The organism is Pseudoalteromonas sp. L23 (genome assembly GCF_021728455.1).
Lineage (GTDB): Bacteria > Pseudomonadota > Gammaproteobacteria > Enterobacterales > Alteromonadaceae > Pseudoalteromonas.
Genome location: NZ_JAKKCW010000024.1, coordinates 1 through 50,243, shown reverse-complemented (window position 1 = coordinate 50,243; position 50,243 = coordinate 1). Strand labels below are relative to the sequence as shown.

General features: G+C 43.3%; 44 protein-coding genes and 1 pseudogene. 21 read left to right on the top strand and 24 right to left on the bottom strand.

Features of this window, described 5'->3' with window-relative positions; all coding sequences use genetic code 11:
• The first annotated feature begins 449 nt into the window (after positions 1–449).
• Positions 450–1,262, top strand: coding sequence for a response regulator transcription factor (locus L3V43_RS22595; protein ID WP_237117443.1), 813 nt, complete (start codon positions 450–452; stop codon positions 1,260–1,262).
• Positions 1,263–1,391: 129 nt separating this feature from the next.
• On the top strand, positions 1,392–1,760 hold the full coding sequence (locus L3V43_RS22590; RefSeq protein ID WP_235368474.1) for a VOC family protein: 369 nt from the start codon (positions 1,392–1,394) through the stop codon (positions 1,758–1,760).
• A 73-nt stretch (positions 1,761–1,833) separates the two neighbouring features.
• Here L3V43_RS22590 and L3V43_RS23765 read toward each other — a convergent pair whose 3' ends face one another.
• A complete protein-coding gene (locus L3V43_RS23765) occupies positions 1,834–1,959 on the bottom strand; it encodes a hypothetical protein (protein ID WP_266070577.1) in 126 nt (41 codons plus the stop codon).
• Positions 1,960–2,338: 379 nt separating this feature from the next.
• Here L3V43_RS23765 and L3V43_RS22585 point away from each other — a divergent pair, with 379 nt between their 5' ends.
• The 3 genes from L3V43_RS22585 to L3V43_RS22575 all read left to right on the top strand — a co-directional run bounded on the left by L3V43_RS22585 (position 2,339) and on the right by L3V43_RS22575 (position 3,738).
• Entirely contained in the window at positions 2,339–2,668 is a 330-nt protein-coding gene (locus tag L3V43_RS22585) for a helix-turn-helix transcriptional regulator (protein ID WP_235368473.1), read from the top strand.
• A gap of 284 nt (positions 2,669–2,952) precedes the next feature.
• Positions 2,953–3,318 carry a hypothetical protein gene (locus L3V43_RS22580; RefSeq protein WP_235368472.1) on the top strand — a complete coding sequence of 122 codons (366 nt, stop codon included), beginning with the start codon at positions 2,953–2,955 and terminating at the stop codon, positions 3,316–3,318.
• 108 nt (positions 3,319–3,426) lie between these two features.
• Complete coding sequence (locus L3V43_RS22575) at positions 3,427–3,738, top strand: cupin domain-containing protein (protein WP_039496348.1); 312 nt, start codon at positions 3,427–3,429, stop codon at positions 3,736–3,738.
• A 211-nt stretch (positions 3,739–3,949) separates the two neighbouring features.
• Here L3V43_RS22575 and L3V43_RS22570 read toward each other — a convergent pair whose 3' ends face one another.
• From L3V43_RS22570 to L3V43_RS22560, 3 genes and pseudogenes are all read right to left on the bottom strand, one after another.
• A complete protein-coding gene (locus L3V43_RS22570) occupies positions 3,950–4,843 on the bottom strand; it encodes an alpha/beta hydrolase (RefSeq protein ID WP_211865259.1) in 894 nt (297 codons plus the stop codon).
• A 627-nt stretch (positions 4,844–5,470) separates the two neighbouring features.
• Positions 5,471–5,620: pseudogene (locus L3V43_RS22565) on the bottom strand (DUF479 domain-containing protein); the annotation flags it as partial.
• Positions 5,621–5,631: 11 nt separating this feature from the next.
• A complete protein-coding gene (locus L3V43_RS22560) occupies positions 5,632–5,988 on the bottom strand; it encodes a helix-turn-helix domain-containing protein (protein ID WP_017217773.1) in 357 nt (118 codons plus the stop codon).
• A 143-nt stretch (positions 5,989–6,131) separates the two neighbouring features.
• On the opposite strand from L3V43_RS22560, the gene L3V43_RS22555 reads away from it, so the two are divergent.
• The 5 genes from L3V43_RS22555 (at position 6,132) to L3V43_RS22535 (ending at position 10,925) form a co-directional block, all read left to right on the top strand.
• Complete coding sequence (locus tag L3V43_RS22555) at positions 6,132–6,728, top strand: NAD(P)H-dependent oxidoreductase (RefSeq protein WP_017217774.1); 597 nt, start codon at positions 6,132–6,134, stop codon at positions 6,726–6,728.
• Positions 6,729–6,737: 9 nt separating this feature from the next.
• A complete protein-coding gene (locus tag L3V43_RS22550) occupies positions 6,738–7,280 on the top strand; it encodes a peroxiredoxin-like family protein (protein WP_174169615.1) in 543 nt (180 codons plus the stop codon).
• A gap of 8 nt (positions 7,281–7,288) precedes the next feature.
• A complete protein-coding gene (locus L3V43_RS22545) occupies positions 7,289–7,651 on the top strand; it encodes a hypothetical protein (RefSeq protein ID WP_102058308.1) in 363 nt (120 codons plus the stop codon).
• Between the two features lie 1,517 nt (positions 7,652–9,168).
• Positions 9,169–10,116: a hypothetical protein gene (locus tag L3V43_RS22540; RefSeq protein WP_235368470.1), complete on the top strand. Its 948-nt coding sequence runs from the start codon at positions 9,169–9,171 to the stop codon at positions 10,114–10,116.
• Between the two features lie 398 nt (positions 10,117–10,514).
• Positions 10,515–10,925: a GIY-YIG nuclease family protein gene (locus L3V43_RS22535; RefSeq protein ID WP_172439917.1), complete on the top strand. Its 411-nt coding sequence runs from the start codon at positions 10,515–10,517 to the stop codon at positions 10,923–10,925.
• 357 nt (positions 10,926–11,282) lie between these two features.
• Here the strand turns inward: L3V43_RS22535 and L3V43_RS22530 are convergent, their stop codons facing one another.
• The 7 genes from L3V43_RS22530 to L3V43_RS22500 all read right to left on the bottom strand — a co-directional run bounded on the left by L3V43_RS22530 (position 11,283) and on the right by L3V43_RS22500 (position 24,305).
• Complete coding sequence (locus tag L3V43_RS22530; protein ID WP_235368469.1) at positions 11,283–11,798, bottom strand: hypothetical protein; 516 nt, start codon at positions 11,796–11,798, stop codon at positions 11,283–11,285.
• A gap of 108 nt (positions 11,799–11,906) precedes the next feature.
• Positions 11,907–14,579 (bottom strand): TonB-dependent receptor, encoded by a 2,673-nt coding sequence (locus tag L3V43_RS22525; protein WP_237117442.1) that lies wholly within the window; start codon positions 14,577–14,579, stop codon positions 11,907–11,909.
• Positions 14,580–14,653: 74 nt separating this feature from the next.
• A complete protein-coding gene (locus L3V43_RS22520) occupies positions 14,654–15,697 on the bottom strand; it encodes a FecR domain-containing protein (protein WP_237117441.1) in 1,044 nt (347 codons plus the stop codon).
• A 23-nt stretch (positions 15,698–15,720) separates the two neighbouring features.
• Positions 15,721–16,296, bottom strand: a complete 576-nt coding sequence (locus L3V43_RS22515; protein WP_010375741.1) for an RNA polymerase sigma factor — start codon at positions 16,294–16,296, stop codon at positions 15,721–15,723.
• Between the two features lie 87 nt (positions 16,297–16,383).
• A complete protein-coding gene (locus L3V43_RS22510; RefSeq protein WP_237117440.1) occupies positions 16,384–19,128 on the bottom strand; it encodes a family 20 glycosylhydrolase in 2,745 nt (914 codons plus the stop codon).
• A 142-nt stretch (positions 19,129–19,270) separates the two neighbouring features.
• Positions 19,271–21,556 (bottom strand): family 20 glycosylhydrolase, encoded by a 2,286-nt coding sequence (locus L3V43_RS22505; RefSeq protein ID WP_237117439.1) that lies wholly within the window; start codon positions 21,554–21,556, stop codon positions 19,271–19,273.
• 226 nt (positions 21,557–21,782) lie between these two features.
• On the bottom strand, positions 21,783–24,305 hold the full coding sequence (locus L3V43_RS22500) for a TonB-dependent receptor (protein ID WP_237117438.1): 2,523 nt from the start codon (positions 24,303–24,305) through the stop codon (positions 21,783–21,785).
• A gap of 728 nt (positions 24,306–25,033) precedes the next feature.
• On the opposite strand from L3V43_RS22500, the gene L3V43_RS22495 reads away from it, so the two are divergent.
• A complete protein-coding gene (locus L3V43_RS22495; protein ID WP_237117437.1) occupies positions 25,034–25,672 on the top strand; it encodes a hypothetical protein in 639 nt (212 codons plus the stop codon).
• A gap of 121 nt (positions 25,673–25,793) precedes the next feature.
• On the opposite strand, the gene L3V43_RS22490 is transcribed toward L3V43_RS22495, so the two are convergent.
• On the bottom strand, positions 25,794–28,019 hold the full coding sequence (locus L3V43_RS22490; RefSeq protein WP_237117436.1) for an EAL domain-containing protein: 2,226 nt from the start codon (positions 28,017–28,019) through the stop codon (positions 25,794–25,796).
• Positions 28,020–28,367: 348 nt separating this feature from the next.
• Positions 28,368–28,712: a VOC family protein gene (locus tag L3V43_RS22485; protein WP_010603872.1), complete on the bottom strand. Its 345-nt coding sequence runs from the start codon at positions 28,710–28,712 to the stop codon at positions 28,368–28,370.
• Positions 28,713–29,195: 483 nt separating this feature from the next.
• Here L3V43_RS22485 and L3V43_RS22480 point away from each other — a divergent pair, with 483 nt between their 5' ends.
• The 3 genes from L3V43_RS22480 to L3V43_RS22470 are packed head-to-tail and all read left to right on the top strand — an operon-like array spanning position 29,196 to position 32,543.
• Positions 29,196–30,992 carry a glycoside hydrolase family 3 N-terminal domain-containing protein gene (locus tag L3V43_RS22480; protein ID WP_237117435.1) on the top strand — a complete coding sequence of 599 codons (1,797 nt, stop codon included), beginning with the start codon at positions 29,196–29,198 and terminating at the stop codon, positions 30,990–30,992.
• Positions 30,993–31,004: 12 nt separating this feature from the next.
• Positions 31,005–31,805: a DUF1445 domain-containing protein gene (locus L3V43_RS22475; protein WP_237117434.1), complete on the top strand. Its 801-nt coding sequence runs from the start codon at positions 31,005–31,007 to the stop codon at positions 31,803–31,805.
• Between the two features lie 9 nt (positions 31,806–31,814).
• Entirely contained in the window at positions 31,815–32,543 is a 729-nt protein-coding gene (locus L3V43_RS22470) for a 5-oxoprolinase subunit PxpA (protein ID WP_237117433.1), read from the top strand.
• 240 nt (positions 32,544–32,783) lie between these two features.
• Here the strand turns inward: L3V43_RS22470 and L3V43_RS22465 are convergent, their stop codons facing one another.
• Entirely contained in the window at positions 32,784–33,866 is a 1,083-nt protein-coding gene (locus L3V43_RS22465) for a hypothetical protein (RefSeq protein WP_237117432.1), read from the bottom strand.
• 197 nt (positions 33,867–34,063) lie between these two features.
• On the opposite strand from L3V43_RS22465, the gene L3V43_RS22460 reads away from it, so the two are divergent.
• A complete protein-coding gene (locus tag L3V43_RS22460; protein WP_237117431.1) occupies positions 34,064–34,597 on the top strand; it encodes a GNAT family protein in 534 nt (177 codons plus the stop codon).
• 366 nt (positions 34,598–34,963) lie between these two features.
• Here the strand turns inward: L3V43_RS22460 and L3V43_RS22455 are convergent, their stop codons facing one another.
• The gene (locus L3V43_RS22455) at positions 34,964–35,377 is read right to left on the bottom strand and encodes a VOC family protein (protein ID WP_174169629.1); all 414 of its coding nucleotides are present in this window, start codon (positions 35,375–35,377) and stop codon (positions 34,964–34,966) included.
• Between the two features lie 166 nt (positions 35,378–35,543).
• On the opposite strand from L3V43_RS22455, the gene L3V43_RS22450 reads away from it, so the two are divergent.
• The 3 genes from L3V43_RS22450 to katG all read left to right on the top strand — a co-directional run bounded on the left by L3V43_RS22450 (position 35,544) and on the right by katG (position 40,991).
• Entirely contained in the window at positions 35,544–37,562 is a 2,019-nt protein-coding gene (locus L3V43_RS22450) for a S9 family peptidase (RefSeq protein WP_237117430.1), read from the top strand.
• 102 nt (positions 37,563–37,664) lie between these two features.
• Positions 37,665–38,438 (top strand): class I SAM-dependent methyltransferase, encoded by a 774-nt coding sequence (locus tag L3V43_RS22445; protein WP_174169631.1) that lies wholly within the window; start codon positions 37,665–37,667, stop codon positions 38,436–38,438.
• Positions 38,439–38,768: 330 nt separating this feature from the next.
• Positions 38,769–40,991: a catalase/peroxidase HPI gene (gene katG / locus L3V43_RS22440; RefSeq protein ID WP_235368462.1), complete on the top strand. Its 2,223-nt coding sequence runs from the start codon at positions 38,769–38,771 to the stop codon at positions 40,989–40,991.
• A gap of 290 nt (positions 40,992–41,281) precedes the next feature.
• Here katG and L3V43_RS22435 read toward each other — a convergent pair whose 3' ends face one another.
• Positions 41,282–42,394: a VarG family subclass B1-like metallo-beta-lactamase gene (locus L3V43_RS22435; protein WP_237117429.1), complete on the bottom strand. Its 1,113-nt coding sequence runs from the start codon at positions 42,392–42,394 to the stop codon at positions 41,282–41,284.
• A 111-nt stretch (positions 42,395–42,505) separates the two neighbouring features.
• Here L3V43_RS22435 and L3V43_RS22430 point away from each other — a divergent pair, with 111 nt between their 5' ends.
• Complete coding sequence (locus tag L3V43_RS22430) at positions 42,506–43,438, top strand: LysR family transcriptional regulator (RefSeq protein ID WP_237117428.1); 933 nt, start codon at positions 42,506–42,508, stop codon at positions 43,436–43,438.
• A 78-nt stretch (positions 43,439–43,516) separates the two neighbouring features.
• Here L3V43_RS22430 and L3V43_RS22425 read toward each other — a convergent pair whose 3' ends face one another.
• The 5 genes from L3V43_RS22425 to L3V43_RS22405 form a co-directional block, all read right to left on the bottom strand.
• Positions 43,517–43,972 carry a DUF3293 domain-containing protein gene (locus L3V43_RS22425; protein WP_237117427.1) on the bottom strand — a complete coding sequence of 152 codons (456 nt, stop codon included), beginning with the start codon at positions 43,970–43,972 and terminating at the stop codon, positions 43,517–43,519.
• A gap of 111 nt (positions 43,973–44,083) precedes the next feature.
• The gene (locus L3V43_RS22420) at positions 44,084–44,932 is read right to left on the bottom strand and encodes a lipase secretion chaperone (protein WP_102058287.1); all 849 of its coding nucleotides are present in this window, start codon (positions 44,930–44,932) and stop codon (positions 44,084–44,086) included.
• Positions 44,929–45,846, bottom strand: a complete 918-nt coding sequence (locus L3V43_RS22415; RefSeq protein WP_174169637.1) for a triacylglycerol lipase — start codon at positions 45,844–45,846, stop codon at positions 44,929–44,931. The genes L3V43_RS22420 and L3V43_RS22415 overlap by 4 nt, the downstream gene beginning before the upstream one ends.
• Positions 45,847–46,088: 242 nt before the next feature.
• Entirely contained in the window at positions 46,089–47,051 is a 963-nt protein-coding gene (locus L3V43_RS22410; protein ID WP_237117426.1) for a phosphatidylinositol transfer protein, read from the bottom strand.
• Positions 47,052–47,208: 157 nt separating this feature from the next.
• A complete protein-coding gene (locus L3V43_RS22405) occupies positions 47,209–48,240 on the bottom strand; it encodes a nitronate monooxygenase (protein WP_237117425.1) in 1,032 nt (343 codons plus the stop codon).
• Positions 48,241–48,406: 166 nt separating this feature from the next.
• On the opposite strand from L3V43_RS22405, the gene L3V43_RS22400 reads away from it, so the two are divergent.
• Complete coding sequence (locus L3V43_RS22400) at positions 48,407–48,850, top strand: GNAT family N-acetyltransferase (protein WP_095729096.1); 444 nt, start codon at positions 48,407–48,409, stop codon at positions 48,848–48,850.
• An 87-nt stretch (positions 48,851–48,937) separates the two neighbouring features.
• Complete coding sequence (locus tag L3V43_RS22395; protein ID WP_237117424.1) at positions 48,938–49,453, top strand: hypothetical protein; 516 nt, start codon at positions 48,938–48,940, stop codon at positions 49,451–49,453.
• A 103-nt stretch (positions 49,454–49,556) separates the two neighbouring features.
• Here the strand turns inward: L3V43_RS22395 and L3V43_RS22390 are convergent, their stop codons facing one another.
• The 3 genes from L3V43_RS22390 to L3V43_RS22380 all read right to left on the bottom strand — a co-directional run.
• Entirely contained in the window at positions 49,557–49,763 is a 207-nt protein-coding gene (locus tag L3V43_RS22390; protein ID WP_010375685.1) for an EF-hand domain-containing protein, read from the bottom strand.
• Between the two features lie 9 nt (positions 49,764–49,772).
• A complete protein-coding gene (locus tag L3V43_RS22385; protein ID WP_010375684.1) occupies positions 49,773–49,994 on the bottom strand; it encodes a crotonobetainyl-CoA--carnitine CoA-transferase in 222 nt (73 codons plus the stop codon).
• Between the two features lie 49 nt (positions 49,995–50,043).
• Positions 50,044–50,243 (bottom strand): EF-hand domain-containing protein (locus tag L3V43_RS22380; protein ID WP_237117423.1); only part of this gene is annotated, 200 nt, incomplete at its 5' end.

The following is a 50,243-nucleotide window of genomic DNA, read 5'->3' as shown; positions in this document are numbered from 1 at the left end:
CTGTTTATCAATACATACAAATAGTAAATGAGAGATAAATAAAAGAAGCAACAAGGCTGTTAAAACAACCTTGTTGGATGAGTATTACTTGACTGCAGCTGAGCGTCCATATATGTCACTTATTTTTTAGCTGTCACTTATTTTTTAGCTAGATATAGCAGCGGCGCAGCAATCGTTTATCAAGGCTCAACACCAGTATTGGTTGGATTAGCAGCGTGGAAAGAAATTGAGGGTGATTTGGAAATTATACTTTAGGCAAATACGGTTCAACCGCAGTATTAACACGTGTATCTTATTACCAAGATTGGATAAATAAGCATATCAATAAAGGCCAGTAGCAGGTAAAGCGCGTCTAAAAAGCAGACCATAAAACGGTTGCAAAATTTACCAGAGTCTTAGTTTTTATTTGCTGTAAGCTTCAACCGTCCATAGCTAGAAGCGGAGGTTTTATGGATTACAAAACATTTTTCCCTTGTGAAAATTTATCTTCATTTATCAATTGCTTTTGGACACTGGAGATTACTGCAGATAAAGATGCCGCAAAGCAACGCATTGTCCCCGACGGCTGCATTGAACTGGCCTTTATATTGGGCGACGATATTAAGCGCTATACATCAGAACATGACTACATACTGCAACCGCGCGCAATGGTGCTTGGACAAACCGTGTCACCTTTTTATATTCAACCAACCGGATACGTTCACACCTTTGCAGCCAGCTTTTTTCCTTATGCCTTTTCCCACTTTATTTCGAAACCTATAAAAAACTTAATAAATAAGGAAACATCGATTTACGAATTATTTAAGCACGATGAGGCCGCGAAGCTTGAAAGCGATATCATCCAAGCGCGAAACACAAGCCAAAGGATTGAGATTTTAGAGGCCTTTCTCCTTCACAAGCTTAGCGACCCGCGGACAATTGAGCACATTATAAAAACAACGGTAGACATTATCTTTGCACAAAATGGCGATATATCGGTTAATGCAATCACCAAATCAAATCCCAATAAAAGGCGCCAACTAGAGCGGAAGTTTTTAGACCTTGTCGGTATTAGTCCAAAACATTTAAGTAAACTTGTACGCTTGCAAAGCGCTTTAACACTCCTCATAAATCGTGAAGACAACCTCACCAACATCGCTTACAAAAGCAATTATTATGATCAGTCTCACTTTATTAAGGACTTTAAAGCGCTCACGGGGGTAAACCCGCGAGCGTTTCTCGATGACGAAAGCATGACGCTTTCACGGCTTTTCTATAAATAGTCCTGTCGCTTTTTTACAATTAATTGTTGTCTCCCCACGCTATCTTAAAGTCGAACTCGTTGAACCTTAAACGAGTCCAGCCTAGTCACCAAAAGCTAGCCGACCCACATAGAAAATAAGGACGATAACATGCACAGCTTTGCATCAATTTTTGAAATTCCAGCAACCGACTTAACCCGCGCCGTAAAGTTCTACAGCCGCATTTTTGCTGTCTCCATGGAAACCACAGATATGCCTGAAGTGACAATGGCACTCTTCCCGTACGAAGGGCAATCTACCGTAGGTGTGATTGTTCAAGGTGAAGGTTACACTCCTTCCAGCACTGGCGTTACTCTGTATTTAAACGCAGGTGAAGACCTACAACGAGTGCTATCAAAAGTAGAAGAAAACGGTGGGAAAATACTGACCCCCAAAACCCCACATGCAGACGAAAGCGGCTTCTTCGCGTTATTTTTAGATACAGAAGGCAATCGGTTAGGCCTGCACTCACCAAAGTGAATTCGCGCTTTCATGGTAATTGGAATGAGTTAATACTTGCGATATAACTCAGCCCATAAGCAGAGTTTAATTTTTAACCGAGGTAAGTTTGCCATATTCGCTTATCCCATAATACTTTGCTTGGATAGTGCTGTTTTTGCGCCGCTTTGGGCTTTACTACTTTTTCCAATCTTTCTGTTGCTTGACTTTGATTAATCATTATTGTGACCTCTTCGAAGTGCACATAAAGGGCAATGAAGATTTGCATGTTTTCGCTCAAGATTAAAGTAATTGCATTGCCCGCTTAGCATGATGTACAGCAACTTAAAGTATGATTCTTTTGGTTTTACTTTCTGAGTTTGTTCCTTCATCGCTCACCATCTTAAAAATTAAAAAAGTGTAAACAAATAGTCCTATGAATACTTGTACTCATCTGCGCTTATCATTTTCTCTTGCTCTAGAAGTAAGAGAATATATGAGCTTGCGTCTAATATATTTGACGATTTACAGTGGTTACCGATAAAAATAAAACATTGACAGTAAGAAACATAAATTTCACAATTATACATATTCACCCATTCATAAATTTGGCAAGGACGATGACAGAGCAGGAAAAAGGCAAGACGAAAATGATCGAAGATCTTAGCTTAATTGGCTCTAAGTTCAGTGGTGAAAATATTCTCTACATGCGTTTATCGCTCGGCCTTAGTCTTCGAGGTTTTGCTAAATTCTTAAATATGGGTGTCTCTCATCAAACGGTTAGCGGATGGGAGAGTGGAAGTAGTAAACCCTCTTTTGAAGTATATGAAGAGTGTGTTGAAAGATACTTAAGAAAGAGAAACCAAGTTACCTTTTTTTCTCTAAATGGTTATTTTTTTAACCCTATCACTTTACATTTTGTAAAGTCAGTCGTTAGCTTTAAAAGGTAATAAGCTGATTAGTAATAATTTTTAAATTATTTATTGATGGTGAGATATTAGCTATGGAGCATTTCTTCATCCTTTTTGACAACACCCGATTTTCAATCACAGAAGTTACTTTTTTCATTCTGTTAATAGCTGTAGTCATAGCAAACTATAAAGATGGGCATCGAATATATTTGGCAACGGTGCTCTTTTCTATGAAGGTAATAGACTTATCAATTAGACCTCTATTGCCATGGAATTTAATCGTATCTCAGAGTGCCTACTTCATCTTAAATTTAGTCACCGTCATGCTAATAATATACCGTATATCTATCATCAACTGGTTACAGAGCACAACTTCGATCCGATTACCCTTGTTTAATAATGATAATATGGCAAAAGAACAAGGTGCTATTACACACATTTACTTTGCAGTAGCAGCGTTATGCTTTGCAATGATTTTGGAGCATGTAGTCCGGCATCCAGACTTAGTACATTTACCTAGTGACTGGGCAATTCAAACTCAATTGATTTACGACAGTTATCCGATCATAGTAAACGTATATACCTACATTTTACTAATTGTTCTATTTATTATGACCATTGATGGTTGGGCCATTAGGAAAATGCGAGCGATGGAAGAGAAAAGTAACGCCAAAAAACGCTTAGATTAAGTGTCTTACTCACGATATAAAAAACAGTAGAATAATGCCTCTCGCATAGGGCTAAGCGCAGCACGGGAGTCATTATGGGTTTAGGCCATTTAGCTAGCTGGAAACATCATGGAAATAATTAGAAGCAAAACATTCACAGCACAACGCGCTTGGGGCGCAAAAGACATCGCCAATATGAATGGTATTACAACCCGCCTGCATTGGACTGATCAGCCTTATAAGTGGCATGTTAATGACGGTGAAGAAGTCTTTGTCGTGTTAGATGGCGAGGTTGACATGTTTTACAAAGAGAATGGCGTTGAGCAATCAGCCCTGTTGCAAACTGGTGATATTTTTTATGCGTCAATTGGCACTGAGCATGTTGCCCATCCTCGTGGCGAGGCGAGAATTTTGGTCATAGAATCAGAAGGTAGTGTATAAGGTTTGGGCCGGTGTTAAACATCGATATCCGTTAAACTGGACAAGTCTAAACTTGAACTGTCAGAAGCGGAGATTCATTTAGGGTGCTCATAAAGTCGACCTAGCAGCAAGAGAGCTCAGTGACGCTCGGCATAGCCGCTTCGTCACATTTGAGCCATTAGTAAACTACGCTCTTCTATTTGATCAACATCAGCAAAACAACAATTACGAATTAGTGGGAAAAATTATTTTGCTTTATCCATTGTATCGCAATATCTAGAGGCTCTGCTTTATTAGTATTGTGGCCCAGCGATGGAAATAATACATATTCAAAAGGCTTGCCCTTAGCTTTCATCCTATTCAGTTGCTCGATACACATTTTGACTGGGACTTGTATGTCCTGCTCTCCGAAGAGCCAGAGCCCAGGTATCGATAAAGAATTCAAAGAAATTTTCGGGTCCGTTGCTTTAAAATCATATCTGTCAGGATCATTTAACGTATGTTCACGCGATTCTTCATCAGTATGAGTTTCCCAAAAGTCTTCTCTACCATTTGTATAAAACTGAAATCTAAGTTGTTCCAGAGTTGTGATTGTAGGGCTACTGAAGAGAACCATAAACTCTACTGATTGATTATTGAGTGCGGCAATTGGAATAATCCAGCCAGCCTGACTCGCGCCAATAAGTCCAATCGATAACTCTTTGTCATAGCCATGAACCACATCTACCGCAGCACTTGCATCTTTCGCAAGCAAAGTTAAATTATCAACACTTATATTATTGGTTCCCACCTGAGGCCCTACGTAAACGCCACCAGATTCACCAACCCCACGCTTGTCGTACGTCAAAACTAGTAAGTCTCTCTTAGCCAATGACTGTGCTAACTTAGTCATTCGTGGGACAGGATCAGAGCCGTGCACTAATACTACCGCAGCTCGTGCATCTTTAGGTATATACATGCTCCCTGATAATTTTACACCTTCGCTTTCAAAAACGACCTCTTCTACAATAGTAACGTCATTTGATTGGTGTTTTTCTTCGTTGAGAGTGTGACTTTGGTCTCTATTGTTTGTAGTACAACCTGACGCAAAAATTAGTAAAAACAAAAAATATCCGAGGTTTCTCATTTTTAACCCATAATGAAATTAAAGCAACCTTGAGACAGCAAGGTTTGCGCCAACATAAAAACCAATGATTTCAGTTCTTTAAAATTCTCACTTTCGACTAGATTACTCAATATGACCACTAATTAGTTATACTGACCATTTATTGAAAACCTGTGTGAAATTGGTCGTTTTTTGAAAATGTAAGCCCATGCCTAAGTGAACTACACGAAGGGATATTTTGAATGCCCGTTCATTGCTCAAATCGGGCCCTTAGTTCATTTATATTAACGGATTTTGTAGCATAAATGAGTTAGTTGAACGTCTGCTATGCAGCATCGAAGACTCTCCCAAGAAGAGCGCCGACAGTCTCAAATTCGCTCTTAGCAGCCATAACTCCCCTTCAAAACTGCATGGTTAGATGTCAGCGACGACAATTAAACCCACTATCGCCTTGAATTTTTGCAAACCACTACACCTCACTTAAATACTGGATCATCCGTCCTGATCGCTTCTCTTCTTTAAAGTCACAACTGGTTAAACGATATTGAACGAAGTTATCTGTTAAGCAGCGGGTGTCGTGGATATCGCCGGGTAGAAACACTCGGCAATCGCCGCTTGCTAATTGTGATGGGTGTCAGTTATTTTTGTATGGTTATCTATAAATTTATCGACTAGATAATGATTATCCAATGCCTTTTTCACTGTGAGTGGCAAGTTTTTTACATGCCTTGTTCCGCCAAAATCGCCAAGCAGATTTCCAAAATAAGAATCTGCATTGGGCTGTGCTAAATAATTCAAAGTAGCTACTGTTAAATTTGATGGGACTCTGACCAGATCCTGAGTTCATCTAAAATACTCAGTGCGGTTTTGCCAAAATCGGTTAATTCATAAGTTACAGCGACAGGTCTGTCACTTATCACTTTTCTACGAACCATCCCTTCACTTTCTAGTTCCTTTAGGCGTTGGTCGACCATTTTTTTGCTGGCACCGCCAAGCATACGGGTTAAGTCATTAAACCTTACAGGTTCATCTTTAAGGTGATAAATAATGGAACCTTTCCACTTTCCGCCAATTAAACGCATGCCTTTTTCGATAGCACAGGGTTCAGTGCATGCATTTAAAACTTTTTTTCTACCTTTACTGTCTGTTTTTACGACACTTTCCATCAGTTTTCCTAAAAAACAACTAGGTTACTAAAAGTATACTAATTGATAACTTAAATCAGGTTACTAAAATATACCACACATTGATTGAGTAGGAGAGTGTCTCTCTTACTTATTTTTGCTGAAATTTAGTTTGGAGTTGTTTTATGAGCACTACTGATCTTAAAAACGTATTAATTATTAATGCCCACCAATATTACCCATTCTCTGAAGGTAAGCTAAATGCAGCCTTGATTGATAAGGCAATAACCATGCTGGAAGATAAAGGTTATAACACGCGCGTAGTAACAATGAGTGACGGGTACGATGTGGAGGAGCAATTAGCACTTCATCAATGGGCAGACATTGTATTTTTGCAAACACCAAGCAATTGGATGGGCGTGTCTTGGTCATTCAAAAAGTATATGGATGAAGTATACACAGCAGGCATGGGAGGAGCTTTATGTGTTGGCGACGGTCGCACAGCAGAATCACCAAAGAAAAACTATGGTAAGGGCGGCACGTTAACCAACACCAAATACATGATGTCTCTCACCTTTAATGCGCCGGAAGAAGCCTTTAATGATCCAGAAGAATTCTTCGATGGGAAATCAATCGACGATTTAATGTTCCCTATGCACATGAACTTCAAGTTCTTTGGAATGAAGCCAATGGAAACATTTGCGTGCTTTGATGTGATGAAAAACGCAGATGTTGAAAACGACTTCAAACGTTTCGAAACGCACATTAACAAGCATTTTTAAGGAACAGTCATGAGCATTGATTATACCAATAAGCTTCATGCAGGTTCAGACTTTCCTGCAATTGAAACCACACTTCTAAATGGTGATATTAAAAAGTTGTCTACGCTTGAAAATGGTTTGGATTGGAAGATGGTTGTTGTTTACCGAGGGCAGCATTGCCCACTTTGTACTCGCTACTTAAACCAGTTAGAAAGTGCGAAAGACCAACTCGCTCAAACAGGCGTAGATTTGATAGCCGTTTCTGGTGACAGTAAAGAACAACTCGAAAGTCATATGGAAAGACTTAATGTGACTTTCCCTATCGCATACGGTCTTACTGTTGAACAAATGCAAGAACTTGGGTTGTTTATATCAGCTCCAAGATCGCCTGAAGAAACTGATCATCCATTTGCTGAGCCGGGGCTATTTGTTGTCAATAATGAAGGAAAAGTTCACGTAGTAGATATTTCAAACAACCCGTTTGTAAGACCTGAACTTCAGTCATTGATTAGTGGCTTAGGTTGGATACGAAATCCTGCAAACAACTACCCTATTCGTGGTATGCATAAATAGGAATTCCTATGAAAAAGGTTGTATTTACTGCTGTTACTTCAGTCCTATTGTTTGGAAATGCGTTTGCACAAGACACGAAGGTCGAGGCTGCACACATTGCATCTCCAAACCAATATCAACTACTGCTAGAGAACGAAGAGGTTACCGTACTTAAAATGACACTCAAACCAGGGGAACAGGATAACTGGCATAAACACAATGCTGAGACTGTTTACTTCGAAAAAGGTGGCAAGGCGACGATAACAACGAATGAAAAAGACATAACCTTGGAGATCCCGGATGGCTACGTGATGTGGCATGACCAATGGGAACATCAAGTTAAAAATGTTGGTGATACAACAATCACTGCAATTATCGTGGAGAAGAAATAATCATGTCAAAGACACAAATCAACATTGATATCGTTTCTGATGTGGTTTGTCCTTAGCGTGTAATTGGCTATGGTCGCTTAAAAGCAAATCGCTGACACCCACCACTAATTACTATAGTGATGGGGTCACTGATTTTCTCTTGCTCCCGATAAGGGGGAGGAGTCCATACATCTCCCACAAAGCTATCCGCACTGCTAATTAGGAGGCTATGCTGATAGTTTTTGTAACCCTTGCAAACAGCTTCATCGTAAAAAGCGTAGAAGATCTCACAAGCAACTTATTCCCCCCCCCCCCCCCTCCATCACACCCGAAAAGCATAAGCTGATATGCAATGTGCCGACAGGATGTCGGCCAAGTCTTGTCTGGCATCATGGACGTGCCTTACAAGACGGTTGCACTATATCGGCTTAGGGTTTGAGGATTAAGTGTGATGCTGGGGCGACGTTTTCTTGGTTCGTTCTTTTTCGTCGTTTAAAAAGAATGAACGAGGAGCGCATGGATGCGCTTTGATATTAAACATGGAGGTTTATGTTGCTAACGGCTGGTAGCTCGAAATGTATCGTGAAGTCAGCCCGTCCTCCTGACTGGTTTTGACGCCCATCCATGGGCTACGACATACTTTTCTTTGATGCCCAAAGAACAAGTATGCAAAAGAAAGGGCACTCCCGACATCACACTGACTCCTCAAGCAAATCGCCAATATGAACGTCACCGCTGTGTAAGGGACATCCCTGTCCCTGTCACAGCTTTTCACGCATCCATGCGTTGAAATGACTCATTGGCACTTTACTTTCGGGTGTGATGAGGGAGGAAAACGGTGCTGATAGTGTTGTTTGGTGCTTGCAAGTTAATCAGTTGCTTTAGTAGATAAAACCAGAAACAACGGTCAATACCACGCCCGAAAAGCGTAGAAGATCTTACAAGCAACTTTATTCCCCCTCCATCACACCCGAAAAGCATAAGCTGATATGCAATGTGCCGACAGGATGTCGGCTAAGTCTTGTCTGGCATCATGGACGTGCCTTACAAGACGGTTGCACTATATCGGCTTAGGATTTGAGGATTGAGTGTGATGCTGGGGCGACGTTTTCTTGGTTCGTTCTTTTTCGTCGTTTAAAAAGAATGAACGAGAAGCGCATGGATGCGCTTTGATATTAACCAAGGAAGGGATGCTTGATCAGGGCTGCTTTATAAAATCAAGCAGTTAACTTGCTTAATTGCTCAGACTAGCGGCCTCTGTATGCGTAAAAAATATAATTGCTTATCAAGCCAAATTTAGGTGTAATGGATACATAATAAGCGCTGAGCAATGCAGGGAAAGCTAACATAATAATAGCTGGGTAGACTAGCTAGGTTAGCTAGAGCCTCTAATAAGCCTATTTTTCTAAGTAAGCCATAGCATAAATAACACCAACTCTGATACATCGAGCAGGTAGCGGCTCAGTCCAACAAGCGATTGTGCAACACAAACTGCGTGTCGCATAAATACTAAAATGTTATGTTTCTAAGGAGTATCGATGACATTAGTTGTTGCCGGATATAATTTTGATCAAAACCCATGGCGAAGCATTGATAATATTAAAGAAAATACAGGGATAAGGCAGGAAGGATTATTTGCAATAGCTGACAGTATAATTACAAGCCTTAGTTCAAATGGACATTCTCCACTATTATCTGGATTCAAAAAAATTAAAGAAATACCTGTCAAGCTTTGGCAGCCTTACTTCATAGGGGAAAACTTCAAGTCATATAACAATGTTTTTTTGCAGTTTGAATGTTTTGTCGCTTTCGCTGGGAGCACCTTAACTGCACAGCATGTGATTGATTTAATATCTAATCATTTAGCAACATTAAGAATAGATTTTCAAAGTGGAAACTTTGAAACCGATGGTAAGTATGTTGTAAAAAAAATCTGTGACTCCAATAACTTAATAAAAAATGCTCGTAGTTCAGTGTATGGCGATGATATGTTTATTCCTGAAAAACACTATCGCGGTATATTGACTGCAGAATACATCGCTGAAGTTGTCGAGCACTCAATAAACAAGGCTTTAAGTTCAGCTCAAAAACATAAGCTAGATGAAAACTCACTGAAGGAAATGTACACAGAGTTCATTCTTGGTGTGAATTGTCCTTCATCTAAATCTGACCTTTTAATCAAATACACAATGAAGCAGCGGATAACCCTTGAGGGGATGATTGAAGTATATGTTGTGGGGGAGAAAATCCAAGAAGGTGATGTCGCAGTGATTGGGATGACTTCTCGATTTGGTGATTTAGCGCAAGATGCTGCTAAATCAGCAATTGAAAATGGATTGTCGCTAAAAAGCGAGATGACTTCTTTCGTTAAAAAAGCAATAAGTGAAGTAAATGCCGAAGGCTCCTTTCAAATTGCTATGCCTGTAGTGGTTAAAAGCTTAAAAAGTAGAAGAATTACAAAACAGGTAATCGCAGAAGAAACATAACACATATGAACCTTATCCGGTCAAGTAAGCATAACGATATCTTTGAGATAGGGCGAAATCAGTCTAAGTAATTCATGTTTATCAGCTTTTATTTTCTGATGAACAACTTTATTACCACGCTCATCAATAATGCAAACGTATAAAGTGCGTGCATGAAGGTTAATTCCACAATAATATTTATGAAAAGTAGTATAGAATTTCATTGAGCTTTCTCCTTTGGGTTTCGTCGCCTTGAAGTTTAGCTGTTCGCTAAACTTCGGGGGAGAAGGTTCAATAAGTATCAAACGCTTCAACCAAGGACGCAAAACAGCAGGCTAGCGCTCTTTCGTCGCTAATTTTAGCCTGCTATTTTGCGCCGGTTAAGCGAGGCATTAGATTCATGGAGCATGGAATCAAAAATGAACGTTGAGTCTGTAAAAGAAGCAATAGCTGAATTTGATACTAAATTTAAACGTCCAGGGATAGATTCCCTAGTTGAATGCTTTCAATCAACTACTGTGACTCAAAGCAACTGGTCCTCGCTTTGGGCTGATAAAGGATTACTACGTACTTATACTGATGAGCCTTGTGTGTATTTCTTTTTCAATAATAAAGAAGAACTACAGTATATTGGTAAAGCTGAGATCCTCGGTTACCGCATGAGTAAGCACTTCGCTAAAAACTCTAAGTGGTATGATGAGGTTAAAACAATCGGTATTCTGCCAGTCCCAAGGGATTCGTGGTTTGAAATTGTGGCTATCGAGGCGTATTTAATTGATTTATTGCGACCCCCAGCAAATAGTATAGGGAAAAATAGCAGAAGAACCTAACACATATGAACCTTCTCCGGTCAGGTAAGCATAACGATTCTTTTTAGCTGCTTTTAAGCAGCTAATTTATATTGGCAATTCTTAAACCTGTTCAACTTCGTTATGTCAATTAGCCGTTAAAATCGTTTACGGCAAACGCATACAGGGGCGTTACGCCGTAATCTCTTATTGCGCCTAAATCAATAGATACAACTTATCGTTTAGGGCCGCTTAAAGTGTCCAAACACAGCTAGCTGAACGTCAGCTATCATGGTAGCTGTTGAACGCCGATATTTACACAGAGCCCCTTCAAAACAGCTTGATTAAATGTCAACGAAGACACTTAAACCCACTATCGCCTTGAGTTTTGGCAAACCACTACACCTCACTCAAATACTGGATCATCCGTCCTGAGCGTTTCTCTTCTTTAAAGTCACAACTGGTTAAACGATATTGAACGAAGTTGTCTGTTAAGCAGCGGGTGTCGTGGATATCGCCGGGTAGAAACACTCGGCAATCGCCGGCTTTGAGCGTGTCTGTTCCTCGGGATACAAGGTGGGTTTCGCCGTTTGCTGTGGTGATGGGTTTGTATGTTGTCATTTCCATTTCGCCGGATTGCACGGCATAAAATACCCACCCTGCGCCATGATCATGGGGCGGGCGGTACGTGCCCTTTTCTTCGGCATGGACTAGCAGCATAAAACCATAGTCAGGGTCTTGGTAGAGTGTTTTTGATGCTAGTCTTTCACGCATAATGCTCGCAAGCCAAGGTTCGTGCGGTGGAGACTGAGTAAGTTCGCTTAACAATTCACGTACTGTCACTGTGGTACTTGAATTTAGCCCGCTCCAGTTGGCTTTTATATCATTGACGATTTTATCTAAGCTATTTTGCATTGCCTCTGCCTCTTATCGTTTGGTCACTGTCATTCGGTTAAGTGGAGCATACAACTTCAAGTTCACTTTAAGTCAAGGATAGAATTACTCGAATAATAGCGGTTTTGTTTAAAACTGATAACTTAACGAAAGTTTGATGGTGCGACCAAAAATGGGTCTAGCGTAAAAAATGGCCTCTTGGTGGCTTAAATCATCCCTAGGATTTCCCTCAGTTAGCCCCATAGCATTGGTGAGGTTTTTAACCTCAAGCTGTGCGCTGAGCTGTTCATTAACTGCCAACTCGGTAAATAAATCCCATGTTTGATAGGCTGGTAAGGCAAAACGATTAGCGATATCAGAATAGCGTTTACCAACATACGACCAGGTGATAGCCGCGGTAATAGGTCCTGCTTTGTATTCCGGCGTTAGTCGTAGTTGTAACTCCGGCGTGCGTGTTATTTGATTGCCATTAAATTCGCTTTGTGGCAATTGCTTAGGAATGCCATAAAACCCAGCGTCTTGCCACACACCTATCGCTCTAAATTGCAAATCTGGACTATATTGATAGTCAAATTCGAACTCCAGCCCTCGTGTTTGGGTATTGATTGAAACGGCTTGTTGAGTCGTAGCCGCGCCGCGATATACCGTAAGCGGGAGCGGATCAAACTTGGTTTCAAATAACGCGCCACTAAACTGCCAATCAGCGGTTTGATAACGCAGTCCAACTTCACCTAACGCCAAGCGAATGGGTTGACCAAAATCTTGTTGTACGCGCTCTTCTTCACTTTTAGCCCACCCGCGGCCATTGCCGTAATTAATGAGCCGTGGCATTTCAAAGGCGTCGGAATAACGTGCAAATATCGCCATAGCGTCGCCGATTTGGTAATTTGCGCCAATACTGAGCGCATTTTGCGTAAAGGAATCACGTAAAGTGGTAGCCGGGAGGTAGTGAGAATAAGTGGCCTTTGATGAGTCTGTGTACGACTTTACCCCTTCAAGTAGTGTGCTGGTGAGATTCAGATGTTCATTACGAAGTGCCAAATCAACTCTAAGGTTTTCAGTGAGCTGCCAGTCAATATTGGCATACAGCGAATGTGATTGAGACAAGCCGCTACCGCTTAAATAAACGGGACCGGCGTAAGATAAAAAACCTTGCTCGGTAAAATGGGCAATCACATTTTCTTGCCCATCAACCAGTACGATGTCCAGCCGTCCTGGTTGATGCTTTACATCCGTTAGTAACGCGCCAAGCCATTTATCTAGTGGTAACTCATCAAAATCACTTCGAGCGTAAATATGGCCGAGGGTCAGTGACCACTGCGCGTCGAGATAGTCCACACTAAAATGATTTACCAGCTGCTGTTGCCTGTAACGTGAATATAAAGGATAACTAGCGGTCACGAGACCATTACCATTAAGCGTTGCAGGGTTGGCAACTAAGGTGTTATCTGAATAACGTAAGTATCGAGGGCGCAATGCGCTATTTGCAAAGTGGCGTTTAAATTCGGTGATATCAGCGTGTTGTAATCGGCTTGTGGCGTCGACTATGGTTTGGTTGCCCAAATTCATTAAGGTATACAAATCATTGTTTAGGCTTGAAAATCGCGTACGATTGCTCAGGTTAACGTGTTCAAAAAGCGGCGTATTAAATAGTAAAGTGTAGCTATTTAGGCGTGTTTGCTGAGCGTCTTCTAGGTCACGCTGCACGCGTCCTTCTGGAGTGAAGAAGGTGAGCGACCTGAGATCGTCGCTCAGTAGCGTTCCATCGTCATAAGGCAGGCTCGCCAGCTCTCGAATTTCGCCGCTATTTTGCATCACTAAAGGCGCGTAAAAGCTGGTTTTATCGTTTAAATGTTTATAGCTAAAATCAAGCTCAAATGCATCGGTTAACCAGCTCAGGCGCGCACTCAACTGTCCCCCTAAATCGCTTTGATAGCCCGGCTCCCGAATACCGTCGGAAGTACGATAAAACCCGCCTACCGTATAAAACCATTCATCATTCAACGCTCCGCTAAACACGCCATCAAAACGAGTGTAGTCATAGCTCAATCCCTGACTCACTTTCACTAAGTTAAAAGGATTTTCTGAGCCTCGCCTGCCGATATAGTTCACCATTGCCGCAGGCCCGTTCACCGTAAAAATACCGCTACTGCCGCCACGCACCGCTTCAATGGCTTGATGGGTTAGGTCTGGACGTAAAAAAAAGTCCCCCCAAATACCGTCATAGGTCACGGGCAATCCATCTTCCATCAGGCTGATAAATCTAAACCCCTCTCCACCTCTGAGTCCCCTTGGCGCAACATTATTGTTAGTTTCGCCACCCGAGTCTTCAACCCAAAAGCCGGTGATATTTTTGAGCGCTTCTGCACTGGAATACGGTGTTTGTTTTTCAAGTTGTAGGCTTGCAAGCTGAGTGATTGAAATAGACGAGTTTAAAATGCTACGGTTTTTGCCGCTTACACCCGTTACGATAATGCGCTCAAAGTGTTGTGCAGACTCAAGTTTTTTAGGAGTCACAAAAATACGCTGCTGCTCTGGGTCTAGGGAAAAGTTGTAGGCGGCTTGTTGAAAGCTGGTGAGCAAGACTTGTTCGAGGGTGTAGCGGCCAGTTATCTGCTCAACGCTAATGTTATCTGGAATTTCGGCTGCACTTAACTGCCAGCCACTTTGCGCAGCAATATCGAGTAAACGCTGCTGCAAAGTCGCTTTAGGCAAGTTAAATTGATGATCCGTGGTAGCAAATGCAACGCCACCAAACCATATTAACCACGCTAACAGCGGGATTAATAGCTTGAATAACATAGTTTAAATCAATGTCTTTATTATTGTATAAACTTTGTACCACTTATATTGTGACTTTGCTATGACACTTTTAGCTAATTTGCGATTAGGGTGTATTCCTCGCCTTTTTGCATCACGGTGATCGGATAAATTTTTTCTAAACTGTTGAGCCAATCGCCTATTTCAGTGGTTAAAAAGGTGCCATTGTAGGTCAGTTTTGCTAGGCGTTGATCGCTTAACTTCACTTTGATTTCGCTATATCGCGACACATCATTAAGCACATTGCCTAATTCTGCGTTTTGATACACTAAGTAGCCTTTTTGCCACGCCATGGTCAACGCTTCACCCTGGGCTTTACTGCGGGTAACTTCGCCTTGCTGTGTGACTTCTACCGCTTGCCCTTGGGTCAATTTGATTGCTTGTTGCTGAGTCACAGCCACACGACCCTCAAGCACATCGACTCTAATTGAAGCCGGATTGGCGCGAACATTAAATACTGTGCCTAGCGCCTCAACTTGGCTGTTTTGGTAGCGCACGATAAACGGGCGCTGCTTGTCTTTACTCACGCTAAACAGCGCCTCACCTTGGTACAACAGTAGTTCTCTTGAAGTGTTGCTGTAGCGAACAGCCAATTGGCTATTGGCCCCTAAATCAACCTGACTATTATCATCAAGCGTAATGGTGCGATGCTCATTGACCTTGGTTTGAAAGAACTCGCTGTACACTGTATCGACAGGGGCTGGCTTAGCACTGGCAACAGGTGCTTGCTGTAGTGGCTGCTCTGGTGCCATAAGAGTCACCAAACCAACCAGCAGCAAAGTCGCGGCAATCGCAAGATACCAAGACTGAGCGCGGCGTTTGGATTGTGGTTTAATGACTGTTGCAGCCGTGGCGTTTTGTGCATCCAGCTGTGCAAACTGCTGAGTAACATAGTCATCGTCAAGTTGGGCTGAAAGCGTCCAAAGCTCCAACATTTTGTTGAACACATCACTGTGTAGCGGATCTTCAGCTAGCCAAGCGTTTAGCGGCTGTGGATATTGAGTGCTGTCATGAGGTGAGATCTGCTGCTCGTCTAAGACTAATAACCAATCAGCGGCTTGTTCTTCAATTATTGCTAAATCGTCAGATAATGGAATCATGTTTATATCCTTAACACTCATGATCAAAGCTCATGCTGTAACTGCTGGTAGCAATGACGAACTGCACGTAATACATATTTTCTTACCATACTTGGGGATATCTGTAAGGTCAAAGCTATCTCCTCATAGCTTTGACCACGTATTTTATACAATAAAAAAGCCAGCCTACATTTGTCGGGTAAGCTTGCGAGAGACTTTTCCATTTCTTTAAGTAGCTCTTGGTTGTGGTGGTTTTGTTCAGGGTTAGCACTTGCGTAAGGTTGTGGCATTTGATCGCTATCGTGCTCACGGTCATCAAACGGGCTACGCGCTTTACGCCGCAGCTTATCAATGGCCAAATTGGTTGCAATTTTATACAAGTACGCGGCGATATAGTTGCTGACATTATCCTGCTCAAGTCCAAGCAATTTCACAAACGCCTCTTGGGCAACGTCTTCCGCCTCACGTTTGTCTAACCCTTTGCCCATAATGTGGCGGATCAGCTTTTGCTGTTGTTTTAAAAACAACTCCTCTACCTGTTGACGACGTGCAAGGTCGTCGTTTGCAGCTACCGTAGTGGTATCGACTGCTTTACGCTTAAAAGATAATAACGGTGGCATGAATACGCATCCTACTCTTCCATTTGTGTTAGCGTGCAGCGAACCCATAAATTAATAGGTTCGCTGGCGTTGCTTAAACCAATTTGCTTAATTAACCGTTGCGACTCGGCTTACCTTGCCCGAATCACTCACCGTTCTGAGTTGTACTTTAGATGACGCGGTCAATGTCACAGGCCCTTCATAGCGATGCCATGTTACGCCTTGGTCAATCGAATACTCCGTAGCCATGCCAACAAACCGGGTATTGACGATTAACTTACCACCTTCAATCGCGCCTCCAGGTAATGGAATACGATAATTTACCCCGACCTGCTGTGGTATTTGAGCATTAATATCGACCACTTGGTAATAGTCCAATAGTGGTAGAGCGTATTGTCCTAAAGTGTTGGTAAAGGTGTGCCAAGCCTCGGTAGTCGCTGTGCCTTGCTCTGGCATATCTTGCACCCATGCACGCTCAGCGGCCCCCAGTAATTTCGGGAAAGTCATATAATCAAGAATTTCTGGTGACTTTTGGTTTTCGCCAAAAAGTTGCGCCTGAATACCTTGAACATTTTGTTTACCCGCTTCGCTCAGTAACACCCATTTCGGGTCCCACGGTACTGGGTTGCCCAGCTTGTCATGCTCGGCGTTAGCGTAGATATTAAACGGACGATATTCAAACGCCTTTTTGGTATCTGTGTAACCTGCCCAGTGATAGCCAATTTCATCAGGATGTTTGTTATACGCAAGGTCAAGATACAAGTTTGTCGCATGGGCCAGCACGACTTTATGACCTTGGTTCGCAAACTTGTAGGCCTGATGTTCATTGCCCCAACCCCACACGTTATTCCAAAACACGGGGAATATCTCACCGTAACTTACATTACCCGTACCATTGTGCGATAACACATCGCCCCAAGTTGCCATATCAAAACCATGCTGATTGACTATCTGTTTCCAGCGTAAAAAGAAGTAGTCAAACAACTCTGCATCGGTTTTGCCCGCCGTAGCTGGGTTTTGATCGACCGCTGGAGATTGCGCCCACCATTCATTCGGACCTAAATGTGGCAGCTCGTCACCACCGCCATGCAGCCGAGTCAATGTTGCATCGGGCACGGCATCATAAATGGCGCGTGTTTCTTTCACCACATGGTTGAGGAAAGTAAAAGTGCTCTCAAGTGCTGGGTTCACAAAGTTGTCGGTATAAAATTGTGGGGTGTAATACTGCGACTGGTCGAGCGGATCAATCAATCTAAAACGGTTTGCTTCAACTGGGTCGCTATCTTTGTATTTGTTGTAGCGATATTCCATCGCTTTGATTGCCGCGCGCGCATGGGCTGGAAAGTCATATTCGATGATCACATCGATATAACGGTCAGCGGCATACTGAAGAATTTCTTTAAAATCATTCACCGTGTAGTAGCCCCAGCCTTTACCGAGAAAGTTTTGCTGAGCAATTTCAAAGCCCTGATAACTAGGCGCGGTGCCTAAGTTTGCTGCGGTTTCATCCGTGGGCTTATTTTCAATCCCATCTCCTGGTGCAAAACCATTGGCAGCTCCCATAAAAGTATGCAGCATCGTGCTTTCGCTCAGGTCATATCCCCGCTTTGCCCCAAACTCGGTGAGTTCAGGAATACCCGGTATTTCTAGTCGCCAACCTTGATCGTTGGCAAGGTTAATTTCAAATTTGTTTAACTTGTAAAATGCCATCAAGTCCAACAACTTAAATACCGTTTCTTTGCTTTGGAAATTACGCGACACATCCAGCATCATGCCTCGATATTCAAACCGTGGTGCATCCAAAATGGTGCTCGCGGGTAGTACGGCATTGTCGGACAAAGTGGCTGAGTTTTTAGCCGTTTTATACACAGCGGTGGGGATCATCTGACGAAGTGTTTGAATACCATAAAACACCCCTTGGGCGTCACTTCCGGTAATGGTGATCCCCGAGAATGCATCGACCTCAAGCTTATAACCACTTGAGTCCGGCTGATTGTCTTGATTGGTATCGAGATTTGGGTCTAGCTGCAACTTGATAAGGTTTGGGCCATTTTGCACAGTGCTATTAATCGCAAATGTGCCGCTCAGAATATCGCGTAGCGCAGTTTGTAAGAAAGTGGCTTCTTTCGCCAATGAAGCTGGCGCTGAAATACTGGTTAATTGGCTCATCAAAGTTAAGAATTCATCATTCGGTTTGACCACTGAATGGGGCTGAGGAACCAAGCGATTTTTTAGCGGCAATGTCATGTGCGTCGCGCTGTTTTCGGCGAATCGGATGGCGGACGTTTGCACCGGCATATTATCGTTAACCGCTTGCTTTGTTTGTTTTGGATCGCTTGGGTTCATCATCACGTCCACCAGCACAGCTTGAGGCGCTTGATTATTGTAGCTAATGTGAAAACCCGACGGTGAGTCGTTTTTCAGCATTTGCCAATACTGTGCAACGATTTCAATAGTACGAGATTCACCCGGTTGAATGGGGGCAAAACCCGCTGTGGGCTTAAGTACAAAGTAATCACCACTTTTTGCGTCATCGGCATTTTCTAAACTTAGATTCTGTGCGGCGATATGCTGGCGCGCATACTGACCATTTGGATCTGAGTCTGGTAGTACGCTTGCAGGCGGCCTTACCGAGCTAAAATAAAGCGCCCAGCCAGACTCACCCAATGGCTCAAAACCATTATTAGTAATCGTCAAACTGCCAAGAAAGATATTCTCTCCAATGCCATGATCCACGACTTGCCAGCGTAATGCTAAGTTATCAGGATGAGGATGTGCGACGCTATAGTGGCTCGCAGTCAACAAGGCTAAGCCTGACAGTGAGGCAGTAATTATCTGTTTTTTTGCAAACATGTTGGCTCCTAAAATATTGTTATTGTTCGGATAGAGCGCGTACTGCTGCCACTCTATCTATGTAAACGTTTGAGCCGAGGAAGTTGGGAATGGAATCATAAATAATGCCCTAATTACGTATTTAGTATTAGGGCTGGTGTGATTAATATACCGCTATTTCATCGATATACAGGGGAAGTTTGGGGATTTGAATATCGTCAGATTGCTTACTATTAATGGCCACCACCTTTAAAAAGCGCACACTTACAGGAGCAAACGACAACACCGACATGGGCCCACGCGGATTATTAACCTCAGCTAACGTTTGCCACTGCTGTTTATCACTTGAACCCAACACTTGAATATGTGTTGGCGGGTGCAGTTGTCTATGTCGCCCGCTGTCAAAGCCCAGCTTAACCTGCTGCACTTGCGTTGACGCATCTAAGTCAATAACCGCCTCAAGATCGGTATCGTAAAAAATCGCATAATCATCAACGCTGTAAAATTGATCATAAGCAAATTGACCATCCTGCAGCTTAGTCGCAGAGCCTTCGGCAGCTAACGAGGCAAGCGTTATTTCTTTTCCAAGTGCTAAATGAGGTGAAAGCGTTAAACGCGCATCGCCTACCAATTGCCCCAAATCGCTTACATAACTGCGGGCACGAAGCTGCGTTTCGTCAGTTATCACTAGTGGCTTTTGATATTGCTGCGATTGCAGCGTTGGCTCGCTGCCGTCTAAGGTATAGTAAATAGCCGTGTCGGCAATTTCAGAGGTAATGGTGGCGACGAGCTGCTGCCCGTTAATCTCGCTTGAAATAATAGGCTTATGGCTACTATAAGCGGTATTGAGGTGCATCTGCTGGTAGCGTTTTATAAGCCCGGGTAAACGATATTGGCTGTAATCAGACCACGACTTTTGTGTTTTATTCGACCACAATGTTTCGGCCAGCGCACTCAAGCGCGGAAACAGCATATACTCGGCATGACGAGGTGTTTTTATATATTCAGTCCAAAGTGCCCCTTGCGCACCAATAATAAAGGCTTGTTGCTCAGCAGTTAAGTGGCTGGGCTGTGGCTCATATTGATAAACGTTTTTTAGACTTGAAAGCCCGTGGATGGCTTTGGGCTCGTCAAGATTGCGCGATTGATAGGCATCAAAATAAATATATTGATAAGGACTCATGATCACCTGATGGCCCATTTTTGCAGCTTGGATGCCTCCTTCCGTGCCCCGCCAAGACATGATCACGGCGTCTTCCGCTACCCCTCCTTCTAATATTTCATCCCAACCAATCACCGTTTTACCAAGATTTTGGACGATTTTAGCGACCCGTTTAATAAAATAGCTTTGCACCTGCTCAGGTGTGGTTAACTGATGCTGTTGCATCAGCTTTTTCACCTCGGGGCTTTCTAACCACTGCTTTTTTATCACCTCATCACCACCAATGTGGATATATTGGCTCGGAAATAGCTCGGCAACCTCTTTGTATACAACAGCAAGAAACGCAAACACGTCTTCACGGGGACATAACACATCTTCAAAAATACCAAACTGCGGCTGTACCTTTACTGCGCGCTGGTGGCAAGATAACTCGGGATATGCGGCAAGCATCGCACTGCTGTGCCCCGGAATATCGATTTCAGGGATCACTTCAATATGTCGCGCCTGCGCGTACTCAATCACTTCCTTAATTTGCGCCTTGGTATAAAAGCCCGATACCGTTTTATTATCAAACAGTGGTTGATAATCATAGGTATGGCCAACCACGGTACGAGGCCGTGTTGCCCCAATCTCGGTTAGTTTAGGGTATGCATCAATGGCGATTCGCCAGCCTTGATCATCGGTTAGGTGCCACTGGAAGACATTGAATTTATGCATCGCCAGCCAATCGATATAACGCTTCACGAACGCCACATCGAAAAAGTGCCGACTTACATCTAAATGCATGCCACGGTATGAGAATCTGGGCTGATCTTTTATTTCTACCGCAGGTATTGCCCAATTTGCCTGATTGATAGGCATACGCGACTCTATCTCAGCAGGGAGTAATTGTCGCAGTGACTGCATCCCCCAGAATAATCCGGTCGCAGTATTCGCTTGTATTTCAACCCCTTCAGGTGTAACGCTCAGCGCATATCCCTCTTGAGATAGCGGTGCATCGACAATCTTAAAGGCAATACTATTTTTAGTTGTACTATCAGCCTGAGACACTGGCAACTGATAGCCCGTAGGCGAGCGCAAAAAGGTCGCTAATTGCTGCGCAACGCGTTGAGCTTGCTGCTGGTTAAAGGTAATTTTACTGTCATGGGTAAGGTTAAAGTGACCATTACCAACACTAGCACTCAGTGGTTTTGGGGTGATCTGTAGCGCTGCACAAAGTGGTGTGAGCAACAAAGAAAACAGTAATAAACTGCTTTGCAAAAATGTATAAAAGACACTCTGGTTCATAAATAACTTCCTGAGAAAAGCCCGCTTTTAGCGGGCTTGAGTGAACTAATGAGCACTGGGCAGTGTGCAAATTAGCAAGGGAAATACAGGGTCTAATGACCTTTGCTATTTAATTTTTGTTCCCCTGAGTGAGTTTTGGTCACGACGGTCGACTTGCTACATAGTGGGCTGAGCAAAAAGTTAAGCAACAATGAACTAAGCGCACTCAGGTGAACCCGATTAGGCCCTAAAAATTCAGCGTCAGCGAGGCGCTGATGGTGCGTCCTAAGATCGGCCGAGCATAGTAATAGTCGTATCCTGCTTGAACATCGTTAATGGCCCGCGGGTTTCCTTCGGTTAACCCGAGCTCATCACTAATATTTGTCGCTTTCACATGCAGCGCAACCGCGTCGGTAAAGCGATAATTCACCCCCATATCGATTGTGGTGTAGGCAGGGAGCTCAAACTTATTCTCCCCATCTGAGTAACGCTCCCCTAAATGGTGAATAGTTAAATAGATATCACCATCGTCAAAGTAGTAGGTTGGCGTTAACCTAAGCTGCACTTTGGGTGTGCGCTTCACTTGCTTGCCTTCCCAATGTGCAAATGCTCCGGTAAATCCTTCCATTTTTGGGTCTTGCAACACGCCAGTCAGCTCAAGCTGTAAATTGTCATGCGCCTGCCACACTGTTTCAAACTCAAGACCATCGGTGACAGTGTCTATCGTTTGATTCGCCACTTCACCATCGCTGCCGGTAAAATTACGTTCCACTAAGTCATTAAATTTAGTTCTAAACAAGGTCAGTGATGCGCCAATTGAATCACCAGCATAGCGAGCACCCAACTCGCTAAAGGTTAGATTAACGCTGTCATTAAAGTCGGCATCAACCCCTGAGTGAATATTCTGACCGAAGCTCATTAACCTTGGCATTTCGAAGGCGTCGGCATAACGACCAAATACTGACACATCATCCGAGAAGGTATAATTGAATCCCACCGTCCATGCGGTTTCGGTTTCGCTACGAGTTTTTGACAGGAATTTGTTTGACGGCATATCGACGTAATTGTTGGCAAGATTGTTATCTATGTCATTACCAGCGCTGTCAAAAGCGCCCGCAACAGGCTGTGCAAATGTGGTTGCGGAGGCGGTGCTATCTAGCTCCAACCACTCAATCCGTACACCACCGTCAATACGAAGGTTATCGGTTGCTTGATATTGTTCATTAATAAATAAAGAGTTGGAAGTACTGGTACCAAAAGCGGTTGCCTGACCCCAACCAGGAGCATAACCTGTTGAGCCATGGTCGGTTAGTTGACCAACCACTTGCTGATTGCTGTTAACTGCAACAATATCGAGTAATCGAGCATTGTCTTTTACTTCCGTTAAAAACTGCGATTCCCATTTATCAACTGGCAAGGAATCCGCATCTACATAGGCAAATAACCACCCGATGGTCAGCGTGTGCTGATCACCTTCATAGGTGAAATTGAGCTTATTAACAAACTGCTCAGCATCGTAGCGCGAATAAAGCGGGTAGCTTGTGGTGACTAAGCCATTTCCGTTTAAATTGCTAACATCTGTCAGTATTTCACCACTATCGACATATCGGTACCGTGCGGCAACGGCGCCATCACTGGCAAACTGGTCCAGCATATTTTGCACATCTTGCTGCCCAAGTCGGGTATTGGCATTGACGAGCGTCGAGTTATCGAAGTTAAGCAAAATATACATGTCGTTTTCAAACTGTGAGTAACGGCCAGCTGTATTGAGTAGCCAACGGTCGCTTAACTCCCAATCTAAGTGATAGCCTAGGGTACTAAACTTGGTATGCTGCCCATCTTTAAGGTCTCGTGTTTTATAGCTGCCATCAGGCTGTAAATAGTGTAAAAAGCGCTGACCATTACCAATCAAGGTGCCATGCTGTGGGTCAACACCAGCAATGCCTTTAGGGTCGCTTTGATCTCTTAGCGGAATAGGCACAAAGAAAGTGGTATGGTCATTGAGGTGTTTGGCAGACAGCGTGAGTTGGCCTTTGTCGAACTCACGCACTAAATTGAGTCGAAGTTGGCCGCCGTGATCTGCGGTAAACTCTGTGTCTCTTACGCCATCAGAACGACGATAAGAGCCACCGATCGACATTTTCCAGTTGTCACTAATGGGCGTACCATAAAAGAACTCGCCGCGATACATGCCGTAATCGGCAGCGGTTAAGCGGATCGTTGCTTCTTCAATGTCATCCGGTTTACGGGTAATAAAGTTTACTAACGCCGCAGGGCCATTGGTAGTAAGTAGACCTGAGGTGCCCCCACGAACCGCTTCCATATGTTCAATCGTAATATCTTGACGCTGATAAAAATCAACCCAAACGCCGTCGTACACCACAGGTAGCCCGTCTTCTTCAACGCCGATGTAACGGAAGCCTTCACCGCCACGTAGTCCTCTAGGCGCAACATTATTGTTGGTTTCACCACCTGAATCTTCAACCCAAAAGCCTGGCACGCTTTCCAGTAGATCCGCCGTACCTAGCGGTGCTTCTCGCGCCAACTGCTCAGCGTTTAATGTGGTCACTGAGACCGATGATTCCAATTTAGTCTGGCCGCGCCCACCGCTGCCAGTCACGACAATTCGCTCAAGGTCGAGTAGTTTCTTTTTTTCTGTAGTTTCTTGCGTCTCTTTCGCTTGTGCAACCGCAGTGTGCGAACCCAATAACGCGCCACTGATAGCAAGCGCAATAAGATGTTTGTTATAACGAGATGTATTATTGCTCATGGTATTCCCTTCATTCTTGTTGTTGGCAGAGCAAGTGAGTGAAGCTCTGTAAATCTATAAACGAACGAAGGGAAAGTTTTAGGAATATTTTTTTAGCTAAATTGATTTACCAAATGTTAGTGCGTACTTAAACATTTCTGTACCCAAATTATTTTTGGTTTAAGGTTTGGCGCTTAGTCTATTTAAATATTTTTAAAAATATAAAATTAGTGAAGTAACTTTTTGATACTAATAGATAAAAAATGATATCGCCAAAAATTATTGCTTCACTCTAAAAAATTACTGTAGCCTACCATTTGACAATTGCAATTTATAGAACTATACCCGATAAACTCATAAGGATAGAAAAACTCCTTGATGAGCTGTCCCACGCGTGCATATAAGCAAGGTAAAAGATTTTCCATAACATGCAGATTTCAGTGGGGGTTTAACCCGAAATTTTGTACAATTTACGATAAGGAATTCTTTTATGAAAGTATTATTCACCTTAACTATATTAGTATTCAGTGCCTGTGCATTGGCAACTCACACTACAAACGAGCCCTCCGTTCAAGCTAAAGCTGAACTAGATAGTTTACTAATTAAAAATAACCAACCAGCTAGTTTAAACTTGTTGTCATCTAGCAGAACTCCTCCTTCATGTGACTGGAGTGAGTGTGTTGATAATTGTGATGAAGCCCGAAAAGATTGCCTAAAAGGTAGCAATTCTTCTAATTGCGGTCCTATTTATGAGCGTTGTAAAAAACGCTGTAACAAGCGCTGTAAATAGGGGCTGGAATTATAAAATGATCTATATAGGATATGGTATATTTGCTCTAGTACTGGGGTATTTTATTGGAGCTTCAAATACCCCAGTCGTTGCTTCCTTCTTTGCTATTGTCGCAGCTTTATTAGGGACTATTTTTGGAGTTATTAAGATTGAGGTTAATTCACCTAATCAGAAAAAACTTAACTTGCTGGGCATATTAATTTCAATATTTTCAACATCATTACTCATCGGCGCAATCATTGGGGAAAAATATAGAAACTATGAAACACCAATAAAACAGAAAATAGTTCCATGGGAGGGAAGACAGGCTCCTTCTAATACATATGAAGCGCTCGACTGGATAATAACAGCTAAGAAGCTCTCAGCACTTGGTTATAATACAAGTCAGATAGCAGAGTTATATGAAATTAGATTAGTTGAGAAAGCAAGGTTAGAAAGAATCATTGCTCAAGAAAAAGAAAATAGAAATGATTATTATCCATCTGAAAATACAGTTATATATAACCAATCAAATCCATTTCACACCATGCTTCCAGATAATTTAACAGCACCGAAAAAATCCCCTGCAAGAGGCCCTGCTAGTGAGACAGACAATTAAACCTACTTTGTCTTCGCATCAGAATCTACATGTTCCAATCCAGAAATTAAGCGGTGTTATGCATTTAGCAGATGATGCACTCGGGGCTTGAATTTGCGTACCATTAAAGAAACCGTTAAATTTAGTTTTGACCTAATCTGCGCCGTTCTATACTCATATGGGTACTGAGAATCGGGGTGATCTCTGACTCTGGGGCGGGAGCAAAAAGGTGGTTGCCTTGAATAAGGTGACAGCCATTGAGATTAAGAGACTTAGCTTGCAACGCGGTCTCAACACCTACCGCTACACATTCTACATCCAAGCTCTTTGCCATCTGTACAATCAATTTTGCAATATCATTTTGTGAGGCAACCGATTGAGGGGTCGCAAGGAAAGCCGGTGGAATTTTAATGGTTTCAAACGTAAGTTTTTGCAAGTACAGCATGCTGGTATGCCCAACACCAAAATGATCAATTGAGATCCGCATACCAGTTTGCTCTAATTCCGCCATCACTTCCGGTGCTTTATCAAGTAGCTCTATCAGGTCAACTTCTTTGATTTCTATTTCAATTTGCCGAGATGGCAACTGATGTTGCGCAGCCTGCTCCATAAAGTTTTTTATTACAGTTTTATTGGTGAGTTCAGCAAGCGAAAAATTAAAGCTAACCACGAGATTATCGTACTCGTAAAACCATGTTTTCATCGCCTTGAAAGCTTGTGTTCTGAGCTGTTGCCCAATTTCTACCATCAGATCGCCATCACATGCCGCTTCAAAAAAGTCTTCAGGTACCAACAATTGTTCATCTTGCTGCCACCTTGCGAGCACTTCAAGTTTTTTAATCTTGCGGGTATGCGCATCGACAATAGGCTGGTAATAAGGAATAAACTCTCGATTATCTAACCCCTGAATGATCCGACTTTCTTGCACTAAGCGCTGCTCCGATTCGTGATCTAGGCGTGCGTTATAAAATTGAAACTCCGTTTGTGTGGCTTTTTTAGCTCGATACATTGCGGTATCAGCATGCTTTAACAAAGCTTCCGTGTTGTCACCATCATCAGGGTAAATTGCAACGCCAGCACTCACCGTGGCTTTTAGACTAACTTGGCGCAAACAATATTGTCCATTAACGCTACTCAATACTTTACACACCACCTTACGTACATATTTTTTATCTTGGATCCCGTCAATGAGTAACACAAATTCATCGCCCCCCATTCTGGCAACGGTGTCACATCCTCGAATTTGCTGAGTTAATCGGCTCGCAATTTCTTTGAGTAATAAGTCGCCATAATCGTGCCCCAGTGAGTCGTTGATTTTTTTGAATTTGTTGACGTCAATAAATACCAAAGCAAATTGGTGACTCATGCGCTTGGCTCGTTTACAAGCCTGCACTAAACGGTCATGCAGCAATAAGCGATTGGGTAGCCCAGTTAATGCATCGTGATGAGCAAGGTGATTCATTTTTTTCGCCATCAATCTCGACTCTGTCACATCTTGAAAGACCATTACAGTGCCAAGGTAGCTGCCATCTTTAGCTATAATAGGAGAGAAGGAATCTTGGATAGCAAAGGTAAGACCAAGATGATTGGTGATGGAAGTGAGTTCAGGTAAACAAATGGTATGGCCTTGCTTTAGGCAAAGTTCAGGGAATTGATTCACCGAAGCTTTGGTTTCTTCGTGATACATAGACATCACATCATCAAATCGCCGCCCGACCACTTCTTCATTTAACATCGCGAGAATGGCTTCTGTGACTGGATTAATATAAGTGATCACGCCATTTACGTCTGTACAGATCACGCCATCACCAATAGAGCTCAGCGTCACTTCGAGCAATTCCTTTTCTTCTTCTAGTGCTTGAGCGAGGCGGTTTTCTCTGTTGCTAGTATTAAAATAACAGAGATACCCTGTAACGGTATCCGCGACTTTAATTGGTAAAGTAACAGGACTAATAACTTTGCCACTGTGTTTAGTCGTGCAATTACCATAACTTTGCATAACAAGCGCTTCGAACATGCTTGTTGCACCACTCTTCCCCTCACTATGGATGTTACCGCTCACCGCGATTAAATTTTCAAGTTTTAACCCTATTACTGTGCTGCCAACACCCAGTATGGATTGCATTTGGACATTGGCTTGTAGAATAACGCCATCGCTGTCTAACACCGCTTGTGGCACGGTAGAGTCATCATCAACCATAATCTTTTTAGTATCTTGAGCTTGCCACCAAAGCAGTGCTACAAACAAAAAAACTAAAGCGATGATGATGATAAAAGTCACTGGTGACAGTAAGAATAGGCCCAATTTATCGGCCATAAGCATGGTTAAGGAGAGTAAAATACCAACAACTAAGAATATCCGTCTCATTGCCTAATCAAACCTAAGTATGGTGAAGATGCATTTAGCGGTGTTTTGTAAAATGATTGCCCTTGCTATCGGCACTTCTACGCTGAATCTAAACTCGTTAGATAAGTCTATCGGCTGATTACGCAGTAAGCAGGTATCAAACACAAAGAGATGTTTGCATCAGTGTTTAATAACTATTGTTCACAATAGCAACGAATTCAAGTTTTTATCTGTTCTGAAAACGAAAGATTATTGCAGCAAAACTTCAGTATTTACGTGTGCTGTAAAGGGGCTTTACAGCACATCGCCTGGTTATTTAAGCTGAGGTTTGAATAAGGAATATGTCAACTAATTATTTTTAAACTCAAGTTATTTAGACCACACCGCAAATTCATTGCCGCTCGGCTCAATAAAGTGAAAGCGACGACCGCCAGGAAATTCAAATATAGCCTTGCTTATCTCTCCGCCCGCTTGCTCTACTTTGCTTTGCACGGCTTCCAATTCATCGCTGTACAACACTACGAGCGCTCCACCTTGCGCTTGTTTAGAAGACACATCGGCTCGGAAAAAGCCGCCATCAAGGCCTGAATTTGCAAACGCAATATAATCTGGCCCGTAAGATTCAAATTGCCAATCAAACACCTGCTCGAAGAAAGCTTGTGTTGCTACTAAGTCTTTTGCTGCTAATTCTACATAGTTTATATGGTTGTTCATTTTTTATTCCTTTTAAAATCTGTGCTTCATTTATGCTGTTATCGCCTAGGGCCTGTTGACCTTTGCTGTTTGATTTTTGTTCTTCTGAGTGTGTTTTGGTCGCGACGCTCGACTTGCCGCCTAGTAATCTAGGCAAAAGTTGAGCAACAATGAACAAAGCGCACTCAGATGAACCCAAAGGGCAGCACTTGATTAGCATTTCTTCTGTGTTGCCCCACAAGGATGTGGGGTAAGGTGACTTTGCAGGAGCACAAAGTCTTTATCGCCTGACTTACATAGAATGACTATGCTACGCTGGCTCTGCCTTGTATAAATACCAATCAAACTGCTGCAAAAACAAACTTGAAAGAGCAACAGGCCCTAATAGAAAGCATTTTGTAGTCGCTTCTAAATCAGTGTTAAAGTGTAGGCAATTTTATTCAGCGTTTATTATTGATTGTGCGATTATTATCTCTGCTCACTACTTTAGGAACTATCACATTCATGAGTTTCATCACTTCAGCTCACGCAACAGCAGCACAAGTGCCACTGACCACTTCGCAAATGCTTGGACAAAAGCTTATGCTCGATTTCCGCTATTACTGCGGTGAAAGCAAAAGGCCAAGTGGAGATTGTAGAGCAGCGATGACAACTTTACCGCCTGAGCTGTCCGAATTAATTAGTAAATATGACATCGGTGGCGCTATTTTGTTCGCCGAAAATGTGCAAAACACCGCGCAAATCGTCAGTCTAACCAATGCTTTGCAAAGTGCGGCACAACAAAGTAAAAGTCAACTTCCTTTATTTATTGCCATAGATCAAGAAGGTGGCCGTGTTGCGCGAATAAATCGTGAACAAGCAACGTCGTTTACCGGCAATATGAGTATTGGAGCAACCTATCCAAAACAGGGTGATACTTACGCAACCAAAGTGGCAAGCGCAATTGGAAAGGAGCTAAATAGCTTAGGGATCAACGTAAACTTCGCCCCAACGGTAGATGTGAACAGCAACCCGAACAACCCGGTGATAAATGTGCGTTCATTCTCGGAAAATCCAAAAGTGGTCGCCAAATTAGGTCTTGCTCAGGTAAAAGCATTTGAGGCCGCAGGCGTTCTCTCTGCGCTAAAGCATTTTCCTGGCCACGGTGATACACATGTTGATAGCCACACGGGACTACCTCGCGTTGATCACGACCGCGACAAAATTAACCAGCAAGATTTATTGCCCTTTGCCGAGATAATCAAAGCATCGCCTCCTGGCATGATAATGACCGCCCATATTCAATATCCGGCGCTCGACAACAGTAAAGTTGTTAACTCTCAAGGTGAGAGCATGATAAGGCCCGCGACTATGTCTTATCAGATCATGACACAACTACTGAGACACGAGTTGGGATACCAAGGCGTGACCGTCACCGATGCGCTAGATATGGCTGGGATCAGCGACTTTTTTAATCCAGTCGATGCGACAATTGAAACGTTTAATGCCGGCGTGGATATCGCGCTAATGCCTATTGCTATTCGCAATCGTGCAGACATCAAACGCTTTGAGCAATATATGGCTCAGCTAGCTAAAGCACTGGATACCAATAAACTAAACCAAGAACAACTTAGCAGTTCTATGGCGCGTATCGCTAAGCTCAAGACAAAGCTGCCGCAATCGAGCGCTTCTTTGGCCATTGCCAATTCAACGCTGGGCAATCCAAGCCATCGTCGTTTAGAAGCAGAGCTTGCACTAGCAGCTATCACCGAAGTAAAAAACGATGGTGTATTGCCGCTCAGAGGTAACGCTCAAGTTGTTCACCTTATCATGCCTGACAGACAAAAATGTTTTGCACTAGAGCAAGCGTTACAAACATACAGCAAAAACTCGCTCACACTTTCTTGTACAAGCCTACAAGCCTACGACCCAAACATTGCACATGATGCAATTAAACAGGCCGATGTGATAATCGCCGCACATGCATCCCCACCACAAAGTGCGGTAGAAATTGGCGGCATGGACGATGTAAAAAAGTTACGAGAGCATGGGGTGGCGCGTAATGTACAACCTGAGGCGCTGAAAGCATTACTGCAATATGGTCAGAAACTGGGTAAAAAGCAGCTATTTATCAGCCTAAGAGCACCATACGAAATTAGTACCTTTGGCCCTCTTAGTAACGCAGTATTAGCAAGTTATGCTTATAATGTAGACGTAAATCATGATAAAAAAGTAGCTGGGCCTGCCTACACGGCGCTGGCCAAAGTGATTTTAGGAATAGCGAATGCGGAAGGTTCACTGCCTGTTACAGTAAACCACTAATTGGAGGAATCTATGGATCCCAGTGCTTCTTTAAGTGCACCACATGCAATAAGAAAATTGATCAAGGATGGTGATTATACGGGCCCTACTAAAGGGTTCGTGCCTGGGTTCACACAGTGTAATGTGATTATTTTGCCACAAAGCGAAGCATATTCATTCTTTCGCTTTTGTGAGAGTAATCAATCTGTTTGCAAGCTAATTATTCCGCCCAGCGAGCCGGGTAATTTTAACTTTGACACTTTGGGGAAAGATATAGACATTCGCTACCACCTCCCCAAGTATCAGATTTTAAAGCATGGCCAGCTCGCCCAAGAATGCCATAATATAGAAGAGCACTGGCGCGACGATTTAGTTACCTTTGCTTTTGCCAGTTATCTTTCTTTTGATAACTTACTCGCGCAGTATGGAATAAACCCGCCATCAGCGAATCCAACCACGCCTTTACCACTCTACATCAGTAATTTGCCTTGCAACTCAGTAGATAAGTACGAGGCGAATCAAATATTGGCGATGCGCCCATTAACCAAGCAAAATCTTATTAGTGCCATTCAAGCGGCAACACTGAGCCGACTTCCCTATGCGTTGCCACTTCATTTTGGTGAACCTAATGAGGTCGGTATCAAAGATCTTAGCAAGCCCAATTTTGGCGAGCCATTGATTTGTAAAGAGGGCCAGCTTCCGGTTTTTTGGGGTTCCAGCCTAACAGCTCAGTTAGCCATAGCAAAAGCGGCACCTGAGTTTTGTATTATGAATAGTCTACACCATTTATTGGTGACAGATAGACAAGATTTAGAGCTTGCAGTAGCGAAGTAGGAAATAAGCATGTTATTAAATTGCGACTTGGGTGAAAGCTTTGGCGCTTGGAAAATGGGGTTAGACGAACACGTAATGCCACATATCGACATGGCCAATGTCGCTTGTGGTTTTCACGCAGGAGATCCTGATGTACTCGCGCAAACACTAAAGCTGGTCAACACACATCAAGTGACGCTTGGCGCACATCCAAGCTACCCAGACCGCCAAGGGTTTGGCCGCCGCTCAATGCAGCTCTCTGAGCAAGAGATCATCAACGCCTTACATTACCAAATTGCCGCAATTGAAGGGATGGCAAAGGTGCAAGACTTGACGCTAAGTTATGTAAAACCACACGGCGCACTTTATAACGATATGATGAAGTCACAAAGGATATTAAGCTGTGTTATCAAGGCCATTTCACACTATCCAAGTGAGCTTAAGTTGATGGTGCTAGCCACTGCGCAACAAACAAGTCACCAACAACTCGCCGATGACTATAATGTATCACTGATTTTTGAAGCCTTTGCCGATAGACTGTACACCGATGAAGGCTTACTGACTCCCCGCTCTGAAGCGGGCGCAGTGCATGACAAATCAGCGCTACTTGCGCAAGTTAAGCAATTACATCAGCAAGGCAGTGTTACAACTGCAAGCGGGAAATCACTTGCCTTACGCGCCGACACCTTATGCGTTCACGGTGACAACGAGGCGAGCATTGCCTTAATCGAAGAAATAAGAAACGTGATAAATCAATAATTTGTGATAGTCTGGCGGTACATGTTTAATAAAACAGAGTAGTTGAATGTCAATACCACAACAAACTAGTCCACTCTCGAAAAACCATACACTTACGAGTGACGATTAGTTAAAAAGGCATTAAACATACTGCGTTTAATGCCTTAGATCTTTAGCAAAAGCTCATTCAATGGTAAAAGGTGTGCCTTATCCAATCAAGACGGTGCCATTTATCAAAGTCTACAAGCTCAAAATGCTAAGCTAACACTGATTTGGCACCAAAAACTCCTGACGTAAACAGCTCCAAGGTGTGCAAGAGTAAGCAGTCACACGCTTAGTGCATAACCGACTAGGATCTCCACCAGGAGGATCGTAATCACCAGGGGGTCTTCCAGGAACAGTTACACTTTTCTCTGCTATTGAGTCGATGTATTCCTTCATACACTCACTCACGTTAGGCTCTTTAGTTAAATCTACTTTTTTCAAAGACCAGTATTCTAACGATAGACCATCGATTCTACTAACACCTCTTGCCACTTTAAAATCAAGCAGAAGCTTATTCTGGGTACCTATAGTATATTGCCCTTTATATGTAACATCAAAAACCAACCTGTTGTTCTCATCCCAAACGGTATTGGCGTGAACTTGTCTTTTGTTATGGGACAATGAGATATTTAAACCTAGGCCTCGCCTTAACTCTAAATTAATCCCCCCTCCAGCCAATCTGGTTTCCGTAGTATAGTCGCTCCAATTTTGCCCGTTCATGTCCGCATACACCTTAGCAGCCAGCTGATTGTACAGTTGCTCCTGGGCTCTGGTTGATTTTAAATATTTACTTGGATGCCCGGCGCATTGGTCTCCATCGGTTAGCCGCATAGGACCTATCAAAGTTTCAAGACTCTCACGAGTAGTAAAACCCGAATTCTGATTTAAGTCTTGTCCTGGGATTGAAAAGTTACTTACACTATAAAATTCTGAATCTAGTTCGTAAAACTTATTAAGCATGGTGATTTCATCATTACTTAGGGTTAAATTATTAACGCGAACTATTTTCTCAAGATGACCGTTAGGTATAGATTGAACTCGGAATTTATAACTTTGTCGAGCAACAGGGTTAGCAATAATAAATGTTTTTGCTGAACCATCACACACTTGATCATCGACACCTGGTATTGTTCCTGGTTCATTATTCCAATAACAATGTAGTGGCGGCGCTTTTGATCTTGCTAAGTTTATAGCTTGTTGTTCAGTACATGTATCACAAGAAAAAGTGTCCACTACTGCAGCTTGTACATTGCAAGCCCCTAATAAGAGTGCGGCCCCTATAACTTTAAAATTTATCACATTTACTCCTTTAAGTGTTTAAAATGTATGTATGCGTCAGAAAAAATCCAACACCCAAAACGTACACAAAAAAGAAACAAAAAGCAAACAGAAAAGAAACAACCACAAGTCAATCACAAGTTGAGGTTAGTACATTTTGTGGTTAGCATAAAGACTAAACTAGAATACTCCAGCTACGGCAAATAAAAGTTAGAATAATGATTCAAATAAATACGAGTAGACTTACCTTAAGACCTATACTTAATACAGATTGGTCGCTTTGGGCAGAACTTCATCAACAACCAGATGTCATGCGTTTTGTCGGTGAGATTACCGATGAAGCTACGCTGCGTGAAAAGTTTAACCGTGGTTTAAGCGCCGGACTTGGGCAGTGGCACAAAGAAGATAACACCTGGCTCACCTTAGTGATTGAAGAAACGGCCACAGCGACCCCAATCGGGCTACACGGATTTTTAAGTATGTGGGCCCCATTTCAACAGGCCGAGTTAGGTTTTATGCTCTCTCCCAAATTTCAAGGAAAGGGTTACGCCCTTGAAGCTTCTAAAGCCGTCATTGATTTTGCCTTGCACGAATGTAATTACCACAAGCTCATCGCCACCGTTACCCAAGGAAATCATGCCTCTCACCATTTACTCAAAAAACTAGGATTTGAGCTTGAAGGCACGCTAAAACATAACTTCCAAATTAACGGTGAGTGGGTAAATGACGAGAAGTTTGGGTTGCTAAAGTAACCTGAGCTTCGGATAATTAATGCCTTTCTAGCAGCCAGTTTTAGCGCTAACTGCGTTGAATTCACTTCCAATAGCCAGCTATTGGTGCGTAAATTTGCCTTGCCTACAAGGATGTAGGTACCAGGGCGGTAGCAGGACGCGAGAGCGGAGTTATCCCTAAAACTCTCTGGCTAGATAAGAAGATAGTTTAAGGTGATTAAAAAACAATGAGTTAGCTCATTCCTTATCCAAACCTCAGGTTAAGTAATAACAGAGCTGTGCTCACCAAATGAGGGCGGATCATTTGTTTTTAAAAACACTAGATCTCCCTCATTCTAACCACTCGCTATAGCTATAACATGGGTAACACTTACGCTTCTTAGCAAGTTAATCACTATTACGCTCAGAAGGCAGATCACTCATATATTCCACAAACTCAATTTCATATCCAGCTGGATCAATAAAGTAAACGTTTTTTCGGTGTGGATGCTGCGCCCCGACTTTATCGACCGCATAACCCGCTTCGGTTAGCCTATTAACGACACGCTCGATACTTTGAACCACATAGGCAAAATGTGCCAAGCCGACTTGGTGACCTTCGAGTGCTCTGTTGTGACCCTCACCGTGATCGCTAAACGCTATATAATGATAGTCATCACCAAAGTGCAGCCATGTTCGTGCTTTGCCGTACCACTCGCCTTGCCCTTTGCTTCTAACTTTCCAGTGAGGAAATGCGGCGCGATAAAAGTGAAGCACCTCTTCTAGGTCGCTAACTACCAAATTTACGTGTTCTAAGTACATATCATCCTCTTCATTATAAATTTCGTTAACTGCTGGCAACGATAAAACCGCAAGCTAAGTTGAGGTAAAGCACTTTTTTATAGACTTTTAATTTGTTCACCGCAAAGAGTTGATTAAGCTGCAATATCGCGCATAGTGGAAATGATAATTAGAAACAGGATGAGTCATGAAATACTTTCTAGCAGGCGTCGCGATTGCGAGCTCAGCTTGCGCTGTGCAAGCCGCATCGCTTGAGCCAACCGATATATTTAATCTTGAATATGCTAATCAAATTGACATCACCAATGACGGTGACAAAGTCTTCTTCGTGCGCAACCGCATGGATATAAAAAGTGATAGAAAAGTCGGTAATATCTGGTCTGTAGACCTTGCTACCAACGCAATGCAGCCAGTTACCTCTGGATTGCACATGGATTATTCTCCTGTGCTGTCGCCTAGTAATGATCGCATCGCTTTTGTTTCTACTCGCGACGGTAGCAGCCAAATTTATGTGAAATGGTTAGCAACCGGTGCCATTGCCAAGATCAGCAATTTAGCTCATGGACCATCAGGACTACATTGGTCACCAGATGGTAAAAGCTTATACTTTAGCCAGTTTGTTCCCAGCCAAAAGGCACCACCGGTATCTGTTACAGGAAAACCCAAGGGGGCAGAATGGGCAAAACCACCCGTATTTATCGATGAGGTATATTATCGCGCCGACGGTGCTGGTTATACCGAACCGGGCTTTAATCATATTTTCAAAATTGACGCCAACGGTGGCAACGCAAAACAGTTAACCTCAGGCAACTTTGATCATGGCGGCGAACTGAGTTTTGCTGATGACGCAAAGGCACTGTATTTTTCGGCTAATCGCCACAAGGATAACCAATTAAACCCAACCAACAGCGAAGTCTATAAGCTAGACCTAAACTCGCTCGAAATCACAGCGGTAACTGACCGAGTTGGCCCAGATAATCACCCCGAGGTGTCACCTAATGGCCGCTATCTGGCTTACCTTGGTTATGATGATAAAAAAACCAATTACGAGAATAGCCTACTCTATGTCAAAGATCTCAAATCCGGCGAAACCAAAACCTATGCAGCCGATTTAGATAGAAGCCTTGCCTCTGTCACTTGGGCCGCCAACAGCCGTGGTGTCTATGTAAGTTACGACAGTGAAGGGAAAACCACACTTGGCTACCAGCCGTTAAAAGGGCGTTTTGAGCAGATAACGGATGCCATTGGTAGTGTTAGTTTTGGTCGCCCCTATTCAGGTGGTGACTATGCCATCAGTGATCGTGGACTAGTGGCTTTTACACTTGCAGATACCCAGCGCCCTGCCGATGTCGCAATTGTAAAACGCGGCGAGCCAAGACCAATTACAAAGCTTAACGAAGATGCCCTTGGCGATAAAACACTGGCAAAAGTTGAAGAAGTTTGGCTAAAGTCGACACATGATCAACTGCCAATTCAAGCTTGGGTCGCCTACCCTCCAGGGTTCGATAAATCTAAAAAGTATCCGCTCGTACTTGAGATCCACGGTGGCCCAGTTGCAAACTATGGCCCACATTTTAGCGCCGAAGTACAACTTTTTGCCGCCCAAGGCAGCGTCGTGCTTTACATGAATCCACGAGGCAGCGACTCCTACGGCAAAGAGTTTGCTCAAACTATCCACCATAACTACCCAAGCCATGACTTTGACGACCTAATGACAGGTGTCGATCACCTGATTGGCGAAGGCTATATAGACAAAGACCGCTTGTTTGTTACGGGCGGTTCAGGTGGCGGCGTACTCACTGCGTGGACTGTCGGTCACACGGATAGATTCGCAGCAGCGGTCGTAGCAAAGCCGGTGATTAACTGGTATAGCTTTGTATTAACTGCAGATTTCTATCCATTTTTTGCGGACTACTGGTTCCCAGGAAAACCATGGGAGCACATGGAACATTATATGAAACGCTCGCCTATTAGCTATGTGGGTAATGTAAAAACCCCAACCATGCTACTGACAGGTGAAGCGGATTATCGTACGCCAATTTCAGAAACCGAGCAGTATTATCAGGCGCTTAAGCTACAAGGTGTAGAAACAGCTATGGTCAGAATTCCAGATGCCTCACACGGAATCACCAAAAGGCCATCCAACCTGCTAAACAAAGTGGCTTATATTCAGTGGTGGTTCGACAAGCACGATCCGAAGAAATAAACAGGATCCCAACCAAGCCGGGGCAGCCTTGCCTCGGTTTCTTTACTAATTTATCTAACTTGTTTATTGTTAAAGAAAATCCACAAAAATAGGGAATTCAATATGGATTATGTCTCTCTCAATCGTGCGGCATGGGAAGAACGAGCCAAGGCACATTTTGACTCTGAGTTTTATGACGTCAATCGCTTTTTACAAGGTACCTCTTCACTCAATCCCATAGAATGTGAGCTACTTGGTAATGTATCAGGCAAGAGTCTGCTTCACCTACAATGTCACTTCGGCTTAGATAGCCTGTCATTCGCAAGGCTGGGGGCTAAGGTAACAGGTGTCGACTTTTCGACAGAAGCCATTACCCGAGCAAATACATTGGCTCAGCAAACTGGGCTTGATGCCAGTTTTATCTGTCAGGATATCGCGCAATTTGGGCTTGAGAATACCACACAATTCGACATTGTCTTTGCATCCTATGGCACCATCTGCTGGTTGCAAGATTTATCTCAGTGGGCTGCCACTATTGCCCGTGCATTGAAGCCCGGCGGTCAGTTTTGTTTCGTGGAGTTTCACCCAAGCATTGACCTTCATTTGGGTTACCCTTATTTCCCACAAACTCAGCCTGATATTAGCGAAGAATCAACCTATACCGAAAACCACCAAGATAGCAAACAAACCATTGCGACTTGGCCACACTCAATCGCCGAAGTGATGCAGTCCTTAATGCAAGCTGGTCTTACAATTACCCACTTCGATGAGCACCCTTTTAGTCCATATAACTGCTTTGAAGGTTTAGAGGCAGTGTCTGGACAAGGCTTTCAGTTATTGAGTAAAGGGCATCAAGTTCCATTGCTATTTTCAATATTGGCGAATAAAGCGGAGTAGGACTCATTACTCCGCCGTATATTTTTTCATACCCAATACAATTACGAGACTATTAAGCACTATCTTTGTGCACCTAGCTAGCTACCAAAATTCAATATGATCTTACAAGCTTTCTGTTTTAAGCCAATTATTGCAAAAGACTAAATTAAAGTTTTACTTCAAAAATATTCTTGCTATAGAAAATAAATATAACACTTTGATAAGTTAGATTTTTTATCGATTTATTTTTCCGAACATACCAATTTGTTTTTCTGGATTTTCTCTTTTTAATTTGTGAACTAAAGTTTAACACGCAGTTTGAGACACACTTTAATTACGAGGGAAAACCCCATGAATAGAAAATCTAGAACGATGTTGTCTGCCGTAGCGCTCGCAGTAACAACAACGCTATCAGCCCCGAGCTTTGCTGCAATGAGCGAAGCGAAAACCAACCAATTTTGGTGGCCAGAACAACTAAACCTAAGCCCATTAAGACAACACAGCCCAGAATCCAACCCTTATGGCGCAAGCTTTGACTATGCCGCTGAATTTAGCAAACTAGATCTTAAGCAAGTCAAAAAAGACATTGAGCAAACACTCACTGATTCGCAAGACTGGTGGCCTGCCGACTGGGGTCATTATGGTCCCTTTATGATCCGTATGGCATGGCATAGCGCTGGGGTCTATCGTGTACACGATGGCCGTGGTGGCTCGGCAGGTGGCCAACAACGTTTCGATCCGTTAAACAGCTGGCCTGATAACGCGAACTTAGACAAAGCAAGACGATTATTGTGGCCGATTAAACAAAAATACGGCCGTAGCCTATCGTGGGCAGACTTAATGGTCTTAGCGGGCAACGTTGCGCTTGAGTCAATGGGCTTTAAGACCTTTGGTTTCGCCGGTGGCCGTCAAGACGATTGGGAACCTGATTTAGTTTATTGGGGGCCAGAAGATGCTTTCTTAAAAGACGAGCGTCGTGACAAAAAAGGTAAACTAAAGGGCCCATTGGCAGCAGTTGAAATGGGACTTATTTATGTCAACCCTGAAGGCCCACACGGTAAACCAGACCCATTACTTGCCGCAAAAGATATTCGCATGTCATTTGGTCGCATGGCCATGAACGACGAAGAAGTGGTCGCACTTATCGCGGGTGGTCACACCTTTGGTAAAGCACATGGCGCGAAAAAGCCGTCTGATTGTGTGGGTAAAGAACCAGCCGCAGCAGAGATTGAAGCACAAGGCCTAGGTTGGAAAAATAAATGCGGCACGGGTAAAGGTGCAGACACCACAACAAGCGGTTTAGAAGGGGCTTGGACGGTCACACCAACTCAATGGTCAACCAATTATCTCGACAACCTAATGAACTTCAACTGGGTAATGACAAAAAGCCCAGCAGGTGCGACCCAATGGATCCCTGACAACAAAGCTGCGGCAAACCTAGTGCCAGACGCCCACATTGAAGGTAAACGCCATGCACCAATAATGTTCACCACGGATTTAGCATTAAAATTTGACCCTGAATATCGTAAGGTCATTGAACGCTTCCGCAAAGATCCAAAGCAATATGAGTTGGCGTTCGCGAAGGCTTGGTTCAAATTGACCCACCGTGATATGGGTCCAAGAGCCCGTTATGTGGGTTCAGAAGTACCAAGCGAAGTACTGACTTGGCAAGATCCAATTCCAAAAGCGGATTACAAGATGATTGATAACAAGGACATCAGCGCACTGAAAAAATCAATCTTGAACTCAGGTCTAACAAAGCAAGAACTGATCAGAACGGCATGGTCGGCAGCATCTAGCCACCGTGTTACTGATATGCGTGGTGGTGCAAACGGTGGCCGTTTACGCCTCGAGCCTCAGGTAAGTTGGGAGGTAAACAACCCTGACGAAGTAAACAAAGTGCTAGCTACATTGACGGACATTCAAACCCGCTTTAATAAGCGCGCTGGCAAAAAAGCAGTCTCTATTGCCGACTTGATTGTATTAGGTGGTTCTGCAGCAGTTGAAAAAGCCGCAAACGACGCAGGTTACAAAGTAAATGTAGCGTTTAAACCGGGCCGTACCGATGCCTCACAAGCACAAACGGACGTCTTATCATTTAGCTATCTGGAGCCAAAGGCAGACGCGTTCCGTAACTATTACAGTGATGAAGCGTTTATGTCACCAACTGAAATGTTAGTAGACAAAGCCAATATGCTGGACTTATCTGTACCTGAAATGACGGTACTATTAGGCGGCCTACGTAGCTTAGACGCAAACTACAAAGGCGCAGAGCACGGTGTATTTACTGACAAACCAGGTCAGTTGAGCAACGACTTCTTTGTTAACCTGCTAGATATGTCGACTAAATGGTCAAAGGTAGAGGGGCAAGAAGGCTTATACGAAGGCCGTGACCGTAAAACTGGAGAGATAAAATGGACGGCAACACCGGTTGATTTAATCTTTGGTTCTAACTCTGAGCTTCGCGCAATTACCGAAGTCTATGCATCGGACGATGCCAAACAGAAGTTTGTAGACGATTTTATCGCCGCTTGGGTGAAGGTAATGCAACTAGACCGCTTTGACTTAAAATAAACCAATTAAGTAGAGCAAACAGGGCCTGATTTAGGCCCTGTTTTTTATTCGTGCTGCACATCTACTAAGGTCAAAATATAGCTAACATGCGTTTTCGCACCACATGCCCGCAGTGTTTTCACCAGACAATTTGTAAATTAGTTTCAGGTACTAGAGACCCTCGTGTAGACAAATATGGTTGATAATTTATCTGACTGGCCATGGGTAGTTGGCTTTATGTAATAGGTAGAGAGCCAGTTCTTCAATTTAGTTGATGCACAAAAAATCGGCGCTTAGCGCGCCGAGTGAACTTAATGATCAATCATATCAGCCAAAATGATGGCTGCGTGGGTTTCCACCGCACCTGAATCGAAACCATACATGTGCCCATATTTGTTCGCTAGCTCGGAATGCACATTATTGATGATCTCTTCTTGCCAGCGTTTGAACCAAATGAAGTGGTTGCCGTCACTAAAAACTGGGGTGTAGGGCGCAACTTCTAATTGTTTACCGACTTCCGTTCTAACATCAGCAATGTATTCCAGCAGATCTTTTACGTCCTTTTTTGAACCTATATTGCCATGACCGCCATTAATAAAGTTCCAGTGCTTACTGAGCGGTTTCCTCAGAAGATTTTGTAGATCCACTTCGTAACCATGGAAATCTTCCGCTCCCGCAAAATTGTAAAACGGCAGCTGATCAGGGTTAATCATGTCAGCGAAATGCAGCACGCGATCGCTTGGAATTAGAATCATCGTGTTATCCGGTGTGTGACCAGAACCTTCTGGTGCCATCATCTTCAGCCTTATTGAGCCAAATTTGACCGTTCTAGCTCTTTTCAAATCGTACATTTCATTTGGTGCAGGAACTTTAGGGGTTCTCACACCGTTTTCGTTCAATTCAGCGTGAAGGTTGATCTTGTCAGCAACGGTTTGACTCGCGATAACACGGACACGCCCCACCCTTGGGTAATTTTTCTTAATTAAGTCAATAAGTTGATTACCTCCACCTACATGATCTAGGTGATAATGAGAGTACATAATAGCAGTGATCGGCTTATTGGTGATGGATTGAATACCTCGAAACAGCGCATCAATACGACCATCACCAAGAGGGTCAATCAGCAACACCGAGTCTTTGGACACCACAACGGTAGCGTTGTAGTAATTTACTCCGATCCAGTAGGTGTTTTTACCCAATTTCTGTACAGTGAATTTACTGTCATCAAACTGGCGTTCATAAAGGTTATTGATTTTTTGGCCGATTTTTAGCGAGTGCTTTGCTGATGGTTCAACTTCGAGTTGAGCCGTTTCACCAGGGAATAAAATCGCGTGTTGGTTATTATGGTCATGGCCTATCGCACTGACATTAAAAGTAAACACTGCAGCAGCAATAGGGGTTAAAGCTAGGGTGGGTAGTTTCATTTTTCTCTCCTCAATAAGATGAAAAAAAGATAAAACAAAAACAAACATATCAAAAATGCATGTTTGTTATAGTATGTAGATCATTTACGCATAATTTTATACGGTGATGGCATGGGTGTACCTGAGTTGAATCTACGCAGTATTGACTTAAATCTGTTAACGATCTTAGAGAAGGTGTTGATCCACAAGCATATTAGTCAAGCCGCTCATGCATTAAACATGAGCCAGCCAGCAGTGAGCCGAGCCCTGATGCGCTTGCGAAAGCAATTTGGTGATCCATTGTTGGTAAAGGTGAAAAATGAGTACCGTTTAACTGCAAAAGGCGAGCGCCTTCGTAGCGAACTGGAACTATCACTCACTACAATTCGTCATATGTTGGTGGATGATGAGTTTGACCCTCTGCAATACTCGGGCGTGTTCACTATAGGGGCGCTGGATTTCGAAATGATGATGATTGTGCCGAAATTGTTGGCGCGCTTTCAACAGCGAGCTCCAAATTTGAAATTACAAATTGTGTCTTACAACTCGTTTATACCGCTTCATGACTACTTGGAAAAGGTGGCGGATTTATTACTGTATTCCACAGATGAGACACCTACCAACGTATTTAAACAGCGTTTATTTAATGATAATTATGCCATAGTAATGTGTTGTCAGCATCAATGGGCTCATCAGCCCATGACGTTAGCGCGCTATTGCCAGAGCCGACATCTAATCGTTTCTGGTAATGGCTTGTGCAAAACGGATATGGATCATGAGCTAAAAAGGTTGGGTGCTCAGCGAGAAGTAGTGGCATCTTTGCCACATTTTTCGATGGTGCCGGAGTTATTGATTAACACGGATCTGATTGCCACTTTACCAAAGCGTCTGGTCACTCATTTAAGTAGACGTTATGACATCACGGTAGCCGATTTACCGTTCCACACTGCCGATTTTCAAGTTGAACAATTTTGGCATCTCATTCATCACAATAGCCCAATCCACCAGTGGGTGAGGCAGGAAATAAAAAGCTTGGTGGATGAAGAAATCGGTGAAACGGCGTGAGGCGACTTGATTGAATCGCCTCTTCACTCGTTCTCTCAACTGAGCATTATCTTTATCGATAGCCCTGTTATTAAACGGCTAAACAGCGCCTCGCGCAGCTAGACATCCAGAGTTATTTTTAGGCAATGCTACAAAGCAAAGCCGAGATGCGAACTTATCCGTCACCACATCGCTTTGTGCTTTATCGCTACTGTTATAGAGGTGCAAGTGATTATTTTCGACAAAATAAAGTCCCAATTGGTTTAATCGTGCCGCCCACCGAAACCCCGATGCTAAATCACACTTTATATAAACACTTAACTCTCGATATTGCATTTGCTGATCACCGCCCCACAGCAACTGATAAGGCACATTTGCGCGCTGTAAAGCCCCTTGCCAAAATCGTGATAAGCGCTGATTTTCATCTTTACAAAGTACCTTTCCATGTGGATTCCAAAGGCTCAAGATAGCGCCCCGTGTATCAAAGCGGGTTGGCCGTAACGGTTGAAAATATACTTGTAAATAAAGCTGCCACAGGTTTGGTTCAATTTTCATGTTTTACTGCTTGTTTGATTGTATTGACCAGTTATCAAGATGGGCTCATGGCTGCTGGTTCGGCTGCTCCATGTAACCGGCCTATACATCTTATCAATAACTAAAAAATTATCACTTAACCAATACAGCAACTCGCTTTTGCTCGTTCTCCGTGAAGGTTTGTTTGAGTAGTAACTCGACTCTTTCTTTTGCGATTTGGCTATCACCAAGCTCGGCTAGAATATTTTGCTTTTGCAGCATAAAGCTTTGTAGTTTTTGCTGCCAATGCTGTTGTTGCTTCTGGACTTCAAGTATACGAGTTGCGGCTTTATCGCCATATTCAGCACTTAGTTCGTTATAGTGTTTTTGCTGCCAGTTTGCGTTTAGGGTGTGTAACTGGGCTGAGGTTTGAAATAACACTTGTTCACGCTTTGGAAGCCCACTGATATGCGTCTCAATTAATTGCTGCTTTTGCGATTCAGATATAGATGCGTCTGACAAAATTTGCCAGCGACTCAAAGCTTGCGTATCCCACGCATTAGCATCTTCAAACCAAACTGCTATCACTTCATCCGTAAAAAATTGCCGCTGCAGTGCGTGTAGCAGCTCAACACGTTCTAGTAGATTAAGATGCGTATCCACATCAATTAAGGCCTGCTTAAATTGCACGTAGAGACCTGCAACTTCGTGAAGGCATTGTGGTAATAATTCCAGATAAGCTTGCCACTGCTCGGCTTGGTTATGGTTTTGTAGCTCAAAAAGCCAATCGTCGATTTGATGCTTATGCTGTTTATTAATGGTCTCACAATGTACGCTTACAGATGCACTCCTTGTGGGTTGTGGGACCTTATGCGCATCATTTTTCAGCTCAGATAACTCCGCGAACCGGGGAACATGACGCGGCGTCTCTTGCTGTTCACTCTCGATATAAACCAGCGACAGCATAGTCAAAATGATTAGCAAAAGGCCCCACTTTTTCATAGCGCCAAACCTTTTAAGCGGCGAATATGCTGGCGATAAACGGTTAATGGGTCTGTTTCGAACAAGTGATGAATACCAATGGTGTGGTTTACCTGATCTAAATGGTTCATTTTGAATTGGTTATTGATCACCTGACCTAAATTACTAGAACAAGCTGATACTAGGCCGTCGTTGGCCTCATCAAAAACTTGAGAGAACAGTGCAAGTGCGTTGTCAGCGGGGTCAAATACGTTGGTCCATGCTTTGCTGCCACTCCATGAAAAATAATGCACGCCATTGCTCGCTAGACTTTGCGTTTCGCCACAATAATGACTTGGCACACCCTCTGGGTATTTTTGGTTAAATGCTAATGTGCCAGCCGTGGTCAAAGCACCTAGTGCTTCGAGTGCGTCTTTTGGTGCGGTGGCTTTACCAGATAGCAAATCAATTAACCCCGCAAGGCCGTTAGCAAGCGACGCTAAAAACTGCTCCGAAAATGAACCATTGTCTACTCCACCGCGAACAACATCAGCAAAACGGCTACCCCAGTTTACGCCACCAATACTAGTCGCTGAGGCCACCCACTCAGGTTTAACTGAGGCAACGTAGCGAATAGTTTGCGCGCCTTGGCTGTGACCAATTAAATTAACTTTGTCTTTACCCGTTAATGCTCGAACCAACGCAACTTGCTCTAGTAGTTGCTCACCACGCAATTCTGAATTATGGGCTGATGATACTTCTGCAACATAAACCTGCCCTCCTTCATCATGGATCACTTGTGGTACGCGATAAAAATAATCTACTCCGAGCAGATTATCAAAACCAAACAGACCGTGAACTAATACCACGGGATACTCTAATTCCTCACCGCTGTGGGCGGGAGAGGTAACGATCGATAGCAACCCAAGCAGGGCGCTGAGAATTAACCTTTTCATGTACTTGCTCCAATTATTACAATTTAGTAACAAATAAACTTTAGATTACAATGGTCAGAGGTCAAGCCAGAATAGTGTGAAAAATGAAATTTTGATGAATGTTACGTAAACAAAAGTAAATAATGGCAGTGTAAGTTAGTACCTAGGCCCAGAGGTTAGCACGCACAGGGTACCCCCAAAAGAAGCCAAAATACGGCTCCTTTTGAGAATTTCTAAAAATTAGATTCAATCGAGGATAAGGTCTACAAGCAGTCAGCATAAGGATAAGTTGTGAGCTCACCTAAATGCACTTGGTAACTATTGCCGGTAATAGCTGTGGTACCGTAATACCCGGCATCAGAACCAATAGTAAACGCCTCTGAAGCTGGGATCCCGGCTTTGATAAAGGCTTCAGCATCTGTTTTGGCATTACCATAAGCACGAACGACATCAATGCCCTGCGCCTTTAAGCGATTAATCTCCGCAGTTTTATATTCTGCTGTTTTAAACAAACTGGTTTCATTACTGAGTGATGTGCGTAGAAAGCCTTGCGGTAAGCCCATCCAATTTAACCAACCGCGCGTCCCTTTAGCATACCAATACACTCTGGCTGTCAAAAATACGGGTTGATAGCCCAAATCAAGATAGTGACGAACTAAATCATAAGCGCCATCTTTGGGGTCGGCATGATCTATTCCGGTATAGTCGCCAATTTGCTCGGCATCGGATTCGGTTAATGTGCCATCGATGTCAAACAGGACCGCTTGAGTGCCTGGCTCAACAACCGTGACATAACCTTGTGCACCGGTGCCATCAGCTGGTACGCCTGCATATATACGATACTGACCTGCCGATAACTCGGGCAAGGTGATAAACGCCTTGCCATCGCCATTGGTTGTTTGCTCACCAAGATACTGCCAATTTGTGTCCGACTCAGCACGGTAGTAAAACTCCACCGACTCGAATTCCAAGTCTTTATGAGTGATGCTACCGTAGTCAAATTTAGCAGTGATCTGAGTTGAAGCACCGGCAGCGGTTACTTGATCGTGCACCATATGGTAACTCGGCAACCAAGATAAGTATTTGTTAAACGAGCTAGAAAAGCTACGCTTGACCATATTAGGTGCAGCATAATGGGTTTCTAATGCGGTAATACTTGGGCAAGTAGGGGTTGCCAGTGATGAAAAAGAGGCAAATAACGCTGCGGTTAAAATAGAATGTCTCATGCACGACTCCGTGTTTATTATTGTCATAACGAATACGTCACCCAAGCAAATAATCGACTTACGTAGGTAACAAAGAGCAAGGCACAACAGAGTTGGCCTTGTCATAAAACGCTAGAGCATAAACTCGAAATGTGTCAAATTTGTTAATTTAAATATTTTATTTAACATTCCATAGATATTCTACCATCTCTTGTGTACTGACTTCCATACAACCTTGGCGGTTAACGCCTGCCCAAAGGGGGCTAAAATCGCCGCATCCTTGCTTTTCAGCAGCAGCGCGCAATGGCGTCAAAGCAGCTGATGCATATGGAAAAGTCGGTACGTCTTCGTTAATGAAGTTAAGATCTATCATTAGCCGATTTTCAATCCCACGGGCAGGGCGACCAGAAAACACATTGGTCACGGCAGACGGCTCAGCCAGTGATTTAAGTGCATCACGATGTACCAAAGAGGTGCTTGCTTCATCACACAGTAAGAAGCAGGTGCCGATTTGTGTTCCACAGGCACCCAATTCGTGCATCATAGTAACATCATGATGAGAAGCAATCCCCCCGGCAGCCACTACAGGCACAGATAGCGCATCACTAAGGATAGTTACTAATTGTCGAGTATGCAGTTGAGACTCAAGTTTTGTCTCGGTGAAGGTTGCCCTATGCCCACCCGCTTCAATCCCTTGCGCTATCACAATGTCTGCACCATTTTCAGCTAACCATATTCCCTCTTCCAAGGTCGTTGCGGAAGACAAAATAGTCGTCCCCCACGATTTTACGAGCTCGACCAGTTCAGTATCAGGAAGCCCAAAATGAAAACTGATCACGGGAGGTTTATAAGGCGCAATGGCCTCAGCCATTTCCCTATCAAATGGGCGTCTTAAGATCCCCATTTCATCAGTAGGTGTTAACTCAAGCTCATCGTAATATGAAGCCAGCTTTTTCTTCCACTTGTCTTGCTGATAAGGGTCAGGCTCCGGCATCTCATGGCAAAAAAAGTTAAGGTTATATGGGCCTGAAGCATATGCTTTAAAATGCTCAATTTCTACAACGACCTGCTCTTTACTCAGCATCCCACAAGGGATTGAGCCGAGTATTCCGGCATTGGTCGCTGCGACCGCTAAGCGCCAATTTTGCACACCTGCCATTGGCGCTTGGATCATAGGAATGGAGATATTAAGTAATCTGGTAAGCTGCATCACAAGGTCCTTGTTTTAGGCAAAACGACATAAAGCCGAAGGTGCTTTCCAGTGTGGGGAAGAAGCGCTTAACGGTCAATGATTGTGCGGCTAATAAAGCAAACTTTCTCTTGCCAAAACAACCATATTTGAAATAGTGTTTCTATAACAATACAAGGACGCCGTGATGAATATCTCTCTAAGAGCCATTGATAAACAAAACTACGAAGCCATTTGCGATTTAGATGTCAGCCCTGAGCAGCAAGATTTGGTAGCCTGCAACATGTTTTCCATCGTGGAATCAAAATTTAATGATGGCTATACCACACGCGCAATTTATCAAGATGATGAAGCTGTTGGGATGCTAATGTGGGTACAAGAGAGTATAGAGCGCATCTCCATTTGGCGCTTTATGGTTGATCAGCAATTTCAGCAACAAGGGATTGGGCGTAAAGCACTCACCCTCGCACTCGAAGAAATCAAGCAGACACCAAACCTTGCCACCATAGAAATCTGTTATGTACCAAGTAACCCCGTTGCCAAACCATTTTACGCAAGTTTTGGCTTTCAAGAAATTGGAATCAATGAAGACGATGGTGAGATGCTAGCGGTGATCAAGCTACCTCTATAATAAGTTGTAATTTATGGTAATTTGCGCAAATGAAACATTAGGTTAAACTCACTTAAAAATGTAAGTTGGCCAATTAAAGGAATTACCATGCACGAGCATACTAAACGCATTTGTGATTTTCTCACCGAAATCCAGCTACCTTTTCGATTTCATGAAGTCGAGGAAAATACGTTTTTACCGGGTCTAAAAACGGTAATGGGCACGCTCTATATTGATAATGAGAAATTGCGATATCCAGGTGATATATTGCACGAAGCTGGCCATATCGCCGTATGCGAGCCAATATTCCGCGGCCAACTTCATAAAGATGTGTATAAAAATGGCCTAAAAAATGGCCGAGAGAAACAAGCCATGCAAGGCGAAGAAATGGCCGCCATTGCTTGGTCGGTTGCCGCAATCCAATATATTGGATTGCCTCTAGAGGTCGTATTACATAAGGATGGCTATAAAGGCGCTAGCGCTAGCTTCGTAATTGCTTTTAAGGAAGGAAACGGATTCGGCTACCCATTACTCAGTGCGTGGAATATGACTTGCCCAAAGCAAGGCTTTCCTAAAATGCAGAAATGGATCCGCGAGCTTCGTTGGATCAATGAATTAAGTTAATCTATTCCCTATCTACATCTTAAGCTGTCTAGTAGCTCGAAATAAAAAAGCCCGACCACAAAGTCGAGCTTGGGGAGGCGTGGCGCTTTGGATTGCCACTTGCTTACTGATTAAATTCTTTCTCAGACAGTTTGCCATCTCCGTCGCTGTCGAGCTTATCAAAGATTGAAGCAAGAGATTCTGACAGTGACGCTTCACTTTTAGAAATAAAACCATCTTTGTCTAAGTCAAAATCGTTAAATTCTGCTGCCATTGCTGAGCCGGCAAAAAGTACTGTGGCGGCTGTAATTGCTGTTGCTAACTTTTTCATTGTGACCTCCTAGCCTTTAAAGTTAGAGAATTCAGAAGCACTTAGCTGACCATTTTTGTCTGCATCTAGCTTCTCGAACTGACCAAGTAGTGTTGACGATACTGATGCTTCTTGCTGGCTGATCTGCCCGTCTTTATCCTTGTCTACATCTTGAAATGACAAGGTTGCTGCCAGTGCCATCGTACTCACCAATACACCTATGGTCGTTGCACATACCGTTCTAAGTTTCATAGCCATTCTCCTCACTATGCCCGTCTCTCATTGCGGCTCTAGTCGCAAATTAACCTTTAAAGTTAGAGAACTCAGTTTCGTTTAGTTCTCCGTCAGCGTTTACATCTAAGTCTTTAAACTGTTCGATAAGCGCTGTATTTACTTTTGCTTCACTCATGCTAATAGCACCGTTGCCATCTGTGTCATAGCTTGCGAAATCTTCACCAGCAATAGTATTTGCTGAAGCCAATGTTAGACCTGTGATTGATA

Coding starts and splice junctions, on each gene's coding strand:
- L3V43_RS22470 (WP_237117433.1), top strand. CDS start 31,815: ATGTTATTAAATTGCGACTTGGGTGAAAGCTTTGGCGCTTGGAAAATG.
- L3V43_RS22435 (WP_237117429.1), bottom strand. CDS start 42,394: ATGAAACTACCCACCCTAGCTTTAACCCCTATTGCTGCTGCAGTGTTT.
- L3V43_RS22515 (WP_010375741.1), bottom strand. CDS start 16,296: ATGCCACCGTTATTATCTTTTAAGCGTAAAGCAGTCGATACCACTACG.
- L3V43_RS22505 (WP_237117439.1), bottom strand. CDS start 21,556: ATGAACCAGAGTGTCTTTTATACATTTTTGCAAAGCAGTTTATTACTG.
- L3V43_RS22430 (WP_237117428.1), top strand. CDS start 42,506: ATGGGTGTACCTGAGTTGAATCTACGCAGTATTGACTTAAATCTGTTA.
- L3V43_RS22545 (WP_102058308.1), top strand. CDS start 7,289: ATGAAAAAGGTTGTATTTACTGCTGTTACTTCAGTCCTATTGTTTGGA.
- L3V43_RS22385 (WP_010375684.1), bottom strand. CDS start 49,994: ATGAAACTTAGAACGGTATGTGCAACGACCATAGGTGTATTGGTGAGT.
- L3V43_RS22585 (WP_235368473.1), top strand. CDS start 2,339: ATGACAGAGCAGGAAAAAGGCAAGACGAAAATGATCGAAGATCTTAGC.
- L3V43_RS22525 (WP_237117442.1), bottom strand. CDS start 14,579: ATGTTATTCAAGCTATTAATCCCGCTGTTAGCGTGGTTAATATGGTTT.
- L3V43_RS22595 (WP_237117443.1), top strand. CDS start 450: ATGGATTACAAAACATTTTTCCCTTGTGAAAATTTATCTTCATTTATC.
- L3V43_RS22455 (WP_174169629.1), bottom strand. CDS start 35,377: ATGTACTTAGAACACGTAAATTTGGTAGTTAGCGACCTAGAAGAGGTG.
- L3V43_RS22395 (WP_237117424.1), top strand. CDS start 48,938: ATGCACGAGCATACTAAACGCATTTGTGATTTTCTCACCGAAATCCAG.
- L3V43_RS22540 (WP_235368470.1), top strand. CDS start 9,169: ATGACATTAGTTGTTGCCGGATATAATTTTGATCAAAACCCATGGCGA.
- L3V43_RS22560 (WP_017217773.1), bottom strand. CDS start 5,988: ATGGAAAGTGTCGTAAAAACAGACAGTAAAGGTAGAAAAAAAGTTTTA.
- katG (WP_235368462.1), top strand. CDS start 38,769: ATGAATAGAAAATCTAGAACGATGTTGTCTGCCGTAGCGCTCGCAGTA.
- L3V43_RS22520 (WP_237117441.1), bottom strand. CDS start 15,697: ATGATTCCATTATCTGACGATTTAGCAATAATTGAAGAACAAGCCGCT.
- L3V43_RS22495 (WP_237117437.1), top strand. CDS start 25,034: ATGAGCGTTGTAAAAAACGCTGTAACAAGCGCTGTAAATAGGGGCTGG.
- L3V43_RS22570 (WP_211865259.1), bottom strand. CDS start 4,843: ATGAGAAACCTCGGATATTTTTTGTTTTTACTAATTTTTGCGTCAGGT.
- L3V43_RS22535 (WP_172439917.1), top strand. CDS start 10,515: ATGAACGTTGAGTCTGTAAAAGAAGCAATAGCTGAATTTGATACTAAA.
- L3V43_RS22500 (WP_237117438.1), bottom strand. CDS start 24,305: ATGAGCAATAATACATCTCGTTATAACAAACATCTTATTGCGCTTGCT.
- L3V43_RS22415 (WP_174169637.1), bottom strand. CDS start 45,846: ATGAAAAGGTTAATTCTCAGCGCCCTGCTTGGGTTGCTATCGATCGTT.
- L3V43_RS22460 (WP_237117431.1), top strand. CDS start 34,064: ATGATTCAAATAAATACGAGTAGACTTACCTTAAGACCTATACTTAAT.
- L3V43_RS22410 (WP_237117426.1), bottom strand. CDS start 47,051: ATGAGACATTCTATTTTAACCGCAGCGTTATTTGCCTCTTTTTCATCA.
- L3V43_RS22575 (WP_039496348.1), top strand. CDS start 3,427: ATGGAAATAATTAGAAGCAAAACATTCACAGCACAACGCGCTTGGGGC.
- L3V43_RS22400 (WP_095729096.1), top strand. CDS start 48,407: ATGAATATCTCTCTAAGAGCCATTGATAAACAAAACTACGAAGCCATT.
- L3V43_RS22480 (WP_237117435.1), top strand. CDS start 29,196: ATGAGTTTCATCACTTCAGCTCACGCAACAGCAGCACAAGTGCCACTG.
- L3V43_RS22445 (WP_174169631.1), top strand. CDS start 37,665: ATGGATTATGTCTCTCTCAATCGTGCGGCATGGGAAGAACGAGCCAAG.
- L3V43_RS22450 (WP_237117430.1), top strand. CDS start 35,544: ATGAAATACTTTCTAGCAGGCGTCGCGATTGCGAGCTCAGCTTGCGCT.
- L3V43_RS23765 (WP_266070577.1), bottom strand. CDS start 1,959: ATGATTAATCAAAGTCAAGCAACAGAAAGATTGGAAAAAGTAGTAAAG.
- L3V43_RS22580 (WP_235368472.1), top strand. CDS start 2,953: ATGCTAATAATATACCGTATATCTATCATCAACTGGTTACAGAGCACA.
- L3V43_RS22510 (WP_237117440.1), bottom strand. CDS start 19,128: ATGTTTGCAAAAAAACAGATAATTACTGCCTCACTGTCAGGCTTAGCC.
- L3V43_RS22490 (WP_237117436.1), bottom strand. CDS start 28,019: ATGAGACGGATATTCTTAGTTGTTGGTATTTTACTCTCCTTAACCATG.
- L3V43_RS22405 (WP_237117425.1), bottom strand. CDS start 48,240: ATGCAGCTTACCAGATTACTTAATATCTCCATTCCTATGATCCAAGCG.
- L3V43_RS22390 (WP_010375685.1), bottom strand. CDS start 49,763: ATGAAAAAGTTAGCAACAGCAATTACAGCCGCCACAGTACTTTTTGCC.
- L3V43_RS22420 (WP_102058287.1), bottom strand. CDS start 44,932: ATGAAAAAGTGGGGCCTTTTGCTAATCATTTTGACTATGCTGTCGCTG.
- L3V43_RS22530 (WP_235368469.1), bottom strand. CDS start 11,798: ATGCAAAATAGCTTAGATAAAATCGTCAATGATATAAAAGCCAACTGG.
- L3V43_RS22590 (WP_235368474.1), top strand. CDS start 1,392: ATGCACAGCTTTGCATCAATTTTTGAAATTCCAGCAACCGACTTAACC.
- L3V43_RS22485 (WP_010603872.1), bottom strand. CDS start 28,712: ATGAACAACCATATAAACTATGTAGAATTAGCAGCAAAAGACTTAGTA.
- L3V43_RS22550 (WP_174169615.1), top strand. CDS start 6,738: ATGAGCATTGATTATACCAATAAGCTTCATGCAGGTTCAGACTTTCCT.
- L3V43_RS22555 (WP_017217774.1), top strand. CDS start 6,132: ATGAGCACTACTGATCTTAAAAACGTATTAATTATTAATGCCCACCAA.
- L3V43_RS22475 (WP_237117434.1), top strand. CDS start 31,005: ATGGATCCCAGTGCTTCTTTAAGTGCACCACATGCAATAAGAAAATTG.
- L3V43_RS22425 (WP_237117427.1), bottom strand. CDS start 43,972: ATGAAAATTGAACCAAACCTGTGGCAGCTTTATTTACAAGTATATTTT.